Annotated in this window: 48 protein-coding genes and 5 pseudogenes; 26 read left to right on the top strand and 27 right to left on the bottom strand. The window is 67.4% G+C overall.

Features of this window, described 5'->3' with window-relative positions; all coding sequences use genetic code 11:
- Positions 1-47: 47 nt before the first annotated feature.
- Both NRB56_RS14405 and NRB56_RS14400 read left to right on the top strand, forming a co-directional pair.
- A complete protein-coding gene (locus tag NRB56_RS14405) occupies positions 48-911 on the top strand; it encodes an NAD(P)H-binding protein (RefSeq protein WP_153342371.1) in 864 nt (287 codons plus the stop codon).
- 750 nt (positions 912-1,661) lie between these two features.
- Positions 1,662-2,090 carry a DoxX family protein gene (locus NRB56_RS14400; protein ID WP_153342369.1) on the top strand — a complete coding sequence of 143 codons (429 nt, stop codon included), beginning with the start codon at positions 1,662-1,664 and terminating at the stop codon, positions 2,088-2,090.
- 477 nt (positions 2,091-2,567) lie between these two features.
- On the opposite strand, the gene NRB56_RS14395 is transcribed toward NRB56_RS14400, so the two are convergent.
- Positions 2,568-3,740 (bottom strand): epoxide hydrolase family protein, encoded by a 1,173-nt coding sequence (locus tag NRB56_RS14395; protein WP_319943081.1) that lies wholly within the window; start codon positions 3,738-3,740, stop codon positions 2,568-2,570.
- A 59-nt stretch (positions 3,741-3,799) separates the two neighbouring features.
- Between NRB56_RS14395 and NRB56_RS14390 the strand changes: the two are divergent.
- Positions 3,800-4,189 (top strand): annotated as a pseudogene (locus tag NRB56_RS14390) (Tn3 family transposase); the annotation flags it as partial.
- 549 nt (positions 4,190-4,738) lie between these two features.
- On the opposite strand, the gene NRB56_RS14385 reads toward NRB56_RS14390, so the two are convergent.
- The 8 genes from NRB56_RS14385 to NRB56_RS14350 form a co-directional block, all read right to left on the bottom strand.
- Positions 4,739-6,133 carry an alpha/beta hydrolase gene (locus NRB56_RS14385; protein WP_153342365.1) on the bottom strand — a complete coding sequence of 465 codons (1,395 nt, stop codon included), beginning with the start codon at positions 6,131-6,133 and terminating at the stop codon, positions 4,739-4,741.
- A gap of 182 nt (positions 6,134-6,315) precedes the next feature.
- Positions 6,316-7,152 carry a mycofactocin-coupled SDR family oxidoreductase gene (locus NRB56_RS14380; protein WP_153342363.1) on the bottom strand — a complete coding sequence of 279 codons (837 nt, stop codon included), beginning with the start codon at positions 7,150-7,152 and terminating at the stop codon, positions 6,316-6,318.
- 23 nt (positions 7,153-7,175) lie between these two features.
- Positions 7,176-7,865: an SRPBCC family protein gene (locus NRB56_RS14375; protein ID WP_153342356.1), complete on the bottom strand. Its 690-nt coding sequence runs from the start codon at positions 7,863-7,865 to the stop codon at positions 7,176-7,178.
- A complete protein-coding gene (locus NRB56_RS14370; protein WP_153342354.1) occupies positions 7,862-8,389 on the bottom strand; it encodes a (2Fe-2S)-binding protein in 528 nt (175 codons plus the stop codon). Before NRB56_RS14370 ends, NRB56_RS14375 begins: the two co-directional genes overlap by 4 nt.
- On the bottom strand, positions 8,382-9,257 hold the full coding sequence (locus NRB56_RS14365) for an FAD binding domain-containing protein (protein ID WP_319943000.1): 876 nt from the start codon (positions 9,255-9,257) through the stop codon (positions 8,382-8,384). The genes NRB56_RS14370 and NRB56_RS14365 overlap by 8 nt, the downstream gene beginning before the upstream one ends.
- Positions 9,258-9,360: 103 nt before the next feature.
- Entirely contained in the window at positions 9,361-11,658 is a 2,298-nt protein-coding gene (locus NRB56_RS14360) for a xanthine dehydrogenase family protein molybdopterin-binding subunit (RefSeq protein ID WP_406603482.1), read from the bottom strand.
- A gap of 175 nt (positions 11,659-11,833) precedes the next feature.
- Positions 11,834-13,117, bottom strand: coding sequence for a cytochrome P450 (locus NRB56_RS14355; protein WP_153342350.1), 1,284 nt, complete (start codon positions 13,115-13,117; stop codon positions 11,834-11,836).
- Positions 13,118-13,129: 12 nt separating this feature from the next.
- The gene (locus NRB56_RS14350; RefSeq protein WP_194290858.1) at positions 13,130-13,834 is read right to left on the bottom strand and encodes a TetR/AcrR family transcriptional regulator; all 705 of its coding nucleotides are present in this window, start codon (positions 13,832-13,834) and stop codon (positions 13,130-13,132) included.
- 160 nt (positions 13,835-13,994) lie between these two features.
- On the opposite strand from NRB56_RS14350, the gene NRB56_RS14345 reads away from it, so the two are divergent.
- Complete coding sequence (locus NRB56_RS14345; RefSeq protein ID WP_153342341.1) at positions 13,995-14,192, top strand: ferredoxin; 198 nt, start codon at positions 13,995-13,997, stop codon at positions 14,190-14,192.
- A complete protein-coding gene (locus NRB56_RS14340; RefSeq protein WP_319942999.1) occupies positions 14,189-15,424 on the top strand; it encodes an NAD(P)/FAD-dependent oxidoreductase in 1,236 nt (411 codons plus the stop codon). The genes NRB56_RS14345 and NRB56_RS14340 overlap by 4 nt, the downstream gene beginning before the upstream one ends.
- Positions 15,425-15,714: 290 nt before the next feature.
- On the opposite strand, the gene NRB56_RS14335 is transcribed toward NRB56_RS14340, so the two are convergent.
- Entirely contained in the window at positions 15,715-16,671 is a 957-nt protein-coding gene (locus tag NRB56_RS14335) for a sialidase family protein (protein ID WP_153342339.1), read from the bottom strand.
- Positions 16,672-16,878: 207 nt separating this feature from the next.
- A pseudogene (locus NRB56_RS14330) lies at positions 16,879-17,311 on the bottom strand (IS701 family transposase); the annotation flags it as partial.
- Positions 17,312-17,707: 396 nt separating this feature from the next.
- Between NRB56_RS14330 and NRB56_RS14325 the strand changes: the two are divergent.
- The 5 genes from NRB56_RS14325 (at position 17,708) to NRB56_RS14310 (ending at position 25,314) form a co-directional block, all read left to right on the top strand.
- On the top strand, positions 17,708-18,319 hold the full coding sequence (locus NRB56_RS14325) for a hypothetical protein (protein ID WP_153342337.1): 612 nt from the start codon (positions 17,708-17,710) through the stop codon (positions 18,317-18,319).
- Positions 18,316-19,155 carry a hypothetical protein gene (locus NRB56_RS14320; protein WP_153342335.1) on the top strand — a complete coding sequence of 280 codons (840 nt, stop codon included), beginning with the start codon at positions 18,316-18,318 and terminating at the stop codon, positions 19,153-19,155. Before NRB56_RS14325 ends, NRB56_RS14320 begins: the two co-directional genes overlap by 4 nt.
- A gap of 230 nt (positions 19,156-19,385) precedes the next feature.
- Complete coding sequence (locus NRB56_RS14315; RefSeq protein WP_227837727.1) at positions 19,386-24,164, top strand: galactose oxidase early set domain-containing protein; 4,779 nt, start codon at positions 19,386-19,388, stop codon at positions 24,162-24,164.
- A 121-nt stretch (positions 24,165-24,285) separates the two neighbouring features.
- Positions 24,286-24,414 (top strand): hypothetical protein, encoded by a 129-nt coding sequence (locus NRB56_RS39700; protein WP_264767024.1) that lies wholly within the window; start codon positions 24,286-24,288, stop codon positions 24,412-24,414.
- 432 nt (positions 24,415-24,846) lie between these two features.
- On the top strand, positions 24,847-25,314 hold the full coding sequence (locus tag NRB56_RS14310; protein WP_153342331.1) for a hypothetical protein: 468 nt from the start codon (positions 24,847-24,849) through the stop codon (positions 25,312-25,314).
- Between the two features lie 878 nt (positions 25,315-26,192).
- Here NRB56_RS14310 and NRB56_RS14305 read toward each other — a convergent pair.
- The gene (locus NRB56_RS14305; RefSeq protein ID WP_153342329.1) at positions 26,193-27,029 is read right to left on the bottom strand and encodes a hypothetical protein; all 837 of its coding nucleotides are present in this window, start codon (positions 27,027-27,029) and stop codon (positions 26,193-26,195) included.
- A 980-nt stretch (positions 27,030-28,009) separates the two neighbouring features.
- Here NRB56_RS14305 and hchA point away from each other — a divergent pair.
- On the top strand, positions 28,010-28,852 hold the full coding sequence (hchA, locus tag NRB56_RS14300; protein ID WP_153342327.1) for a glyoxalase III HchA: 843 nt from the start codon (positions 28,010-28,012) through the stop codon (positions 28,850-28,852).
- A gap of 157 nt (positions 28,853-29,009) precedes the next feature.
- Here the strand turns inward: hchA and NRB56_RS38965 are convergent, their stop codons facing one another.
- The gene (locus tag NRB56_RS38965) at positions 29,010-29,372 is read right to left on the bottom strand and encodes an STAS domain-containing protein (RefSeq protein WP_319942998.1); all 363 of its coding nucleotides are present in this window, start codon (positions 29,370-29,372) and stop codon (positions 29,010-29,012) included.
- Positions 29,373-29,604: 232 nt separating this feature from the next.
- On the opposite strand from NRB56_RS38965, the pseudogene NRB56_RS14290 reads away from it, so the two are divergent.
- Positions 29,605-30,266: pseudogene (locus NRB56_RS14290) on the top strand (PAS and ANTAR domain-containing protein).
- A 164-nt stretch (positions 30,267-30,430) separates the two neighbouring features.
- Here NRB56_RS14290 and NRB56_RS14285 read toward each other — a convergent pair.
- The 3 genes and pseudogenes from NRB56_RS14285 to NRB56_RS14275 all read right to left on the bottom strand — a co-directional run.
- A pseudogene (locus tag NRB56_RS14285) lies at positions 30,431-30,610 on the bottom strand (AMP-binding protein); the annotation flags it as partial.
- Between the two features lie 88 nt (positions 30,611-30,698).
- Positions 30,699-31,103 carry a hypothetical protein gene (locus NRB56_RS14280; RefSeq protein ID WP_153342324.1) on the bottom strand — a complete coding sequence of 135 codons (405 nt, stop codon included), beginning with the start codon at positions 31,101-31,103 and terminating at the stop codon, positions 30,699-30,701.
- A gap of 53 nt (positions 31,104-31,156) precedes the next feature.
- Positions 31,157-31,660 carry a winged helix-turn-helix transcriptional regulator gene (locus NRB56_RS14275; protein WP_153342322.1) on the bottom strand — a complete coding sequence of 168 codons (504 nt, stop codon included), beginning with the start codon at positions 31,658-31,660 and terminating at the stop codon, positions 31,157-31,159.
- Positions 31,661-31,747: 87 nt separating this feature from the next.
- Between NRB56_RS14275 and NRB56_RS14270 the strand changes: the two genes are divergently transcribed.
- Entirely contained in the window at positions 31,748-32,248 is a 501-nt protein-coding gene (locus NRB56_RS14270) for a Tautomerase enzyme (protein ID WP_153342320.1), read from the top strand.
- Positions 32,249-32,880: 632 nt separating this feature from the next.
- On the opposite strand, the gene NRB56_RS14265 is transcribed toward NRB56_RS14270, so the two are convergent.
- Positions 32,881-34,116, bottom strand: a complete 1,236-nt coding sequence (locus NRB56_RS14265; RefSeq protein WP_319942997.1) for an FAD-dependent oxidoreductase — start codon at positions 34,114-34,116, stop codon at positions 32,881-32,883.
- A gap of 65 nt (positions 34,117-34,181) precedes the next feature.
- Positions 34,182-34,481 carry a putative quinol monooxygenase gene (locus tag NRB56_RS14260; protein ID WP_153342316.1) on the bottom strand — a complete coding sequence of 100 codons (300 nt, stop codon included), beginning with the start codon at positions 34,479-34,481 and terminating at the stop codon, positions 34,182-34,184.
- Positions 34,482-34,622: 141 nt separating this feature from the next.
- On the opposite strand from NRB56_RS14260, the gene NRB56_RS14255 reads away from it, so the two are divergent.
- Together NRB56_RS14255 and NRB56_RS14250 are read left to right on the top strand one after the other, a co-directional pair.
- Entirely contained in the window at positions 34,623-35,291 is a 669-nt protein-coding gene (locus tag NRB56_RS14255) for a TetR/AcrR family transcriptional regulator (protein WP_319942996.1), read from the top strand.
- Between the two features lie 136 nt (positions 35,292-35,427).
- Positions 35,428-35,682 carry a hypothetical protein gene (locus tag NRB56_RS14250; RefSeq protein WP_153342314.1) on the top strand — a complete coding sequence of 85 codons (255 nt, stop codon included), beginning with the start codon at positions 35,428-35,430 and terminating at the stop codon, positions 35,680-35,682.
- Between the two features lie 985 nt (positions 35,683-36,667).
- Here the strand turns inward: NRB56_RS14250 and NRB56_RS40135 are convergent.
- From NRB56_RS40135 to NRB56_RS14215, 6 genes and pseudogenes are all read right to left on the bottom strand, one after another.
- Positions 36,668-36,882: pseudogene (locus NRB56_RS40135) on the bottom strand (CoA-transferase); the annotation flags it as partial.
- Between the two features lie 26 nt (positions 36,883-36,908).
- Positions 36,909-38,084 carry an alpha/beta hydrolase family protein gene (locus NRB56_RS14235; protein ID WP_153342312.1) on the bottom strand — a complete coding sequence of 392 codons (1,176 nt, stop codon included), beginning with the start codon at positions 38,082-38,084 and terminating at the stop codon, positions 36,909-36,911.
- Between the two features lie 14 nt (positions 38,085-38,098).
- Entirely contained in the window at positions 38,099-38,845 is a 747-nt protein-coding gene (locus NRB56_RS14230) for an SDR family NAD(P)-dependent oxidoreductase (RefSeq protein WP_153342310.1), read from the bottom strand.
- A complete protein-coding gene (locus tag NRB56_RS14225; protein ID WP_153342308.1) occupies positions 38,842-39,825 on the bottom strand; it encodes a fumarylacetoacetate hydrolase family protein in 984 nt (327 codons plus the stop codon). The genes NRB56_RS14230 and NRB56_RS14225 overlap by 4 nt, the downstream gene beginning before the upstream one ends.
- Positions 39,825-40,763: a VOC family protein gene (locus NRB56_RS14220; RefSeq protein WP_319942995.1), complete on the bottom strand. Its 939-nt coding sequence runs from the start codon at positions 40,761-40,763 to the stop codon at positions 39,825-39,827. The genes NRB56_RS14225 and NRB56_RS14220 overlap by 1 nt, the downstream gene beginning before the upstream one ends.
- Before the next feature lie 45 nt (positions 40,764-40,808).
- Entirely contained in the window at positions 40,809-41,939 is a 1,131-nt protein-coding gene (locus tag NRB56_RS14215; RefSeq protein ID WP_319942994.1) for an FAD-dependent monooxygenase, read from the bottom strand.
- Positions 41,940-42,074: 135 nt separating this feature from the next.
- On the opposite strand from NRB56_RS14215, the gene NRB56_RS14210 reads away from it, so the two are divergent.
- A complete protein-coding gene (locus tag NRB56_RS14210) occupies positions 42,075-43,007 on the top strand; it encodes a LysR family transcriptional regulator (RefSeq protein WP_153342306.1) in 933 nt (310 codons plus the stop codon).
- 90 nt (positions 43,008-43,097) lie between these two features.
- On the opposite strand, the gene NRB56_RS14205 is transcribed toward NRB56_RS14210, so the two are convergent.
- Positions 43,098-43,877 (bottom strand): IclR family transcriptional regulator domain-containing protein, encoded by a 780-nt coding sequence (locus tag NRB56_RS14205; protein ID WP_319942993.1) that lies wholly within the window; start codon positions 43,875-43,877, stop codon positions 43,098-43,100.
- Positions 43,878-44,048: 171 nt separating this feature from the next.
- Between NRB56_RS14205 and catA the strand changes: the two genes are divergently transcribed.
- From catA to NRB56_RS40130, 9 genes are all read left to right on the top strand, one after another.
- Positions 44,049-44,891, top strand: coding sequence for a catechol 1,2-dioxygenase (catA, locus tag NRB56_RS14200; protein ID WP_153342302.1), 843 nt, complete (start codon positions 44,049-44,051; stop codon positions 44,889-44,891).
- 21 nt (positions 44,892-44,912) lie between these two features.
- Positions 44,913-46,034 (top strand): muconate/chloromuconate family cycloisomerase, encoded by a 1,122-nt coding sequence (locus NRB56_RS14195; RefSeq protein WP_319942992.1) that lies wholly within the window; start codon positions 44,913-44,915, stop codon positions 46,032-46,034.
- A 14-nt stretch (positions 46,035-46,048) separates the two neighbouring features.
- A complete protein-coding gene (gene catC, locus NRB56_RS14190; RefSeq protein WP_153342300.1) occupies positions 46,049-46,363 on the top strand; it encodes a muconolactone Delta-isomerase in 315 nt (104 codons plus the stop codon).
- A gap of 121 nt (positions 46,364-46,484) precedes the next feature.
- A complete protein-coding gene (locus NRB56_RS38955) occupies positions 46,485-46,739 on the top strand; it encodes a hypothetical protein (protein WP_264767023.1) in 255 nt (84 codons plus the stop codon).
- Positions 46,736-47,512 (top strand): 3-oxoadipate enol-lactonase, encoded by a 777-nt coding sequence (gene pcaD / locus NRB56_RS14180; protein WP_153342298.1) that lies wholly within the window; start codon positions 46,736-46,738, stop codon positions 47,510-47,512. Before NRB56_RS38955 ends, pcaD begins: the two co-directional genes overlap by 4 nt.
- A gap of 125 nt (positions 47,513-47,637) precedes the next feature.
- Positions 47,638-49,002, top strand: coding sequence for a benzoate 1,2-dioxygenase large subunit (gene benA, locus NRB56_RS14175; RefSeq protein WP_153342296.1), 1,365 nt, complete (start codon positions 47,638-47,640; stop codon positions 49,000-49,002).
- Between the two features lie 2 nt (positions 49,003-49,004).
- A complete protein-coding gene (gene benB, locus NRB56_RS14170; protein ID WP_153342294.1) occupies positions 49,005-49,526 on the top strand; it encodes a benzoate 1,2-dioxygenase small subunit in 522 nt (173 codons plus the stop codon).
- A gap of 33 nt (positions 49,527-49,559) precedes the next feature.
- Positions 49,560-52,217 carry a benzoate 1,2-dioxygenase electron transfer component BenC gene (gene benC, locus NRB56_RS14165; RefSeq protein ID WP_153342292.1) on the top strand — a complete coding sequence of 886 codons (2,658 nt, stop codon included), beginning with the start codon at positions 49,560-49,562 and terminating at the stop codon, positions 52,215-52,217.
- Positions 52,218-52,288: 71 nt separating this feature from the next.
- Positions 52,289-55,033, top strand: a complete 2,745-nt coding sequence (locus NRB56_RS40130; RefSeq protein ID WP_319942991.1) for a LuxR C-terminal-related transcriptional regulator — start codon at positions 52,289-52,291, stop codon at positions 55,031-55,033.
- Positions 55,034-55,603: 570 nt separating this feature from the next.
- Here the strand turns inward: NRB56_RS40130 and NRB56_RS14155 are convergent.
- Complete coding sequence (locus NRB56_RS14155; RefSeq protein WP_153342288.1) at positions 55,604-56,563, bottom strand: GlxA family transcriptional regulator; 960 nt, start codon at positions 56,561-56,563, stop codon at positions 55,604-55,606.
- Positions 56,564-56,656: 93 nt separating this feature from the next.
- Between NRB56_RS14155 and NRB56_RS14150 the strand changes: the two genes are divergently transcribed.
- On the top strand, positions 56,657-57,112 hold the full coding sequence (locus tag NRB56_RS14150; protein WP_153342286.1) for a tautomerase family protein: 456 nt from the start codon (positions 56,657-56,659) through the stop codon (positions 57,110-57,112).
- Between the two features lie 149 nt (positions 57,113-57,261).
- Here the strand turns inward: NRB56_RS14150 and NRB56_RS38945 are convergent, their stop codons facing one another.
- Entirely contained in the window at positions 57,262-57,516 is a 255-nt protein-coding gene (locus NRB56_RS38945) for an NlpC/P60 family protein (RefSeq protein WP_153342284.1), read from the bottom strand.
- Positions 57,517-57,671 lie beyond the last annotated feature (155 nt).

Genomic DNA, 57,671 nt, shown 5'->3' with positions numbered 1-57,671 from the left:
CGCGGTTGCCGCCGAAGACAGAAGTCGGAAACCGTGGAAGGAACCCCATGAGCATCGTCATCACAGGCGCAACCGGCCAGCTCGGCCTGCACGTCCTTCAGGCCCTGCTGCAACGCCGTGTCCCGGCCGAGGAAATCGTGGCCACCGGCCGCTCCCTCGACAAGCTGGCAGACTTCGCCGCCCAGGGCGTCCAGGTCAAGACCATGGACTACGACGACCCGGCCGCCGTGACCGCCGCCCTCGCAGGTGCGACCAGGGTACTGTTGATCGCCGGCTCCGAGGTGGGCAAGGATCGGCCCGCACAGCATCGCACCGTGATCGAGGCCGCGAAGGCCGAGGGTGTCGAACTCCTCGCGTACACGAGCGCCGCGAATGTGGACATCAGCAAGACGATCTTGGCCAGAGACCACAAGTCCACCGAGGAAATCCTCGCCGATGCCGGGCTCCCCTACGCCCTGCTGCGCAACGGCTACTACTTCGAGAACTGGACCGACCAGATACCGGGAATCCTCGCGCAGGGTGTCCTGGTGGGCAGCGCCGGCACCGGCCGGGTCAACGCCGCTACCCGCGCTGATCTCGCCGAGGCAGCCGCAGCGGTACTTCTCGCCGACGACCAGGCGGGCAAGGTCTACGAGCTCGGTGGCGACGAGGCATTCACTGTCGCGGAACTTGCGGCGCAGATCAGCGCCGCCGCAGGCAAGACCATCGCCTACAAGGATCTCCCCGCCCCGGAGTACGTGGCCATGCTGGCCGGGGCCGGAGTGCCGGAAACCTTCGCCGAGATCCTCGCGGACTCCGATCTGGGCATCGCCCGCGGTGAACTCCTGGTCGACGGCGACGACCTGCGTACCCTCCTCGGACGACCCACCACCACACTGGCCCAAGCCGTACGCTCAGCAATCCCAGGCTAGGGCGTATCTCCGACAGCTGAGCGGTGACTCACGAGTCGGTGGCCTTCGGCTATGGTTCGGACGATGGTCTTGCGCACTTCGCTGTCGTTCTGCCTGTAGTCGAGGGTTCGTTCCTCGTCGTGGGTGGTGGTGCCGTCGGTGGCGACGCCGGCCATCGCGGGCAGCAGCCTATTCGAGGACAGTCCCTCATGGTCGCCGCCGGCCGGTCGGCGCCTTCCCCTGATACTCCCGCAACCACACATGGCCGTGAGTCGGACTCAGTTGTGCCGACCAGCCCGGTATCGCCGGAGAAGCCGGCTCCGTCGAACCCGGCTGTGCCCGAGAACTTTGCTGCGTCGAACTGGGTGGTGAAGGTTGCGTTGCCGAGCCCGGTGTCGCCGGAGAAGGCCGTGCGGCGGACAATGTCGAGGCCGGAGAAGGTCGCGAAGTCGAACGTGGTGCTACCGCGAAGCTCGCATGGTCGAACCGGGCCTCGCGGGCGAAAGCTGCACCGCCGAACCTGGCACCGCAGGAGAAACTCGCGCGATCGAACCAGGCGCCGCCCCGCTCGGACTATGTTCGTCGCGGTAAGGATCGGTTCGGATAACTACACAAATGCGGCAAAAGTAGGCAGCTAACCTGCGTGCACATCCTGTCCCGACAGCGCTCTGAAGATTCTCTCGACCGCGGCGATGAGTTTTCCGGACCGTCCCCGTCCATCCTGGTGAACGCGCCACCAACCCGGCGCGACCGACCCAGAAGGAACCAGAAATGACCACCGTCACCGCCACCGAGATCACCACCACCGTCCGCCCCGGCAAGGTCCGCAACCGCGTCCTGTGGACCCTGCAGATCGTGCTCGGTCTGTTCTTCGTTATCGCCTCCGGCGGCCCGAAGCTTGTCATCCCGCGGACCCTGGCGCACGACAACGCCTCTGCCTTCTCGATCCCGTTGGCGCTGCTGGTCTTCATCGGTCTCGCCGAGGTCGCGGGCGGGATCGGACTGATGGTGCCCCGCCTGACCGCGGCCGCCGCGATCGGCCTGGCGATCGTCACCTTCCTCGCCGCCGGCTTCAACGTCTTCCTGGCCGGTACCCCGGAATTGGCGCCCTTCCCGCTGGTGCTGACTGCGATCTTCGCCTGGATCGCCTACGAACGCCGGGCCTCGATCACCGCCGTGCGTGCGCTGATCACGCGATGACCCGCGCATAACGTCCGGCTACCGGCAGCACCCAGCCGCCGGTAGCCGCGTCGTGCGTTACGGGGACGGTCCGGTCGGGTTGGTCGGGCCGTCCCCCCGGAAGTCGCGGGGCGGGGCGTCCCCGGATCGGGCCGCCCCCGCGACCCTCCGAATCATGTGATGACAGTTGTTGTTTCGCGGCGGGCGGTTTGATGCCCCAGTCCGACGCGCGAGCCTGTGCCGTGCGCGGGCGAGTCCTCTTATCGCTCGTCCGGCACCGTCATGGGAGCCGATACAGGATGTTCAGCGCGGCAGTCGATCTCGCGCGCTGTTCGACCGATATGCGGCACGTGGGTGCGTCAGTTGGCGGTCGCCTGGTCTATGGCCTCGGCTTTGGTGTGGCACACGAGATGTTCGGCCTCGGCACAGCCGGTTGAGCAGCCGCTGCGCCGGTCGGCGCTACTCCGGCGTGGGCCGATCGAATGGCGAGCCAGGTCGTCATTCGCCTTCGGCTGCGGCGGAACTCGCGATTTCAGACGTGCGGCGTCCCGCCGCGGCGACGATGGCGGTAATCGTCGTGCGCAGGTCGCTGGCGAAGAGTTCGGGTCGTTCCCATGCGGCGAAGTGGCCGCCGTGGGCAGGTTCGCTCCAGTGCGCGATATTGGTGAATCGGCGGGCTGCCCAGCGGCGTGAGGGGCGCGGGACCTCTTGGGGGTAGACGCTGCAGCCGGTAGGCACGTCGATCGTGTCCTCGACAGCGGTGGTGAACCACCGGCTGACCTCGGCGATGCTCTCCCAGTACAACCGAATCGAGGAGGTGGCGGTGGCGGTGAGCCAGTAGAGAGTGACGTTGTCGAGGATCTGGTCGCGGGTCAGGCCGGGATCGTCGGTCCAGGTGTAGAGCTTTTCCGAGATCCATGCGGCAAGCGCGGCCGGGGAATCGGTCAGCCCGTATCCCAGTGTTTGCGGGCGGGTGCTGTGCACGGCCGAGTATCCGGATCCGGTGCGGGTGCGTTCGTCCAGGTCGGCGAGTGACGCTCGCTCGGCGCCGGTGAGGGTTGTGGTGTGGTCGGGCGGGGCGAGCGGCGGCACGAGGTGTAGGCCGATCAATCGGTGTGGTTGCTGGAGCGCGATTTTGGTGGAAATGCTGGTGCCCCAGTCGCTGCCGGCGGCGAGGAAACGTGGATATTCCAAACGGGTCATCAGTTCACACCAGGCGCGGGCTATGCGGCCGATGTCCCAGCCGGTGGCGGTGGGCTTACCGCTGAAGGCATATCCGGGCAGCGATGGAACCACGACATGGAACGCCGGCTCGCCATCGGGCGGATTGGTGAGCAGCGGAATCACGTTCTCGAATTCCAGGAAGGAACCGGGCCAGCCGTGGGTGAGCACCACCGGCGTGGCGTCTGGGTCGCGCGAGCGCACCTGCAGGAAGTGGATCGGCAGGCCGTCGATGGTGGTGCGGAATTGGGGGATCTGGTTGAGCCGTCGTTCGGCGGCACGCCAGTCGTATTCCTCCAGCCAGTAGCGGCACAGGCCGATCATGGTGTCCAGCGGAACGCCCTGGGACCAATGAGGAACCGGTTGCTGCTCGGGCCAGCGGGTTCGTGCCAGGCGCAGGCGCAGGTCGTCGAGTTCGGTTTGGGGGATGTCGATGTGAAACGCAGTGATGGTCTCGGACATTCGTGGTCTCCGTCTCGGCGGACCGCGCGTTCCGGTCGCGCGGTCACGAAGGGCTGCTGCGGCACTGCACCGACACCGAGATCGAAGCGAATTACGTTGATACGCATGGCGCGTCGATCGTCGGGTTCGCGTTCACCGAGCTGCTGGGGTTCAAGCTGCTGCCCCGGTTGAAGAATATCGGTTCGATCCGGTTGTACCGGCCCGACGGCACCACCGCATACGGTGAACTCGGGCCGGTACTGACCCGCCCGATCCGCTGGGAGTTGATCGCGCAGCAGTACGACCAGATGGTCAAATACCCCACCGCGCTGCGCTTGGGCACCGCCGAGAGCGAGTCGATCCTGCGGCGGTTCACCCGGGGCGGCCCGAACCCCCCCACCTACCAGGCCCTCGAAGAGCCGGGGCGAGCGGTGCGCACGATTTTCGCCTGCGACTATCGGGTGCCGCCGACCGGAGCCGCGGTCGAGGTGGCCGGGACCCGTGGCGTGGGTGGTGGTGTGCAGGAGCCAGCAACACCGGCAAGTTGCTGCGGGGGCGGCGATTTCCGCTCGAATACGTTCGTCGTGGTAAGGAAATGGTTCGGGTAACTACACAAATGCGGCAAAGGGATAAGCGGCCAACCTGCGGCTTTGCCATTCTGTGGGCCTAACGCTAATCAACCCGAACCGCCTGACCGTGGACGGTCCCGAACTTCGAATCAAACCGGTAGGTACGCGCCGCACGATTCGTTGATGGCCACCGCCACCTCCATCGGATACGCAGCGCAGGTTCGCGCCCTGGGCGGGGCTCCATAAGATGGGACCGGCGTCGACCAGCGGTTTTCGTGGGGGACACTGACGGTCGAAGCGAGATTTGGCCATCCCCGACCGGACTAGATGCACCATCGGGACTTGAACCCCGAACCCGCTGTTGTGGGTTCGGGCCTTTCTTTGCCCACGTCGTATCGAGAAAGGATTCGGGAGAAGCGATCCGGCGATCCGTCATGTCTATTTCGGCGGTGCGGTGGTGACGGTGGTGCGGTAGAAGTCGGAACCGGCTGCCGGGAACGGGGTGTCGGTGACGGCGTTCGCCGGGTGGCTGGATGGCTGTTCGCGCGGGGTGTACTGCTGCTCGGTGTTCGCCGGGCCGAGTTCGACCGTGAGGTGCAGGCGGCCGTCGTGATCTGAGGTGCTGTTCGTGATCGTGGGCCCTGTCGCGGAATTCTCGGTCAATTGATATCTGGTGTCGGGGCGATAGGCCGGACCGGTCACGACGTCGGCGGTGCCGCTGCCGACCACCGAGAATCCGGTGCCGGTGACTGTCAACGCGCTGAATTCGACAGCTGGACGGTGGGTGGTCACCGACCATCCGTACACCTGGTATTGCGGCCGGATCGAGGCGTAGGTGAAGGTGGTGGGCACCGGTGGTGGGCCGGCGAAGTAGCGCATCGCCCGCGGTAGCCAGTCGGCGAGGTCGTTGCGGAAATAGGACCAGGTGTGGTCCCCGCCGGGATACGCGACGAAGGTGTGCGGGATATGCAGCTCATCGAGCCGGTTGTGCAGGTTCGTCGTCTCCTCGTGGACCATTTTCTCCAGATTGTCGATCCCGGCGGGCTCGGGTTTGCCCTCTCCGGTGTAGAGGGAGACGTCGACGCCGGCCAGGTTCGTGGCGAGGTCCCAGCCGTTGTTGCCGCGCCAGCGGATTTCCTGGCTTCGCCGATCTCCCCACACCATCGGTGCGATCGGGACGACGATCGCCTGATTGGCAGTGGCGTTGAGATCGACGGCGCCGGAGAACGAGCCCGCGATGCCGAAGAGATCCGGATGTCGTGCCGCCAGCGAGATCGCTCCCGCCCCGCCCAGCGACGGTCCCGCGATACCGCGGCCGGCTCTGGTCGCCACAGTCCGGTACTGCTGGTCGATCCATGGGACGAGTTGCCCGGCGTAGAACGTTTCCCACAGTGGCGGACCGAAGGCGCCCTTGTTGAACCAATCGGTGTAATAGCCGAACGGGCCGCCGTCGGGCATGACGACGATGACCGGTTGCTGCTCGGTGATTTCGACGGCGTTCCCGGAGGTCGTCCATGCTGTCCGGTCCTCGGTGCCCCCGTGCAGTAGATACACCACCGGGTAACGGGTGTTGCCACTGTCGTATCCCGCGGGCAGCAGCACTCGTACCTTGACTTGCTGCGTCAAAGCCGTTGTGCGGAGTGTGATTTCGGACAGGCGCGGCGACAGCTGCTGCCGGGACGCGACGTCGATCGCCGGTGCGGATTCCGGCGCGGCCGAGGCCGGTGGCGTCGCCGGTTCGGGGCCGTGCTGGGCGGAGCATCCGCTGATCACGCTGAGGGCCAGAAGGATCGCGGCCGCGGCGCCACGTGCCGAGGGGCCGGTGGATGTCATTCGATTCTGCTTTCCTCGTGCCGGCCCATCACCTGGGCGGGTGGCACGCGTGGTTCTCGTGATCGCCGGGCACGGTCCCGCGGGCGGACGCCGGGTGCGGCCGGCCGTACCCGAGGCATCGACGGGAGGGGCCGGCGCCGCACCGCGGGACGGTGAGGTGGCGGAAGTTGCTGCTCGCTCTGTTATCGCAGCAGGTTGCCGGCGTCGATCGGGAGGGCGACGCCGGTGATGAAGCGGGATTCCTCGGAGGCGAGGAACGCGACGGCGTTGCTGATGTCCTCGGGTTCGACCCAGGGGGTGGGGAGGACGTGCATGGCCTGGGAGGCGGCGGCGAAGTCGTCGATGGTCGGGTTTTCCAGGTCCGGGCGGAACAGGCGGTAGTGGTGGTCGTTGAGCAGGAGGGGGGTGCCGACCTGGGTGGGGCACAGGGCGTTGACGCGGATGTTGTGCTCGCCGAGTTCCAGGGCGAGCGTGCGCATCAGGCCGATCATGCCGTGTTTGGCCGAGACGTAGTGGCCGATGTTGCGGGCGCCGCGCAGGCCACCGACGGAGCTGGTGAGGATGACCGATCCGCCGCGGCCGCCGGCGATCACGTGTCCGACGGAGACCCGGGCGGTGATCCAGACACCGGTGAGGTTGACGTCGAGCATGTCGCGCCAGGTCTTCTCGCTCATCTCGTGGGTGACCGCGCCCTCGCTGCCCATGCCGGCGTTGGCGACGACGATGTCGAGGCGGCCGAACTGGCGGACGCCCTCGTCGACGATGTTCTGCATGCCGTCGAAGTCGCGGACGTCGACGATTCCGGTGAGGATGCGGCCGCCGACGGCCTTGACCCGCGCCTCGGTTTCGGCGAGGTCGTCCGGGTTGGACATCTCGATGACGACGCCGTCGAGCTGTGTGCAGGCGTCGGTGGCGATGATCGCGGCGCCTTCCTGGGCGAGGCGGACCGCGTGGGTGCGGCCCTGGCCGCGGGCGGCGCCGGTGACGAAGGCAACTCTGCCTTCCAGTTTGCCGGTCATTGTTTCTCCTTTTCGGTGGTGGGTCAGCGGATTTCGTGGTTTTTGCGGGTGTGGCGGAGCAGGACGATCAGCAGTGCGGACCCGGCGACGGCGGCGGCGATGGTGATCGGCCGGCGCAGTCCGGTGCTGCCGAGCAGGTCGATCGGTTCGGCCGGTGGCCGGGCGGGCGCCCGCAGCGTGGTCGGCGTGGCCGGGGCGGTGGGTGCTGCCGCTGGAATCTCGGCGCCGGGTGTACCGGTGGAAGACACCGCCGGCGAGGTGGTCCGGGCGTCGCTGGTCAGTTCGCTGGCCAGGTTGGTGGCGAACTGCCCGAGCAGGGTGGCGGCGACCTCGGCGAGGGCGCCACGGCCGAATTGGGCTGGTTTGCCGGTGATGTTCAGGTCAGTGTCGACGAAAACATTTGTGGTGCCGTTGTTTTCGGCGAGCCGGAGGGTGATGGTGGCGTTGGCGGTGCCGTTGCCGCGGGCTTCGCGGCCGCCGCCTTCGAGGACCGCGATGCGGGTGGTGTCGTCGGCGGAGACGATGGTGATGGTGCCGGAGTAGCTCAGTCCGATGGGGCCGAGTTTCACTTTCATCCGGCCCTGGTAGCTGTCGCCGTCGCGGCCGGTGAGTGCGGCGCCGGGGACGCACGGGGTGATCCGTTCGAGGTCGAGCAGCACTTTCCAGGCGTCGGCGGCGGGGACGGGGATGGTGAACGTGTTCTCCAGTTTCATGCTGGGTCCTTCTGCGCCGTGGTGGCGGCTTCGATGCGGGATTCGCCGATGCTGCGCAGGGTTTCGGCGGCGGCGTGGACGGCGGCGATGATCCCCTGATAGCCGGTGCAGCGGCAGACGTTGCCGGACAGCGCTTCCCGGATCTCGCCGTCGGTCGGGTCGGGATTGTCGCGCAGTAGTTCGGTGGCGGTGACGACGAATCCCGGCGTGCAGAAGCCACATTGCAATCCGTGGTGATCGCGCAGCGCCGCCTGCACCGGGGACAGTTCCTCGTCGGGACCGGACATTGCTTCCACGGTGGTGACCTCCGCGCCGTCGGCCTGGACGGCGAACACCAGGCACGACCGGACGGCGGCGCCGTCGAGCAGGACCGTGCACGCCCCGCACACGCCGTGCTCGCAGCCGAGATGGGTGCCGGTCAGGGCACATCGGGTGCGCAGCCAGTCCGCCAGTGTCATTCGCGGTGGTATCCGGTCGTGCCGGGTCGTGCCGTTGACCTGGACGGTGATATCGATATCAGTCATCGGTGGCCTCCTCGACCGCGCGTTGCCAGGCGCGGGCGACCAGTACCGCGCCGAGTCGTTTCCGGTAGTTCGCCGAACCGTGCAGATCGGCCGGAACGGAGGTCAGCCTTGCGGTGGCGGCGCGGCCGACCTCCTCGGCGCTGACCTCGCGGACGTGGCTGCCGAGCACCTCGCGTTCGATATGGTGCGCTCGTTCGGGTCCGGGGCCGAGCCCGAACAGTCCGATGGCGCAGCGGTCGATGCGGCTGTCGGCGTCGAGCCCGACCGCGACGGTCGCGCCGGCCATCGCGAAATCGCCGCTGCGGCGGGCGAATTCCTCGATGGCGAAGCCGCGGCGGCCGTGCCACTCCGGAACCGTGATGCCGGTGAGCAGTTCGTCGGGTTCCAGTGCGGTGGCCCACATGCCGGTGAAGAAGTCGGCGGCGGCGACCGTCCGGGTTCCGCGTGGCGACAGCAGTTCGAACTCGGCGTCGAGAGTCAGTGCGACGGCGGGATATTCGGCGGCGGCGTCGGCGTGAGCGATCGAGCCGCCGAGGGTGCCGCGGTTGCGGATCTGGGCGTGCCCGATCAACGGTGTGGCGCGAGCCAGCAGGGGCGCGGACTGCCGGATCAGGTCGGACCGGCCGACGGCGGAATGGGTGGTGCCGGCGCCGATCCACACCGCCTGTTCCCGCTGGCGGATGCCGCGCAGTTCGTGCAGCCGGCGCAGGTCGACCAGGTGGTCGAACACTGTCAGCCGCAGGAGCATCATCGGCATCAGGCTCTGCCCACCGGCGATCGCTTTCGCCTCGTCGCCCCATTCGGCCAGCAGCTCGACCGCTTCCCCGGCGGTCGCCGGCGCGTGATATTCGAACGCGGCGGGTTTCACGACGCCTCCTCCGGGTTACGGCAGCCATCGAACGCCGGCCGTGCCCGCGAAGCGAGGCCGCCCGTGCGCGTCGGCACTGTATTGCCTTTGTGTGCAGTAACTTTCATGACGAAGTCGCCTTGTTCCGGGCGTTGTCGATCAGGTCGACGATCGCGGCGGGCGACAGGGGGAGCCGGCTGATCTCGACACCGAACGGTGCGAGGGCGTCCGCGACGGCGTTGATCACCGCGGGGGTGGCGCCGATGGCTCCGCCCTCGCCGACGCCCTTGTAGCCGCCGGGCCCGGGGCTGGGTGTCTCGATGTGACCGAGTTCGATGACCGGCGTCTCGGTGGTGGTGGGAAGCAGGTAGTCCATGAAGGTGGTGGTGACCGGGTTGCCGGTGTCGTCGTAAGCGAGGTGTTCGTAGAGTGCGCCGCCGATGCCCTGGACGGTGCCGCCGAACACCTGGCCCTCCACCACGTTCGGGTTGATCATGGGCCCGACGTCCTCGCTGACGATGTATCGCAACAGGGTCACCCGGCCGGTGTCGATGTCGACCTCGCAGGTGCACAGGTGAGTGGCGTTGGCCCAGATCATCGGCGCCGCAACCTGATGCCGCCCGCTGGCCTCCAATCCCGGTGTGACACCGGGGGGAAGCGAGCCGGGCTGGTAGTAGGCGATCTCCGCGATCTCCGCGAGGGTCAGTGCGGTGTCGGGCACGCCGGGTACCGTCGCGCGGCCGCCGGCGAATTCGACGTCCTCGACCGGGACGCCGAACCGGTGCGCGGCGATCGCCAGGATCCGGTCGCGCAGGATCTGCGCGGTCACCGCGACCGCCCCGGCGGTCATCGACCCGGACCGGCTGCCACCGGTACCACCGCCGAACGGGGTGACGGCGGTATCACCCTGAATGGTGTGCACCTGCGCGGCATCCACCCCGAGCGCGTCGGCGGTCAGTTGCACCACGGTGGTTTCGAGGCTGTTCCCACAGGATCCGCCGGAGACGTAGACGTTCACCGCGCCGGACGGCTCGATCCGGATCGTCGCGCCCTCGGTGCTGTGGAAGGGCGTGCCGCCGGTGGTGGGCTCGAGATAGGTGCAGGTGCCGACCCCGAGGTACCGGCCGGCGGTGCGGGCCCGCGCCTGCTCGCCGCGGAAGGCGTCGTAGTCCAGCATCGCCAGCGCCTGCTCGAAGGTCTCGTACGGGGTGATGTCGGCCAGGGGCATGCCGGAGGGATTGGTCATGGGGAGGTCTTCGCGGCGAATCATGTTGCGCCGCCGCAATTCCGCGGGATCGAGGCCGATCTGCCGCGCCGCGGTGTCGAGCAGGACTTCACGCGCGACCGATTCGAACTGCCACGGTCCCCGGTACGCCACCCGGCCGACGGTGTTGGAGAACACCAGTCGGGTGTCGAACGTCGCCGCCGGTACCCGGTACGGTCCGGGGAACAGCATGCCGACGACCGCGCCCGCCGTCATCGGGGACGATGCCGGATAGGCGCCGACATTCTGCACGTAGCGCAGGTCGGCGGCGAGGATCCGGCCGTCGGTGTCGAAAGCCATGCGCGCGTCGCCGTGTTCGTGGCGGGCCATGCCCGCCGACATCAGCGACTCCTGCCGGTCCTCGATCCATTTCAGCGCGCCGCCGAGCTTGCGGGCGGCCAGCATCACGCACATGTCCTCGCGTTGCGGGGCGACCTTCTGCCCGAAACCGCCACCGGTGTCGCGGGCGATGACCCGGACCCGATGTTCGGCGATCCCGAGCAGCCGGGCGCAGAACCCGCGCACTCCGTGCGGCGACTGGGTCGAGGCCCAGACCGTCATCTCCTGTTCCGCGGCAGCCCATTCCGCGATCAAGCCCCGCGTCTCCATCGGCACCGGCGCATACGCCTGCTGAAAGATCCGCTGCCGCACCACATGCGCCGCGGCATCGAAGATCGGCTGTAGGTCGGCGGCCGGGCGCCCGGACAGTTGCCCGGCGAGATTACCCGGATACCCCGCGTGCACCAGATGCTCGGAATCGGTTGCGGCGGTGTAGTCGACGACCGGCGGCAACGGTTCGTAGTCGACGAACACGAGTTCGCCGGCGTCCTCAGCGATATAGCGATCGTCGGCGACGATCAACACGACCGGGTCGCCGACGAACCGGACCTCGTCGTCGGCCAGCGGCGGTCGCGGCAGCGCCGGCCCGGGTGGATCCAGCGGCAGCCGCGCTTCGTGGACCTCACTGTTGAGGTCCGCGGCGGTGTACACCGCCCGGACGCCGGCCAGGGCCAGTGCACCGGTGGTGTCGATGCTGCGGATCCGGGCCCGCGGCAGCGGGCTGCGGACGAAATGGGCATGGCCCATGCCGGGCCGGACGATGTCGTCGACGTATCGGCCCGCGCCGGTCAGCAGGCGCGGATCCTCGATCCGAGACATCCTGGTGCCGACGAAACGTTCTGTTACAGTTGCGATTTCACTCATCACTTACCTGCCGTCGGTGCGCCGGAGGGCGGCACCGGCTCATCACCTGGGTCCGGCCGTGTGCTCCGAATTCGAATCGTTGGGCGGGACAGCCGGTTTCGACTGCCCGCCGGTATGCCTGTCGCGGGGTTCAGCCCCAGGCGACGGGCAGGGCGTGGACCCCGAAGATCACCATGTCGGTGCGCAGCGGAATCTCCGCCGCGGGAACGGCCAGTCGCAGATCCGGTAGCCGCTCGAACAACGCGGTGAGCCCGATGCGCAGTTCCACTCGGGCCAGCTGCTGACCCAGGCACTGATGGATGCCGTAGCCGAAGGCCAGGTGCGCGGTGCTGCGCGGGCGGGTCACGTCCAGCTGTGCCGGGTCCGGCCAGCGCCGCTCGTCACGATTGGCGTTCGGCAGCGAGCAGACCAGGGTGTCGCCGGCGGGAATCGTGACCCCGCCGAGGATCAGATCCTCCGACGCGATCCGGGTCGGACCCGTGTGCGGCACCGACAGGTACCGCAGCAGTTCCTCGACCGTCGCGTCGATCCGCGACGGATCCGCGCGCAGGGCCGCGAGCTGGTCCGGATTCTCCAGCAGCGCAAAGACACTCAGTGCGAGCATGTTGGCGGTGGTCTCGTGACCGGCGCCCAGGATCGCGGTCCCGATGTCGACCAGTTCGGTGTCGGTCAGCGGCGGGTCGGCGGCCAGCTCGCCGCTGATCAGGCCGGACAGCAGGTCCTCGCCGGGGTGACTCCGCTTGGCGACGACCAGATCCCGCATGAACTGCCGCAAGCCCAGGCCGGCGGCCATCGCCTGTTCCGGGGTGCTGTTGGTGTTGAGGGTGATGGCACTGCGTTCCTGGAATTCGGCGCGGTCGGCGTAAGGGACCCCGAGCAATTCGCAGATCACCAGCGACGGCAACGGCAGCGCGAAGTCGGTGACGAGATCGGCGGTGGTGCCCGCGGCCTGCATGGCGTCGAGGAGTTCGGTGGTGATCTCGCGGACCCGCGCGTCCAGGGCCCGCATCCGCTTGACGGTGAACTGGCTGGTCAGCACTTTGCGCAGCCGGTCGTGCTCCGGCGGATCCATGAACAGGAACATGCCGTCGGTACGTTCCAGGTCCAGCTGGGCGCGACGGCCGCCGGCGGCGACCTGCTCCGGGGTCAGATGCATCGCGCTGGTGCGGCGCACCAGGTCGACACTGAACCGGTCATCGCCGAGTACCTGATGCACCTCGTCGTACCCGGTGATCAGCCAGATGTGAGCGCCGTTGAGCAGCCGCACCCGAGCGACCGGACCCTGCTCCCGCTGTAGTTCGCCGCGCCCGGCGGGCGGGTCGAACGGGCATCCGGATCGCTCGACGATCTCCGGTGGCAGTGGCCGCCGTGCGGTGTTGTATCCGACCGGAGCCTTCTGACCGGTAGCACTCATGGGCTGTTCCCTTCATCGATGATGTTTTCGCGGTGCGGGTTTCGGCGGCCGGCGGGGGGCGACCAGCAGTCCGGTGATCGCGTCGGTGAGTGCCTCGCCGACCATGTCCCAGTCGCCGGGCTCGCCCGCGGTCGCGGCGAGGCGCTCGTGGTCGGCGCAGGTGTGGATGACCACGGTCCGCATCGCCTGGCGGCGCAACGCGAACTCCGCCGGTGGCAGATCGGGCGAACCACGCCAGAACGCGGCGGCGCCTTCCTGATATATCGGGATCCGCGGAAACCCCAGGGACCGCAGTTCTTCCCCGAAGGCCGGGTCGACAGCGACCTGAGCGTTGAACCGGGCGAACCAGCTGGGGGCGCCCAGACCGGCCAGGTGTTCGGTATACGGCAGCACCAGGCTGGCCACGTGGTCACGCGGGTCATCGGAGTCGCGCACCTGCGTCACGCGCTCCTCCGTCCGGCGGAGGATGGGTTCGATGTGAGTCCGGATGATCTCCCGGATCAGGTCGTCACGGGTGCCCACGTGGTACTTGACGGCCGAATTGTTGCCCTGCCCAGCGGCTTCCACAAGCTGCCGCATGGATACCTGGGACAGGCCCCGTTCGGCGAACAGTCGCTCCGCGGTACGGAGCAGCAGCCGGCGGGTGGCCTCGCGCTGTTCCTTGCGGGACACGGGCCGGTCGGGGGAAGACGATGAGTCGGGCGAGGTACTGGACATGGGGAACATCTTGTCGGGTTCGGCGTCCGGCACCCCGCCACCTCCTCGCAATTTTATAAGTCAGATGTCTGTCTTGTGATGTACGGTACTCGTAAGGCGCACGTCTTGCCAATGGTTTCGGTGGACGAAGCTGCGTCCGATTCGAACGAGGAGATTCCAGATGAAGGTGAGTGTCGACGTCCCCAAGTGCATCGCGTCCGGGCAGTGTGTGCTGCTGGCGCCGGAGGTCTTCGATCAGCGCGACGAGGACGGCATGGTGGTTCTGCTGACCGACAGTCCTGCACCGGAACTGCACGACGGCGTGCGCGACTCGGCCATCGCCTGCCCCGCCGCCGCAATCCACTTGGCGGAGTTGTGAATCGGATCGTCATCGTCGGCGCTTCCGCGGCCGGCCTGGCCACCGCGGAGGCGCTGCGGCGCGGTGGCTACGCCGGAGTGCTGACCGTGATCGGCGACGAGCCGCACCTGCCCTACGATCGCCCGCCCTTGTCGAAGCAGTGCCTGCTCGGCGACTGGGACCTCGAACGATTGTTGCTGCGGCAGCGGCACGAGCTGGACGCGCTCGACCTGGACCTGCGATTGGGCACACCGGCGACGGGGCTACTTCCGCGCAATCACCTGGTGCTGATGGCCGACGGCACGACGGTGCCCTACGACCGCTTGGTGATCGCGACCGGAGTCCGGCCGCGACGGCTTCCGGGAACCGAGGGACCAGCTGGTGTGCACACGATGCGCACCTTCGAGGACGTGACCGCGCTGCGGGCCGGATTGAAGCCGGGGCGGCGACTGGTGATCATCGGCGCGGGTTTCCTCGGCGCCGAGATCGCCGCCGCCGCAGTAGGACTCGGATGTTCGGTGACGATGCTGGAGTCCGCGACGCTGCCACTGGCGCACGCGGTCGGCGAGGAGGTCGGGCAATTCCTCGCCCGCTGCCATCGCGCGCGTGGTGTCGACCTCCGCACGGGGGTGGCGGTCGCTTCGGTCACCGCCGCCGACGGCCGCGTGACCGGTGTGGCACTGACGGACGGCACCGTCGTGCCCGCCGACGAGGTACTGATCGCGATCGGTTCGATACCGAACACCGAATGGCTGGCCGGCAGCGGGCTCGAACTCGCCGACGGGGTGGAGTGCGACGAATACAGTGCCACGGCTTCGGACGTGTACGCCGTCGGCGACGTCGCCCGCTGGCACAACCCGTTGTTCGGCACGGCGATGCGCATCGAGCACCGCACCAACGCCGCCGAGCACGGCCTGGCCGTCGCCCACAACCTGCTGCACCCGGACAAGCGCAGGACGTTCGCGCCGACACCGTATTTCTGGTCCGACCAGTACGGCATGAAGATCCAGGCGTACGGGTACCTGCGCGACCACGACGAAGCCGCCGTCCTCGAGGGCGGCCTCGACGAAGGCAGGTTCCTGATCGCCTACCGCACGGGCGACCGGCTGGCCGGAGTGCTCGCAGTCGGAATGCCGCCGAAGACGCTGCGCGCCTGGCGGTCCCTGATCCGCGACACGACCTCATGGGCCGACGTCGTCGACGACCAGTTGTGCCGCAGTGCGCCGGCCGGTACCCGCCGTCCGATTCGCTGATGCCGGTGGACAGTGGTGACCGCTGCCACCTGCATGTATGTGCTGGTCCGGGCCGGTACGCCCGCCGGGGCTGCATGAGGATGGCACTGGGGGTGGCCGAGGATTCTTGTTGGACATGTCGGTGGTCCCGGTGTCTGCTCCGTCGCTCGCTCGGTATGCGGCTACTCGAGACTGGTGGTAGGACTTGATCCCGGCCAGGATCAGTCCGGTTGCTGCGAGCAGCGGTGGCGCCGAGGAGGCAAACCGGATCAACGGATTCGATGGTCAACCCACCGAGCAGTCCGTTGCATTTACGCGAGGGCAGCCGGGTGGCCTCGGTTGGACCATCGATCGGGGAATGGTTGCTGCTCGCTCCAGTGGTTGCCGTCGAAGACCGACCACCACAATCGGTTGTCACCGGTTGCGCCGGCCCACACCATGGCCACCTTGCCCGAATCCGTCTGTGCCAGTGCGGGAGCAGCGGCGCTGCGACGGTCGGTCAGCACGATTTCCGGACTCCAGGTCTCACCGTTGAACGTGGACCACCCGAGATGGTCGTCACCGGCACGCCGCCAGGCCATGTGCAGGGTCGCGCCGTCGGAGGCCAGCGCCGGGCCCGACGACGCGGCGAACTGGTTCTGTTTCCCGCGGTAGTGCCAGGACTCCCCGTTGAAGGTGTACCAGTCGATGTAGGTGTCATGGGGTCCGTAGCCGCGCAGTGTCATGTGCAGCAGCCCGCTGTGTTCGCCGAAGGCGACGGCGTTCTGGGTGATGGCTCCGGCGAGCCGGATGGTCGGTCCCCATTGATCGCCTTGGAGTTCGGCCAGGCACAGGTGCTGTGGCGGATTGTCCCGTGGGTCCATCCACGCGAGGAACACCCGGTCACCGAAACGGCCGACAGCCGGTGGTGAGGCGGTCACGATGAGTTCCGGCGGGAACCCGCCCGGCGGCGCCGATCGTACCGGTTGCTGGGGGGACCATACCGGGCCACCCGCGGTCGATGAACTTCCGGACAGCCGTGACCACCACAGCCGGCGGTCCGGATCGCCGCCGCGCCACACCATGACCGCGCCGGAGCCCCGGCCCGTGATCGACGGGGTGTCCCCGGCGCGCCGGTCGTCGAGCAGCTGGGCCTCGGGCCAGCGTAGAACCGTGCCGATCGCCTGCGTCGACTCCGACCATCGAACGAAATTGTCGTCACCGTCCTCCAGCCACACCATCGCCGGTACGTGGGTGTGGAGTATCGGCAACATCGGTGGAATCGGCATCGTTACTCCCCCTGGCGTATTTCTGCGTGCCGTTCAACGGTCCACCGCTGTCGTGCCGCCTGCAATACCCGCTCGCCAGGCCACGGCGTGGCGCACTCGCCACGCCGAGACCCGGCGGTCAGTCGCGGTAGTCGAGGTCGCTGTACATGCTGCTGCTCGATGTGCCGCGGTCAAGGCCGCTCGGTGGCTCGTCGTGCTGTATCGGCACCAGGAGCGGCGGTAGGTGAGATGGTCGGCGGTGAACCACGCGAACGGCACTCCCGCGGCCGGCACCCGCTCCAGCATGGCGATCACCTGCCGGGGCTTGGTGGCGAAAGCAACCTCGCCGGGGATCCCGGCTTCGCGGCAGCGTTCCCGGTCCCCGGTCCACGATTCGCCGAAGATGCAGTTCCCGGTCGATCAGCGCGTGCCCGCGCGGCGACGCATACGCCAGAAACACCCCGATCCGGCGTTCTCCGTCCGCCCCGCAGTGCCGGAGTACTGCCGTTGCACCCCAGCGGATTTGAGGCCCTTCTTTCAGGAAACCGGTTTCGTCGGCGGCCACCGCCGCACCAGGATCTCCGAGATGCTCGTCCACGTAATCACGCACCCCGTCGATATCCCGGTCCGCCCTGCTCAGCAACCGCTGCATCCCCTGCGGACCTGACCTCGTAACGGCCGCCGGCAAATCCTGGTATCTCTTGACACTGGGCCTCAACCAACACCAGACTTATATAGCAGCTGCAGTTACAAGGACTATCGAGGCGACATCGCGGCAGTCGGACCCACATTCATTCCCCAACCGACAGCTCGATGCCCTACAAACTGCGCCGCCGCTCAATTTTACGGCCACAGTTCGATGAGCTACGCGCCAATACATGTCAGATCGGCTCGCACACGGCTGGCGATTGGGTCGTACGCGCGTGGTATCCCGAACCGGCCTCGTCGCGGATAATTGTGTTGCGTGACCGTGTGCAGTCGAATACTGCGGAACGGAGACAGCGCCGTGCCTGACGAATTCAAACTCCCACCTCCTGGTCTCGATATATCGCGAGTCGTGCATCTGGATCCGTTTATCGATCCTCGTTTTGTCGATGCTGAAGACTGGGGCCGGTACCTGACCATTACGGAAACCATCCCCGTCGATTTCGAGTATCTGGAGCCCACGATCACCGACCAGGACGTGCATGAGGCTCGGGAATTGGCGCTCGCTTCCGACAATGTGCGTACGGCATTGGAAGGACAGCGCTACGAAGTACTGGCGGTGGGATCGCGGACTGTGGATCGCGAGACCGAACTTCCCTTGGTGATTGTCTACAATTACACCGACGATACCGTCATCGAGGCCACAGTCGATCTCCGGGCGCCAGAGGTGCGGGAGGTGAGCATGAAGCGATACCAACCAGCTCTCTCCTCCGCCGAACAAAGTCGAGCTTTGGACATTACCCGGGACGACGGCCGACTGTCCCGCTCCGGCATCGATATCGATACTGGACTGGGGCTGGTGGTCGAGGACGTCAATTTCCGAAGTCCACAGTACGGTCACCGTCTCGTCGACCTTCGGTTCACTCTCACGAACCGGCGCTGCCCGAGCGCCTTTGCCATTGTGGACCTCAGTGCTCAATGCATTGTTGGGATCGGCCTCTTGCCGCAGGAGGAGTTGTCATGAGCGTTTCCGGGCAGGTGACATGGCCTCCCGAGTCGCCGGTGTGGTCGTTCAATTGGCAGATGCTAGACGGCGATACGGAAGGTCTCGTGTTTCGGAATGCCTTCTTCAAGGGCAGGAAGGTGCTCCACAAGGGCAGCCTGCCGATGATCCTCGTTCGGTATGACCACGGAGCCGGCCCTTTCAAGGATCAATTGAGTACCGGAAATGCGCCGAATCCCGTTCTGGTACATGAGGGCAGTGGCTCGGGATTTCGTTTCATCGCGGTAGAGTGCTACCATCGAATCTCCGCGTACCGCATCATTGAGAGATGGATATTCTGGAACGATGGTCTAATTCAGCCGCGTTTGCTGAGTAGGGGTATCTTCTACCCGAGTAGCCACCAGCACAATGTGTATTGGCGGCTCGACTTCGATGTCGATGGAGTAGCCAACAACCTTGCGCTGCAACATACCTACGTCGCAACAGATTGGGGATATGGGAAGGGCTGGAAGCCGTTGACCATCGAGCAGGACACCGATGGTGTCGGCGACGGCACGTATGCAGTACTGAACAAGCAAACAAACCGCGGCTACAAGCTCGTCAGCGGGCCTTCTGATGGAGCACCCGACTACATCTCCCCGCACAGCTTCGCTGTCGTTCGGTTCCGTGCTGACGAGGACTTGAAGGGCCGTCTGGGAACACCCCACGACCCCGAACTCTGGAAGCACATAAACCACGAGAACGTCGACGGACAAGACGTTGTGGCTTGGTATATCGCACACCTCAAGCACTCGGGTAGTGACAGCGGCGACGAGTACCATGCGTGCGGGCCAGATCTCTGGCCGATCCGGTATTAGGTCTCTGACAGTTCGCGAGGGTGCGCGGCGATTCCCGCCCATTGTGGGGCAGCCAGCCCTTCCGAGGCTCACCAGAGGCAGGCAGAGATGACGACCGAGGCGAACGAAGCTTGTATTCGAGGGTACATTCTGGCGACTGACCGGGAGTGAGGCAGAACGCGAGCAGTCCGTGGAGACATAGTTTCTTTGCGAAGCTACCCGCTTTCCGTGATTGCAGTGGAGGCTGCTCGATGGCACATGTTCGTATCGACACTGGTACGCTCGCCTACCCGAAATTCCTCATACCAGGACACATCGACGACCCTGTGGATGGTGGCGCCGGCGTGACGGTGTCATTGGAACCGGGCCACTACAGGTTCGATCAGAGCGGACCGGGCTTCGCGTTCGAGATCACCGTGGCCGGGCTCATCGAATACAGTGCGGCCAACGATCAGTTCCTGACGGGCCGCGGAACCGACGTCTTGACCGTGACGGGTTTCCCGGTGACGGTGAATCTGACCGGCCTCTCCCACGACCTCGCACCGAGGATCACCGGCAACCCCGGCCCGCTGACCCGTAGTGGGCCTCACGTCCTGCGTCTGGTTCCTGGCACCTACCGCTATTTGCTGGCCCGTGGCCTGGCCGATTTCTCCTTTGTGGTGAAAGCCGATGGGACGCTCGGATTCTCCGATCCGGCGTTGAACGGGTGCGCCCGGATCGAGGGCCGGACACTGACGATCACCGGGTATGCGGTGACCTTCGATCTGACGGCGTTGTCGCACGATCTGCAGGCGGAGTTGCTCGGGGATCCCGGGCACATCATCACCCGCGACGTACCCCACACCCTCCACCTGATACCCGGCAGCTATGCGTTCCTCCTCGCGCGTGGCATAGCGAATTTCTGTGTAACCCTGACTCGCGACGGTCGGTTGGTGATGGTCGATCTCCATGCCGTACCCGCTCCGGCGTTGAACGGGTGCGCCCGGATCGAGGGCCGGACACTGACGATCACCGGGTATGCGGTGACCTTCGATCTGACGGCGTTGTCGCACGATCTGCAGGCGGAGTTGCTCGGGGATCCGGGGCACATCATCACCCGCGACGTACCCCACACCCTCCACCTGATACCCGGGAGCTACGCGTTTCTCCTCGCGCGTGGCATAGCGGATTTTCGTGTGACCGTCACTGCTGACGGACAACTCGCGCTCTCCGATCCGGCTTTGACGGGGTGCGCACAGATCAGCAACCGCACATTGACAATTCGCGGCTACGCGGTGACCTTCGATCTGACGGCGTTGTCGCACGATCTGCAAGCGGAGCTGCTCGGGGATCCCAGGCACATCATCACCCGCGAGACACCTCACACCCTCCGCCTGATACCCGGCGACTACGCGTACCTGTTGGCACGTGGCCTCGCCGACTTCCGCATCGGTCTCACCCGCGACGGGAGGGCGATACTCGCGCCACGCCACCGCGGCTTCGCGCAGGCCGCGGGCCGCACAGTGACGGTCTGGGGGTATCCGGTAACGATCGACGGACGCACGTTGTCCGACGACCTGTCGCCGACACTGCTGGGCAATTCCTCGGTTCTGTCACGCACTTCGACCCATGTGCTGACTCTGGTGCCGTCCCAAGCCGATTACCGCTTCTTCCCCCTTCACGGAATCGGCACGACATACTCCCTCACACTCGATGTCGCGGGAAAGGTGGCGGTGACACCGGATGGGTTGCGTGCGCACCGCACTGTGCTCGTCAGCCGCGTGTTCGACGATTTCACCACTGGCCCTGCAGGTTTCACCGTCGCAGCGGCAGCGACCGAGACGGCCCGCCAGTCCGGCGCGATGCTGGGCGGGACACGATCACTGACGATCGGGAATGCGGGATCGCAGCCGGTGCGGTTGGACGTCGGTGGGCCGGACCGTCTGCGTCTGTCGCCCGGCACCGGCCAGCGCGCGCGGCTCGCGATCGAATATGGTCGCGGCGCCGATGGTGCCGGTACACCGCTGGCGCTGAATCTGCGCGACGGCGAAGTCGACCGGCTTCGAATTACCGTTCCGCACCTCGACGGCGATGCGGCCGAGCTCACTCTCACCGTCGTCACCGCCGGCGGGCAGGCGTCCGCCTCCACGACAGTCGATGCTGGATACACCGATTTACCATTCGCGGACCTCCGCGGCCCCGCGGCCGCCGATCTCACCGACGTGCAGGGCATCGTGTTCGAGTTCCACGTCGGTGGTCCGCTGACGGTGGACAGGATCGAAACGGCCGGCCCGCCGCGGCTGTCGCAACTGATGCTGTGGCGTTCCGCGCCCGCCGGCGACACGAAGATGATCCTCGCCGTCCACGCCGCCCTGCTGCACACCAACGAAATCCTGCTCTTCGGCGGTGACGAGCACGACCCGGGGCGACACTTCCTCGGCAATCACGCCCACCCCACCAGCATCGACACCACTCGGATCTACGACTGCGCGACCGGTGCACTCCGGATCGTCGACTCCCCGCCGATGCAGTCCGACGGTCCCGCACCCGACCTGTTCTGTTGCGGGCATGCGTTCCTGTCCAACGGGCACCTGCTCGTGGCCGGTGGCACCGAGACATGGAAAGCCCCGCAGCCGGGCGACCCCGCCGGCGCCGGAGGGCACCACATGGCGGGACATTTCACCGGGTTGCGCTACACCTGGGATTTCGACCCCGACCCGCCGGACGGCCGCGGCCATTGGACTCGGACCGCGGACATGTCGCTGCTGGTACGCGGGGACGGCACCCAGGTAACCGGCCGGTGGTATCCGACGCTGGTCACCTTGAGCGACGGCAGCCTGCTGGCGTTGTCGGGGCATGTGGCTGCCTCACCGATGTCGAATCCGACCCCCACCGTGCACACCAACACCGTTGTCGAAGTCTTCACCGGCGAGGCCTGGCGTGCCCGCGGCGAACTGCCGCTTCCGCTGCAGAACACCATCGAGCTCTCCTACTACCCACGCCTTTTCCTCCTCCCCAACGGTGAGGTGTTCTCCGTCAGTGCGATGCGCACCGAAACCCCTGTACCAGGCCAGAATCCGATGCGCTGTCAGGCGTGGCGGCCGAATCCCCCGGGCTGGCGTGATGTCGCGCCCCGGCCCCCGGAAGACCACAGCGACGAAAAGAACCTGCACAGCTATGAGGGATACAATCGCACCGCAGTGCTACTGCCACTCGTCCCGCCTGCCTACAAACCGCAGATTCTCATATGTGGCGGTTTCCATCCTCACCTCATCGAACCGCTGTCCGCCGGACCGGAGTGGCGACCCACCTCGGCCCGTCAACCGGTCGGGACGACGATTGCGCCGGCGCGCTTCGACGCCACCGCGGTCATCCTGCCCACGAAAGAAGTCCTGTTGTCCGGTGGCTTCAATCCCGCTACCGGCTCGGTCATGGTCAGCGAGGTATTCGATCCGGCGACGCGCTCGTGGTCCACACTGCCCGATGGGGGCACGGCGAGCGTGCCGCGGGGATACCACTCGGTCGTGCTGCTGATGCCCGACGGCCGCGTCTTCACCGCCGGTACGAGCAAAGGTGCCGACTGGAGCTATCACACGTCGAGCAACTACCTCGACGATCTCGGAAACCCGAAACTCCCGCCCCCCAATGAATTGCCACACAACGCCGCCGACCCCGATCCCGCACACCCCGGGCAGACGATCGACAATCGCGAACTGGTGATCGAGATCTACGAGCCGCCTTACTTCTCGCGCCCCGATCGCCCACTGATCACCTCGGCACCTGAAACCATCACCTACGACACTGCTTTCGCCGTGAAAACACCCGACAGCGACCGGATTCGCGACATCGCATTGCTGCGGGCAGGTTCGACCACACACGCATTCAATTCCGACCAACGCTACGTCGGACTGCGTTTCACTCGCGGCAACGGCGAACTGCGCGTCTCCGCACCCAGGAACGGCAATCTGGCGCCACCGGGGTGGTATCTGCTGTTCGTCGTCGCCGAGGCCGACGGCCAGCCGGTCCCTTCGATCGGTCGGTTCATCCACTTGCCCATGCGAACCGGTGTCCGTGGCGTCCCCGCTCTGATCCAGAGCACCTTCGGACAGGACGGCGGATTCCCGGGACTGGGCCGCGGCGAATTCGACTTCCTGACACCGTTCGCCGCCGGCGGGCTCGACCGCTGGTCCCTGGACAACAACGGCTCCTTCTTCTGGGCCTTCGGAGAACCGTTCGGCCAGGACAGCGGCATCGCCGACGCGGTCACCATGATCCAGAGCAGATTCGTTCCCGGCGACTTCGGACACGGCAACTTCGAAGCCGTCGCGCGCTTCGGTGACGGCCTCGTACACTTCACCCGCGACCATTTCACCACCCCGTTCACTTGGCGTGGACCGATCCACATCGCACGATCCGGGGTGCGCGGGACCCCCGCTCTCATAGAGAGCAGTTTCGGGCAAACCCCAGTGCAGCCCGGCAATCTGGAACTCGTCGCACCGATGGCCGACGGCGGGCTCGCCCATTTCTGGCGCGGCGGGGCCGAGACCGAATGGCTCGGCACCACAACCCGATTCGGTGGCACGGACCCCGTCGAGGCCGTCAGCATGATCCAGAGCAACTTCTTTGCCGGAAACCTCGAAGTCGTCGCGCGAATCGGCGAGAAGCTGGTGCACTTCTCCCGGGGCGGGCCCGGCACCACGTGGCACGGACCTACCACCATCCTCGACGGAGGAGCCAGCGGAAACCCGGTCCTGATCCAGGGCAACTTCGGGCAGCGCGGCAACTTCGAACTCGTCACACCCATGGCGGACAAAGGACTTGCCCATCTGTCCCGGGACAACGACAACCCAGCCCTGCCCTGGTCGGCGCTGACCCGATTCGGTACGGATCTCGGGCACATCGACGCGGTGACCATGATCCAAAGCAACTTCCTTGTGCCACAGAACCTCGAAGTCATCGCCCGCGTCGGCAACCAACTCTACGGATTCACCCGAGATGCCGGACCGGCCTTCCACTGGCACTCCGCACAAGTCCCCGGCTACCGCGACTGAGCATGACCGACAACCACGTCGCAGAACCAGCTCGAGTTTTAACCTTGTCGGCGGGGCCGCGGTCCTGCCGGGGTTGGTGCGGGAGTGTTGCTGGTGGCCTTCATGCGGATGTCATAGCGGGGTGCGGGCCGCTGTTTTCGGCGTCCTGCTGGTCGGCCTGGACCAGGACGTGAGGGTTTCGGCGCACTGGCTGGACAAGCGATGTTCGGGCGCAGGTGCCGAAATGCCCGACGGACGCGTGCTGGCGTGAGCTGTTGCGCGACAACAGCGCCACTGACCGGCGGCGATCAGATTGTCGATCACCGACCGCAACCGCGCCGCGGTGGCCTCGGCAGCGGCGTCACCGCACACGGCTGGGAGCCGGACTCGGTGGGTAATGTCGGTTATGCGCTGAGTTGTCAGGGAGTTGAGGGCGGTGGGGCCTCGGTGCCGCGCAGGACCGGGTATGGAGTTCGGTCAGCTCGTCTTCTCGACGCTTTCGGGCACTTTCGGTGGCCAGGGATCCGGGAGCGCGTTGGTCGGCTTCTGCTGCGGATCGTCGTTCCAGGCGAATCTCGGTGGTGGCGGTCGCGAACCGGGCGCCGCCCCGCTCGGACTATGTTCGTCGCGGTAAGGAAATAGTTCGGATAACTACACGAATGCGACAAAGAGATAGGCCGCTAACCTGCGGCTTTGTCGACCTGTGGACCTGGCGACACGATATTCGAACCGTCTTGACCTGCAGAAACTTGAGGTGGTTCGGCGCGCGGTCGAGTCCGGTATTGCGCTGGAGCACGCTGGGCGACGGCGCCGCCCCAGGCCGGTCGAACCGGTTCGGGAGGTGCCGCGTCTGGTGGAGCGTCGGTTGTCGGGCGTGGTGATCGAGGAGTTGGTTCGGGCGTATCGGGATGGTTCATCGACTGCGGAGTTGGCCGATAGATATGGGATATCGAAGAATGCTGTGCGTTATCAGTTGTCGAAGCGCGGGATGCAGCGGCGTTATCAGTCGTTGACCGAGTCGGAGGTCGATCATGTGGAGCGGTTGTATCTGGCCGGTCATTCCCTGGTGACGTGTGGGAAGTTGTCCGGGTTCGCTGCGAGCAGCATCAAGGACGCGTTGCACCGCCGGGGGACGATGCGCCTGGCTGGTGGGCGATCGGCCCTCCGATAGCGCGTGTGGTGCACCCCGTCGCAGCGGACACGCTGGCTCGTAGCGACGTCGGTTGGAAGTGGCTCATCGGCCCACCCACGGGATTCGGTGAGAGGCGCTCCGGCATGTCGCAAGTGGCGCGCCGGAGCGCCCGAACCAACGGCTAACTTCTGGCTATTGAATCGGCTCTCGCGAACTTCATGGACGTTTCCCATCGATTCCCGGTGGGACCGCGCGCAGATTCGTAGAAAATTCGTAATTCCGGATGGGTTGCTGGGCGTTAGCAATTCTGTGGGCGTTGCCGTCGGCTCGTCGTCGGTCGGGTGGGTAGTCACTCGGCTGACGGCGTCCGGGCCTCGCTATGAGGCCGTCGGTGATGTGTCATGCAGCAGGTGCGCCAAAATGGTTGTCACGCAGACGGTTCAGTCCTGTCTATCGCTGTGCTGCTGGCGAGAGCCACCATGCTCTACACCTCGACGCGCACGCCCGCCCCGGGCAGACGCAACATCGACGTCGTCGAAGCGCGCCGCGCGGGATGTGATCCTTGGTTATGGGCCAAGGATGAATAGCTCGGGGCCGTCCCTATCTTGATCTGCGTCCTACTTGTGCAGGTGGCGGGATTTCCGTGGTGTCCAGGTGATACCACCCGTATCGATTGACTTCAGTCTGTTGTGATGTCAAATCCGGGATGAATTTGGCAACGATTCATCAGTTGCACACCGGTGAGTTATACCGCTGGGCGGGGCCGGGTCCTGATTACCACCGCTTCGCCACCGACTGGCTTCGAGGTCACCGACCAGGTCCTTCCTGTGGAGTCCCGACCTGCGCATTGTCCGGCTTCATGCCGGAAGTGAGGGACAGTCTGTTTGGTCGGGAGCTGTGCGCGGGTTGTGGTGCCGTTATACGGGTGTGCAGGTCCAGGTCTGGCCGGTGCCGCCTTTCCGGCGGGCGACCAGGCCGTGGGAGCCGTTGTCGGTCCAGTAGGTCCGGTGGCTGGGGATCGTGGTGCTGTCGGCGCCCCAGATGTAGTGGCCGTCGGTCTGCCACTGGTAGGTGACGCCGGTGGCGCGGTCGGCGGTGCAGCTGTCCATCGTGATCGCGGTGTCGCGGTGGTGAAGATCGGCGGCGGTGACTTTCGGTAGGGGTTGGCTCGATTCGACGTGGTAGGCCTTGACCGCGTCGAACAGGACCTGTGCGTCGGTGCCATGCCACTGGGCGGGAGGATCGTCCTCGCAGATCAGCAGCAGCATCTCCTCGGCGTTCTCGCCCCATTGGTGGAACAGTTCGTGTGTGTAGGGCCCGCAGAAGTCGTGCCATGTCCGGGTTACTTCCACGCTCTTGCTGCCGGGCTGTCCCCATTCGCTGGGCATGAGGTGTTCCAAGTCCGCCCTGCGGTGTGTGCGCGCCTGCCGGTCCGGCAGTTCCTCCTCGGGTGCGCTGTCGCTGTCGAGGGTCACGCAGTAGTCGCCGATGTTGCGCTGTTCGCGGGCGGCGACGCTGACGAGCTGGTTGCGGGGGGCCCGGTGGTCGCGGTCGTAGGTGGTGTCGAGGTACCAGGCTGTCACGGTCGCGCGGTCGGAGTCGCCCAGTTCGAGCGACGGTGCCGGAGTCGTCTCGTCTGGGGTGTCCGCGCGGTGGCCGGTGTGGAGGACGCGGGTGGCGCCGAGGTCGGTGCGCAGGCAGCGGCCGGTGTCGTTGGTGGTGATGGTGAAGTGACCGCTCGGGAAGTTCGCCATGCCGCCAGTCTCGCGGCCGCACCACCGCCTCGGTCACCCCTTCACCCGAACCGGGTCCCGACCGAAACACACCCTGAGAACAGCGGCAGTCAGCCCGAGACACGATCAGATCCGGCGGCGTGCGATCCCTTCGAGCCGGGTTCCCAGCCGTGACTCACCGCTCGGGGCCATCCCGGGTGATCGGTTCGGTCCGCCGCCACCCGACGGACGGCGGCGGACGACCGGGCTGCTCGTCGCCGGCTGCCCTGCGGGTCAGTGGCGGATCTCGGTGTGGACGCGGACCCAGCTGGCGCGGCCCTGCTCCATCATCACCGTCGCCGCGTCGGGATCCCGGTCCGCGGCGCCGGTGATGACCACCATCATGAGCGGATGCTGTGCGGCGCAACGAGGTTAGCGCGACCAGCGGCATTAGCTGCGTTCGCCCGCGCGGTGGGATTTGGTGCGGAGACCGCTGATGGTGTGGGTAGGTGGTTGGCCGGTGGCCTCTCGGGAGGCGGTAGGCAGGTTGTCCGCCGGCGGCGATCCTGGATACGCGCGGTGGGCTGCCGATCTTGGTCAAGTCCGCTGTGCGGCTGTGCCGCAGGTTCGTGCCCTCGGCGGTCACGATAAGGATGGGATGTCGCTGACTCGGGTGGGTTCAGGTGCGCACCATCTGCACGGCCCAGACCGGCCTCTGCAACACGGCGATGACGCGACCGTGTCGAACTCGGTTCCGAGCTGCGATCAGCATAAGCCGGGGTAGCCTCTACGCCGCATCCGAGCCGGTTGCGCGTAAGCCGGAGTGTTCGCCAGGGCGGCAGGGATTGAAGGCCGGCCCGGCGTTGCACCGACCTTCCCGGCTGAGGCGGCGTTCCAGTTTGGTATCCGGATCTTCCCTCAAACGTTCCAGCGGTAGCTGACTGGTAGCTGGATGATATAGCGGGACGGATGTTTGGACCCTGAACATCATTCTCGGGTAACCGGAAGAAGGAGAGTTCTCCATGACCTCGAAGACGCCTGTGGCTGACCGGGCCGAACACAACGCGTTCTTCCCGTCGGCGTACTCACTCGAGCAGTACGTCCCGCCGAAAACCGACTTCGATGGCGCTGACCACCCACGCGTGCGAAGCGGTCCCCGCAAAGTCCTCATGATCGCGACCGACGAACGGTACCTGCGACTCGAGGACGGGGCGCTGTTCTCCACGGGTAACCACCCGGTGGAGCTGCTCCTGCCGCTGATGCATCTGGACGCGGCCGGGTACGAGATCGAGATCGCCACGATCTCGGGCAATATGGCCAAGCTGGAGCTGTGGGCCATGCCTGCGGAAGACGCGGCAGTCCAGCGCGCCTACGAGAAGTTCCTCCCGCAGTTGCAGTCCCCGACCCGGCTGGCGGACGCCCGACTCGGACCCGACTACGCCGCGGTCTTCATCCCCGGCGGGCACGGCGCGGTGAACGCAATCCCGCACAGCCCGGAAGTGAGCGCAACGCTGAACTGGGCGCTGGACAACGATCGCTTCATCATCACGCTGTGCCACGGGCCCGCGGCTTTGCTGGCCACGGCCGACAACGAGGGCAAGTCACCGTTCGACGGCTACAGCGTCTGCGTCTTCCCCGACGCCATCGATCAGGGCCCCAATATCGACATCGGCTATCTCCCGGGCCGGATGCGCTGGTTCGTCGCGCAGCGGCTGCGGGAGCACGGCTTGCGCGTTGTCAACGACGACATGACCGGCCGAGTGCACCAGGACCGCAAACTGGTCACCGGCGACAGCCCCCTGGCTTCCAATGCGCTCGGACGCTTGGCTGTCACCGCGATGGCCGAGTCGGGCATGCACAACTGACTATCTCGACCTGCCCGGCATGTCACCGGCGGCCCGACGCCGTAGCCTGAGCGATCCCGATCCAGGCAGAACACGGCTCGCCCGGCCACTCTCGGCGACGCCCGAGCCACCTCAGGGTTGCCGGATGTCGCTCACCCGGTCGCCGCCACCGGACTGATCAGGCGGTGGCGCTGGGGCCGTCGCCGAGTGCCAGGTCCAGGGAGTGGTACAGGTCCAGGACCTGGTCCAGCCCCATCATCTCGAGCGGCCGGCGGACCTGGGGTGACACCACCACCCGCAACTGACGCGGGCCGCGATTCTCGGCGGCGGCCAGCAGCACGGTGAATCCCACCGAGCCCATGAAACCGACCGCGGACAGGTCCACGACCAGCGCGTCAGCCGCCGGCGTGACGGCCTCGAGCGCACTGCTCAGCACCGCCGCCGACGTGATGTCGATCTCCCCTACGGCGGCCACTACGACGATGCCACCGTAGTGATGCTCCGACACGGTCAGCAGCTGCGGAACTTCCCCGTCGTGCACGGTCACCCTCCTCTCGGTCGCCTGGGAGAATAGCGCCGTGCGACCACACCTCGCCAGGGGAGGCAACACCCCGGCGGGCGACCCGCCGCAGCAGTTAGGGCCGGGTTGCGGGATGGATCGGTCGCGGTGCCGGTGACCAGGTGTGCGGTGGCTGGTTTCCTGTGCGGGGGTGTCGGATAATTTGTGCGTGACAGTGAGGAAGGCGACGGCGGGCAGTGTTTCTGGCCCGGCGGTGGAGATCATCGCGGCGGGCCGGTCGCAGAAGGTCGGTAGTTTCCGGTTCTGGTTCGACGGGCAGCGCTGGGAATGGTCCGACGAGATCGCCCGGATGCACGGCTATGAGCCCGGTGTGGTGACACCGACGACGGAATTGCTGCTGGCGCACAAGCATCCCGACGACCGTGCCCAGGTCGCGGACGCGATCGCGCATTCACTCGACACCGGGGAGCCGTTCTCCTCGCGGCACCGGTTCCTCGACACCGCGGGCGTGTGCACCACGTGATCGTGGTGTCGGACCGGCTGCTCGACGACACCGGCACCGTGACCGGGACCGCCGGTTATTACATCGACGTCACCGACACCTTCGCCGAGCACCGCCGTGAGGTGATCGCCGACGCCCTGCCGGAGGTGTTCGAGGACCGCGCGGTCATCGAACAGCTCAAAGGCATCCTCATGTACGTCTACCGCATCAGCGCCGACCGGGCCTTCGACGTGCTGCGGTGGCGATCGCAGGAGACGAACACGAAACTGCGGGACCTCGCGGCCCGGATCGTCACCGAACTCGACACCCTGCCACCGGGGCCACCGGCCAGCCGTAGCCAATTCGACCACCTACTGCTCACCGCCCACGAACGCATCCCCCGACACACCGACCGGCACACCCGACCCGCGTGACACCGGCACCCGGCCTCGGCCCGGGCACCACCGTCTCGTTTTTCCAGCAGGAAGCCGAACGCAGCGGCACGCACGACCCGCGCAGCTCGCGCGCCAACTGGCCCTCGCCTTCAGCGGCACCGCCGGGTTCAGCGGCGCGACCTCTCCCGCGACGCCGGCGGTGGCATCCAGCGTGCGCTGTCGATCGCCTCGGCGGTTCGGTCGGGCTCGTTCCAGTAGCCGAGCATGACCGAATAGCCGCGGGTGCACAGTTCCCCCGGCTCGCCGCGGGGCACCGTGCGCCCTGTGGTCGGATCGATGATCTTGATCTCGAGGTGCGGGCCTACTCGGCCGACAGTGGTCCGACTTCGGCCGGGTGACTCCGAGCTCTCCAACTCACAGGCGCGGACGGGGTGACCGTTCGGAGCACTCAGCGGCATCTTCGGCTGACCATCACAGCCACGTCGGCGGCGGCGAGCCCCGCCCCGCCGGCGGCCGTATTGGGGTGTAGGCCGAGCAGTTCGGCGAGGACCGGGGCGGGCATGCCGGCGGCGAGGTGGAACAATGCGGCCTGGCGGGCATGTCGGTCGATCCTCCCGGTGTGCGCAGGTAGGTGCACAGCAGCGTCAGGCACGTCGACCGATCCTGCTGCGAATCGTCGGCGATGCGAGCCGGCGCGGTGACACCGCCGATCCGGATCGCTGCCGTCTGGTGCCCCGGCTGCTCGACCGCTTTCGGGTACCGCTCGGTGAAACTGCCTGTCCTGCTCGCGGACAGCGTCAGCCTCCGTGGTGCGCTGGGATCGGGTTGGTGCAGTAACAGATACGCGGCCAGCGCGGCACCGAAGCCGAGCAGCATCGCGATATGGGCGGCGGCGAACGGCGCCGGTCGTCGTGGAGGTGCGAATGGGATCACACACCGTCCGCCGACGACGGCAGGAGGTGGGCGGCCGGGCCGGGGGTACGGCGGAGCTCGGTGGGTGTCAGGTCCCGGTGTCCTGCCCCGCATTCCAGTGACAGGTGAACCCGCGCACCGCAACTCGCGCCGGTTCCCTCGGGATGATGGCGCACGATGACGGACGGTCCCTCGGGATCGGCGAGATAGGTGTCGCCCCACTGGAGCAGGGCCACGAGTACCGGTCGGAGGTCTTGGCCGCGGGGTGTCAGGCGGTATTCGTGGCGCAGGCGGGCGCCCAGTACGCGATAGGGGATCCGTTCCATGATGCCGGCCTGCACGAGGGTGTCCAGCCGGGTCGTGAGCAGGTTTCGCGCGATGCCGAGACGTTGCCGGAAGTCGTCGAAGCGGGCCGCCCCGTCGAGAGCCTCCCGGACGATCAGCAGGGTCCAGCGCTCGCCGATCACGGCCAGGGCGCGCCCGACCGAGCAGTTCGAGGGATCGATACGTTCCACGGCCATCGCCTCAGCATAGCAGCTGAGTTGACGATCGAAACTCAGCAGGATACGGTCTCCTGGATTTAATTATTGAATCCAGGAGGCTGGGTCATGCCGATGCTCGATGTCCACCTGCCAGAAGGGGCGATCACCGCAGGCGCGGAGGCCGCGCTCGTCGAACGTCTCACCGAGATCCTCATTCGCGCCGAGGGTTTCGACCCCGCCGATCCGGTCACACGCGCCGCCTCGTGGGTGTTTGTGCACCGCCCCGCCGCGGTGTACGTGGGCGGGCCGCGCGCCGACGCACCGCGCTACAAGGTGGTGGCCACCGTCCCGGAGGGCCAGTTGCCCGCGGCGGCGCGCGCCGAGGTCGTGGCCGAGGTGACGGCGGCAGTGCTCGATGCCGAGGCGGGCGCCTGGCCGCGCGACCCTGGCCGGGTGTGGGTGTTCCCGACCGAGATTCCGGACGGCTCCTGGGGCGGCCACGGGGGCATCCGCCCCCTCGCGGTCATCCTGGAACGCCTCACCGGCTCCGATAGGCGACAAGCGGAGGCACTCGCGTCCCGCCGTATCGCCGCCTCCCGGACCGAACGTACCCGCATGCCCTCGTAGGCGAACACGGGAAGCGAACATCTGCGGCCGAAGGCGCACTCCCTCTATAAAGTTCACCCTTCCGAATCCGAGCTCCTCAACGATCTGACGAACCATCCGACGACGACTGCAATGACGAGAAAGCCGGGGCAGCCCCTCGCCCGCAAGACCCGCAACGGACCGGAATCCGCAGCACGACGCGGCCGCAGAGGCGGGCGACCCCGCGTCGTCAACGACGACAAGCGGGATCCTGTGGCCCGGCACACCGAAGGCCGATCGCTACGCGAAATCGCTCGCGGGGTCGGCATCAGTTTCGCCGTGGTCCACGACGAGGTGAACGCCACCACCAGGGGCGACGGCGGGATCGTTTCATGGGCGAATCCCGACTCGGCCGGATCACTCACTCACGAACCATCGCCGCGCCGCCCTTCCAGGATGTGGGCATGGGGATCATCAGCAGCACCCACTCCTTGGCCGAAACGACAGTTACGCTCGGCGGGCCGGGTAACACCTCCCCACCGGTTCTGCGATAACCGATTTATTGGGCAACTGGTTGGATTGTTCCGCGGCTCTGAATGTTCGCTGCCCTTACCATGTTCGCTTCGGTGCGGTGCTCCTTGCTGACAAGGAGCACCGCACCGAAGCGGATTGCGTTACTGCCGGCCGAGGGCTCGAACGAAAGCAGCTTCGGCTTCGTCGATCTTGTCCAACTGGCTGATGATTTCGCCCGGCGAGGACTCGCCAACCACTTTCTGCAGCAGTGGAGTGTGATCCAGGACGAGATCCCGGACGATCTGTACCGGCTTCGGTGTGTGGTGGAACAACTGCCCCAGGAAGTATGCCTGCTGGGATTGACGCGCAGTATGCGGCTTGCGTGGCGTCTCATATTCGGTGAGCGCTCGAGTGACCGCGGACAGGCTGGACAGATCCAGTCCGGCCAGACGGCGGCCGAGGAAGTATCCGTCCTCTGTTGCCATCCCGGCACCATACGCGGCATACGGTGACGTGGAGTGCGCCGCGTCACCGACCAGCGTGACACGGCCTTTCGACCACTGCCGCAACGGCTTCCGGTCACGCAGTACCCAGTGCTGCACGTGGTCCGCCGAGGTGGCCGCCACCAGTTGCGGCAGCGGTGCGGCGAACGGCGCCGCCATCTGCGTCGCGGTGGCGTACAGATCTCCGGTGAATTCCTTCTTCCCGTCGTGGGCGCCCAGTACCCACCATTGGAATCCGTTGCGTCCCTTGCTGCGAATGGCAGTCCAACTGCCTTGCACATCGCGGCTGTGAGACAGGATGCACAAGCCCCGCTCAGCCTCGATATCTTCGAAGGTATAACCGCCGAAGATATGCAGATTGTGCTCCCGCTTCGGGGAATCGCCCCACAACGTCCGGCGTATCATGGAGTCGATTCCATCGGCTCCCACCAGCACATCGACGTCGAGGTGGTCGCCGTCGGCCATGTGCAATCGGACGCCGTCCGCGTCCTGCTCGAAGCTTTCGACTCGCCGGTCGACCTGCAGCACATTGGGCGGGAGCGCCGCGAGCAGCCGCTCGTAGAGATCCGGACGCAGCAGTCCGATGAACCCGCCGCCGTACGCGTCCAGCACATGCTGCGGCAGGTTCACCGCTACACGCCGCCGTCCGCTTGCCGAACGAAATTCGGAATAACAGGGTGCGCCGAGATCGTCGATGTCGACGCCCATCAAACCCAGCGCTTTGATCGGCGGCGGCCACAAGTTGAGGATGTTGCCGGCAGGACGGGCTCGCGGGTAGCGCTCCAACAGGACTACGTCGTGACCGGCTTGGTGCACCGACAATGCGGTGGCCATACCGGCCGGGCCCGCGCCGACGACAGCCACCCGGCCACGTTGCGCCACAGGGGAATTCACAGCACTTCTCCTCATTGAGAATCGAACGAGAAATTACAGAATTCGATGAGACGTGCCTGGGCAGGTCATCGAAGATCGACGGGCAGGGTGTCGTGGAACGTCATCTCGGGAGTTCCCTCGACCAGGGATGTGACCTGCGCAAGGAACTCGGTCGTGTGCGCATGTGCCAGATGGGAATCCAGCGCTGCTCGATCCGCCCACATCTCGACACTCACGATGGTCTCGGGATCCTCCAGATCGGCGGCGAACCGATAGAGGTGACAACCCGGATCGGAGCGAGTCGCCACAGCCATCCGGCGCGCGGCGTCCTCGACATCGCCGAGACATCCGGGACGCACGCGCGCTACCCCCACAACGATCACCACAGTTGTTTACTCCTCACGAGAACTGCCACCCACCAAAGCGTAGTATGCACTACGGTTTAGTGTGACTGAGACGATAGCATCGCGCCTTCGCCTGTCAACCCCGTTCGCGGACCTGACGCAAAGATCGAGCATGATGGCATCGTGACTCCCGCTGTTCCCGATAGCTCGCCGCTCACGGTGCGACCGCCGTTGCAACGCCGCACTCGTGAGGCGTGGAACCGTGTGCTCGACGCCGGTTTGGCGCTGCTGGAGGAGGGCGGTTATGAGGCGTTCACGATCGCGGCGGTCTGCGACCGGGCCGGCATCGCCCCGCGAGCGGTGTACGACCGGGTCGACACCAAGGACGCGTTGTTCCTGGCCGTGTACGAGCACGGCATCGCCCGAGTCCGCGCAGACCACGCGGTATTCATGGACCGGCAGCACTGGAACGAGTTCGCGGGGACGGCGCTGGCACGTGAAGCCGTCGTGCAGATGGCGGCCGTTTTCGACCGCCACGCCGCGTTCCTACGATCGGTGGTCCTGATCTCGGGTGTACACCCCGAGATCTATCGACGCGGGGCGGCCTACAGTCGTGAACTGGGGCGTCTCGTCAGTACGGTGTTGCTGACGGACCGTGAGCACATCGATCAGCCGGACCCCGACCTCGCTGTCCGCGCCGCCTTCAACACAGCGTTCTCGACGCTGGTTCTCCGGGTGGCGTACGGGCCCGAATTCGCGACTTCGATCAGCGACGATCGCCTCTTCTCGGACACTTTGGTCGCGATGGTCCAGAGATACCTGTTTCAGGAAGGCGAAGCCTCCCCGCAATGACGGCAGACCCACGTCGGTCCGGCGCTGCTCGAGGAGGGCGGTTACGAGTCTGCAGAGAGGCTGAGCTGCGCCTACTGCCCAGCTACCGCGACCGGCGCACCGGTCTTGGCGACGGTTTCGTCGATGGTGACTTCCGGTGCTCTACACCCAGCCCGACCTCCACGACCAGATCACACGGTTGCGCGCCCGCCATCACCGAGTACCGGCCGGAGGCCGGCCCGCCGGGCAGCGGACCGGTGAGGAATCGTGGCTGCGCCGCCTCGAGCTCGCCCACACCCGGATCAGGGAACTCACCGACGAGATCGCATCACTACGCACCCAGCTCGCCGTCGCCCACGGCCGGCAGCGAGCCGACCGCATCACCACGCCACCGGCGCCGCACACCAACTGACCCCCCGATTGCCGGGCACCCGACTCAGCAGCAGTGGGGATCCAGGACCCGGCACACCGCCGCGAGCGCGTCGCGGCGGAGCATGTTCTTGCCGTGTTGCTCCGAAGCGACCAGCTTGGCCATGTGCAACTGTGTGAGGTGATGGGGCACGGTAAGACAGAGGTATCGCCATGGACGGGCGAGGGCGGGCACCGGCTCGGGCCTGGTCGTGTCCTTGCTGGCTGGCGGCCTCGCCGCCGACCTGCCCGCCCCGGTCCTTGCCAGCCTGCTACACCTGCACGACGGCACCGCGGCCCGCTGCGCCCACCCGGGCAACCCGTACCTGGCAACGATTACCTCGTCCAACGGAAAGCCGACCTCCACAACGCCGGACCGCGATAGACAGTTGTCCGACCCAGACCACCGCAGAGGACCAGCGTCGACGTGCTATGTGGATCCCGGCACTCAGCTGGGTGACCGGGCTGTCAGCCGAAGATGGCGGTGAGGGGTCCGAACAGGCCGGTGCGCAGGACGGCTTCACCGTCGGACTTCGCCGCCGGCGGTGAGGTCCAGGATTTGAACGTCCAGTGCTGGGCGGCGGCTCCGCCCTGGGGGCGGCCGATCAGCCGGCCGTTGTCGTCGGTCCAGAAGGTCCGCTCCTACGGGAGCGTTTTGCTGTCGGTGCCGTAGATGCTGTCGTCGCTGGTGGACCAGCGGTAGGTGAGGCCGCCGCGGCGGTCGGCGCCGCATCCGTGCATCTTTATCACCACCTCTTCACCGGTTTCCGGTGGGCCGCCGCGTCTTTCGCCAGCTCTGCCCCGTACGCCGCCATGGCATCGAGCAGGACCTGGTCGTCGGTGCGTTTCCAGTCGCCGGCCTGCCGGGCGAGGTCCAGCAGCATCTCCGGCGAGTGGCTGTACTGCGTCGTGTAGCGCTCGTCCCAGCGCAGCAGGTCCAGGTCCGTGTCACCTCGGGACTGCCAGCCTTCCGGGATGAACGTGGCGACCCGGCGCAGCCGATGGGCCGCCAGCAGCGACCCCAGGCCCGCGTCGTCGACACCGCAGTTGTTCGACACTGCTTCCAGATCGGTGGCTCCCTGCTGGAGCAGCGCGCCGATCAGAACCGGCGGAATCACGCACAGCGCGAAGCCGCCGACGGCGGGGTCGATCCCTAAGCGATATCGGCAACTGCGTCGGTGGCGGAGCCGACCACCTTGTCCAAACCTTTGCCGCGCGAGCCGATTGCGTTCATCCGGCGAGGCCTTGCTTCGCGTCCAGTTCGGCGAAGGTGTCGCTGATCCAGTTCGCGATGAAGCCGGTGACGTACGGGAGATGGTCGAGACCGATGTGCTCGGTCGCGCCCTCGTCGGGGGTGAAGATCCGCAGTTCGCGTTTGGGGCTGTGGGTGGCCTGTTCGTAGGAGCGGCGGGCGTAGGCGACGGGGATCTGGCGGTCATTCTCGCCGTGGGCGATGAGGAACGGCACGGTGAGCTTCTCGACCACGCCGTCGAGGTGGATGTCGGCGGCGAAGTCGATGAAGGTGTCGACGTCGGGTTGGCCCCACACCCACAGCACGTGATCCCAATAGTGCGGCACCGGGTTCTCGCCTTCGCGGTCCAGGCGCCGCTTCTGCACCTCGCCCCAGTTGTGGTTGGCGCCCCAGGCGACACACAGCGCGAGCCGCTTCTCGAACGCCGCGGCGCGGGGCGCGTAGTAGCCGCCGAGGGACCATCCGGCCACGCCGATCCGGTCGGCGCGCACGTCGTCGCGGGCCTCGAGCCAGTCGACGCAGGCCGCGGCCCAGACCTCGGTGTCGATGCGCGCGGTCAACCCTTGCAACCGCAGGGCCTCGCCGCTGCCGGGGCAGTCGACCATGAGGGTGGAGATGCCGTGCGCGGCCAGTTCGCGGTGGACGCCCGCGCCGACCATCATCTCCTTGGTGGAGTCCAAGCCGTTCCACATGATCAGTACGGGTGCCGGTCGGCCGTCGGTGGCGGCGTTGTGGAAGTAGGCGGGCAGCGTCGTATTCTCGTAGGGGACAGCCACTTTCGTGGTCGCGGGGTCGATCAGCGCACAGGCTTTCAGCAGCAGATCGACACTGCGCTGATACTCGGCGTTCCGGCTGGGGTCCTTCGCGCTCTGCATCCGCTCGGCCTGCGCGACGTAGACCGAGGCGCGGAAGTACTCCTGGCCCGCGGTGCGCAGGTGCCCGGCCTTCTCCGATTGTGCCGCTTGGTGTTCGAGGCGGTCGGCGACCGCGCGCCAGGCGGCCATGAATTCGCCGGTGCCGACGTCGGACCCCTGGGCGGCGAGTTCGCGGATCGGGCGGCAGGCGCGGTCGACCTCGTCGATCAGGCCACCGCTGTTGAGCGCCGCGACGACGCCCAGATTCCAGACGTAGTTGCCGGGAAAGTATTCGAACATGACAGGTTCCTCACTCAATCGTCTTGTGCGGGAGAGCGGTACAGCGGCCGCAGCGCGTCCGACACCGGTTTCGCTCCACCGTGGGCGGCCGCTCCGCCGTCCACGGAGATCTCGGCGCCGGTGACATAGGACGCGCCGGGGCCGAGTAGGAAGACCACGACTGAGGCGACCTCCTCGGGCGTGCCCGCGCGGCCCAGCGGCGCGGCCGCGATCGAGGCAGCCTCGAACTCGGCGGGTGCGGATGCGGTCATCGGGGTCTGGATGAAACCCGGATGCACAGCGTTGACCCGGATGCCGCGTTCCCCCAATTCCATTGCGGCCGTGCGGATCATGCCACGCAGCGCCCATTTGCTGGTGGTGTAGGCCAAGGGGTAGTGGCCCTGTAGTGCCGCGAGGGAGCCGAGGGCGACGATCGACGCGCCGGCCGGCATCAGCGGCGTCAGCGACTGGATGGCCTGCACCGGGCCGCCCACGTTCACCGCGTAGGTGTCCGCCAGCGCCTCGGGGGTGACGTCGCCCAGGCGGGCGCGCCAGGTGACACCTGCGCAGTTGACCAGGCCGTGTACCGGCTCGCCGGACAGGTCGTCCACCAACGCCGACCACGCCCTCGGGTCGCGCACATCGTGACGTCGGACGTCGGGAGCTTCGGTACGGTCCAGCGCGACGACGCTGCCCCCGGCCTGCCGCACCGCGTCCGCGACGGCCGCGCCGATGCCGGAGGCCGCTCCGGTGACGACGACAGTGCGTCCGGTGAGGGTCATGTCGGCTCCTCTCGGTGATCCGTGTATCGGCGTCGCCGCACCGGTGTGCCGGGTGGCGCGGCGTCGGCGACACCGACTGTGCCGCTGAGTGTTCCGATGCCCTCGACGCTGAGGGCCACCTCGTCACCGGGCCGCAGCGGTGACGGATCCTGGGCGCCGTGGCGACCCCACAGCTCGGCCAGGCATCCGCCGTTGCCGAAGGTTCCGGAGCCGATCACATCGCCGGGCAGGACGAGGCTGTCGCGGGAGGCGTAGGCGATCATCGATTCGAATGTCCAGCCCGCGTTGGCCAGCACATCGCGCCCGACCTCGATGCCGTTGACCGCCGCGGTGCCGGTGAGCGCGAGAAAACCGTCGGCGTCGCGGTAGGGCTCGAGTTCGTCGGCGGTGACGATCCAGGGCCCGAGGCTGGTGGCGAAGTCCTTGCCCTTGGCGGGGCCGAGCGTCACCTGCATCTCGCGGCTCTGCAGATCCCGCGCCGACCAGTCGTTCATGATGGTGTAGCCGAAAATCGCCTGCCGCGCATCGGATTCGGTCAGGGAGCTGCCCGCGCGTCCGACCACCACGGCGACCTCCAGTTCGAAGTCGCGCACCGCGCACCCGGCGGGGAAGCGGACCTCCTCGCCGGGGCCGAGGATCGCGTGCGGGTTGGTGAAGTAGAACGTCGGCGCGTCGAACCACGCGTCGGGCACGCCGTGCTGCCCGGAGACGCTGCGCCGCACGCCCTCGACATGTTCCTCGAACGCCACGCAGTCGCGCACCGACGCCGGGCGCAGCGGCGCGAGCAGCCGCACCCGCGACAGCGGGCGCCCGTCGCCTTCGGCGCGCGCCCGCTCGCCCAGCCGGAGCGTCTCGGCGAGCCCGGCGTCGATGAGTTCGCGCATCGTCGCTTCGGCGGGCAACGCGTACACCTGCTCGTCGTGAACGACCCCGACGCGGGTCTCCGCCGTATCGTCGGCGGTGAAGGTCGCGAGCCGCATCAGACCGGAGGGGCGACGAAGCAGCCGCGGTCGGGGTCGTTGAACGACTTCCGCGCCACGAACTCCTCCATCGGATTCGCGGTGCCCCACTGATCGGTGACCATGGGATCGGAGAAGTCGTAGAGGTGCGGATGCCAGCTGTCCTCGTCCAGCACCTCGAGTTCGGTGGTGTATTCGACGGTGTTGCCGTGCGGGTCGAGGAAATAGCTGAAGGTGTTGTTACCGGCCATGTGTCGGCCCGGGCCCCACACCTTCTCGATGCCGCCGCGCAGCAGCCGTCCGGTGCCGCGCATGTATTCGTCGATGCCGCGCATCTCGAACGAGGCGTGATGCAGGGACACGTGCGGCCCGCGGGCGATGGCGACGCTGTGATGGAACCGGTTCGTGCGCAGGAACCACATCATCTCGCCCATCCGCGGATGCATGAGCGTGTCCGACAGCGCGAACGACAGGTGCTTGCTGTAGAAGGCCACGGCCGCTTCGGGATTCGGCGAATTCATCACCACATGCGAGAGCTTGACCGGCACCGCCTCGCCTTCCTCGACCTTGCGGTGCCGCCGGACCGCGACGTCAGCGGACACCTCGATCGTGCGCCCGTCGATGTCGAAGAACCGGAATCCGTAACCGCCGCCGGGGGTTTGGAGACGCTCGGGGCGCGTCACCAGCGTGACGCCGTCGGCGAGCAGGCGTTCGGCCAGCGCGTCCACGTCCGCCGAGGTCGCCGCGCCGAAGGCGATCAGGTCGAGTCTCTTCTCCTCGGCCCTGCGCAGGCGTACCGAATACTGTTCCGGCGAACCCGCGGCGGCCAGGAACGCGAGGCCGTCCTCGGCGATCTCGGGCTCGAGACCCCACATCGTCGTATAGAACTCCAACTGCTTGTCGTAGTCGGGAACGGCCAGGTCGACGTGGCGCAGATGCGTGATCAATCGCTCAGTCACCGCACTACCTTCCTCTCGATAGAAATGGGTGAATACTGTTGCGGCTCATGCGGGTTCGGCGAGCAGCTCGGAAATGCGCGTCATCAGGCCCGGGACGTCGCCCGGCACCCCGTCGAGCAGCCACTGCCCCAGCTGGACCGACGACTCGACCACGTCCTTGGCCCGCGGCAGCCGGCGGCGGGTGAACTCGTCCCACAGTGCGTCCGACACCCGCTCGTGGGCGAGGAGCACCTCGGCCAGCACGGTCGCGTCCTCGAGGGCCTGCGCACAGCCCTGTGCCAGGGTCGGCGGGCAACTGTGGGCGGCGTCCCCGATCAGCACGACCCGGCCGCGGTTCCAGGGACCGTCGATCACGTGGGTTTCGAACGTGGCGTAGTTGATGCGCCCGGAATCGGTCATCGCGGCGCGGATCTCGTCCCACGGTCCGTGATAGGCCGCCGCGAGCTCACGCATGGTCGACAGTTGCTCGTCCGGGCTCAGCCCCGAGCGGTCGTGACCGGCTTCCACCAGATACGCGTACAGGGTGTCCTCGCTGGTAGGGCAGTAACCGGCGATGTAGGACGGGCCGCCGTAGTACAGATCGGTCCGCGTGATCGAGTCCGGGCGCGCGGCGAAGACCCGCCAGATGCCCATCCCCGTCGGGCGCGGCTCCACATCGATGCCGAGCGCGCGGCGAGTCCACGACCGGATGCCGTCGGCCCCCACCACCAGGTCGTAGCGGGCGGCGGCGCCGGTGGAGAACTCGACGTCCACCCCGTGCTCGTCGGAGGTCAGCGCGACCGGGGAGACGCCGAAGCGGATGTTCGCCCCCGCCGCCGCGGCCCGTTCGACGAGGATCCGCGCCAGCTCGGGCCGGAACATGCCCAGGTTGGCGGGCAGTTCCGGGCCGCCGGTGCGCAGTTCGGTCAGCTCGACCAGCAGGGTGCCCTCCGGGTCGGGGGCCCGCAGGCCGAGCGTGTCGTAGGCGTAACCCGCGGCCAGCACCCGATCCCACACCCCGAGCCGGTGCAGCACGCGTAACGCGTTGCCCTGCAATGTGATACCCGAGCCCAGGGCGGCGACATCGGGTTTGGCCTCGGCGACGTCGACCGAGACCCCCGCCTCGGCGAGCAGGATCGCGGTGGCCGTGCCGGCGGCTCCGGCACCGATCACCAAGACGTTCTGGACAGCAGACACAACAGACTCCAGTGGCTTTCGTGATCCGCCGCGCACAGCTGCGACGGTGTGACTGCAACCACTGTGCGGCGCAGATCACCATCAGGGAAGTGTGGATCGTTGATGCTAGCTATTTATCTGGTTTATGGTCCTGTCATGACCGGTGGTGCGCTGCGCAATCTCGACCTCAACCTGTTGACCACGCTCGACGCGCTGCTGCGCGAACGCAATGTGACCCGCGCCGCCGAACAACTCCAACTGAGCCAGCCCGCAGTATCCGCCGCCCTGCGCCGGCTGCGGCGGCACTTCCACGACGAGTTGCTGTATCGCACCGGCAACCGGTACGAGCTCACCCCGCTGGCCGAATTGCTGCGCGAACCGGCGAGCACCGCGCTGGCGGGCGTCGTCCGCGTTTTCGAAGCGGTCCCGGCCTTCGACCCGGCGACCGCGACGCGGGAATTCACCGTCCTGGTATCGGATTACGCCGCGATGGTGGCCGCCGACGAACTGGTGCAGGTCATCGGCGAGCAGGCCCCGGGCGTGCGCCTGCGCCTGCGGCAGCAGGTCGCGGCCCACGTGGATCAGGCCCCCGAGTCGCTGCGCGCCGTCGACGGCATGTTCCTGCCGCACGGTTTCTTGTCCGGTGTCCCGTCGATCGACGTGTTCACCGACGACTGGGTGCTCATCGTGTCCCGCGACAACACCGACGTCGGCGACACCGTGACACTGGAGCGGCTCGCCGAAATGCCGTGGGTCGTCACCTATCACGCGCCGACCGCCTTCACGCCCGCGGTGCGGCAGCTTCGGCTGCTCGGCATCGATCCGGATGTCCGGGTCGTGGTGGAGAGCTTCCTCCCCGTCCCGTTCATGGTCGCCGGAACTCCCCGCATCGCCCTGCTGCAACGCCGCATCGCCGACCGCCTCGCCACCGCCGCCGGAGTGCGAATCCTCCCGTGTCCCTGGGACGTGGTCCACCTGGCCGAGGCGTTCTGGTGGCACCCTACTCACCACGGCGACCCGGCCCACCAATGGCTCCGCTCGGCGCTGCGCGCGTTTCCTCGGGCGGACACGGAGGGGGCGACGAGCTGAGGGTCGGTCTCTCAGCGCCCTTGGTCGGCCGCCGCCGGGCTTTCTGAGAACTTCGCACTAGACCTAACCGCTCGGCCCGGTCCGGGCGTCTCACGAATCGGCGGGCCGGTATCCGAGTTCGGTGCTGAGCCGGTCGGCGTGGGTAAGCAGGATCGGCGCGACCTCGGCGCGTAGCCGGGCCGGGGTGGAGCGGCCCGCGGAGGTCGAGGAGGCCAGTACGCCGACCACCGCGCCGGTGGCGTCGCGGACCGGCGCGGCCAGCGATATCAGTCCGTCCTCGAGTTCGCCGAAGGTCAGCGCGTAGCCGCGTTCGCGCACGCCGGCCAGTTCGGCGCGCAGCGCGGCCGGGTCGGTGATGGTGCGCGCGGTCAGTCGATCCAGCGGGGCGGCGTCGAGCACCTCCGCGACCACCGCCTCGGGCGCCCAGGCCAGCAGCGCGCGCCCCATCGAGGTGGCGTAGGCCGGGATCCGGGTGCCGACGGCGACGTTGATGCTCATGATCCGGCGCACCGGCACCCGGGCGGCGTAGATGACCCAGCCGTTGTCCAGCACGCCGAGGGAGGCGGACTCCGCGGTGCGTTCGGCGATCCGCACCAGATGCGGCATCGCGGCCTGTACCAGGGCGTTGGCCGCGGAGTAGTGCTCGCCGAGGGTGAGGATGCGGGGGGTGAGGCTCCAGTGTCCGGTGTCGTCGGTGACGTAGCCGAGCTCGCGCAGGGTGAGCAGGATCCGCCGGACCGCGGGCCGGGAGAGTTCGGTGGCCTCGGCCAACTCGGCCAGGGTGGGGTTCGGCCGCCGCGCGTCGAAAGCGCGCAGTACCGCGAACGCCCGATCGATGCTCTGGACGAAGTCGCGTTCGTTGACGCTCACGTACCCCTCCTGGGCCGGGACTGGGCATTTGCCCGAGCTGATTCGATTGACAATCGGATGTGACGCCACGCACAGTGAATGTGTACGCAAAGCGTCGTAAATGTACGCGCAGCGTACAACCTCTTCGCGCATCGCGTGGAACTCCCCCGCCCATTTTTCAGGAGACCCGCCATGACCACCCTCGAGCAGCAGCCCACCGCCGCCGGATCCGGCGCCGCGGCCACCGCCAAGTTCGCCGCCGCCCGCGTCAGCACCGACACCCCACCGGAGCGGCTGGCCGCGATCGCAACCGATGTTCTGCAGGCACTCGGCCGGATCATCGACGACCACGGCATCACCTACCCTGAGTACCGCGTGCTCAAGCAGTGGTTGATCGACGTCGGCGAATACGGCGAGTGGCCCCTGTGGCTGGACGTCTTCGTCGAGCACAACATCGAAGAGGTCGCCTACCGCGGTCACAGCGGCACCAAGGGCAGCATCGAGGGCCCCTACTACGTCGCTGACACCCCGCGGTTGCCCGCGGTGAGCACGCTGCCGATGCGCACGGACGAGCAGGGCACACCGCTCGTTTTCGCCGGCCAGGTCCGTGACCTCGAGGGTGCCCCGCTGCCCGGCGCCACCATCGAGATCTGGCACGCCGACGCACAGGGCTACTACTCTCACTTCGCCCCGAACGTGCCCGACGGCATCCTGCGCGGCACCGTCGAGGTCGACGAGCAGGGCCGCTTCGCCATCACCACGGTGCGCCCCGCGCCCTACCAGATCCCCACCGACGGCCCCACCGGCTGGTTCATCGAGAAGGCGGGCTGGCATCCGTGGCGCCCCGCGCACCTGCACCTGATGGTGAAGGCGCCGGACAAGCGCACGATCACCACCCAGCTCTACTTCGTGGGCGGCGACTGGGTGGACGACGACGTGGCCTCCGCGGTCAAGCCCGAGCTGATCCTGCGCCCGACCGCAGACACCGACGGCGTCGAGCACGTCGACTACGACTTCGTCCTCGACCCGGCCTGATCTGATCGAAAGGCGCCTTCGGTGCACGACCTCACCATCGACTCGCTGCGCACGACCGTGTTGGACGTGCCGCTGGTCCGCCCGCACAAGTTCGCAACCACCTCCATGACCGTCCAGCCCCTGCTGCTGGTCGAGATCCGGACCGCAGGCGGCACCGTCGGCTACGGCGAGGGCGTCGTGCCCGGCGGACCGTGGTGGGGCGGCGAGTCCGTGGAGACTATGCAGGCCATCGTCGAACGGCATATCGCGCCGGTCCTGATGGGCCGCCGCGTCGACGAGATCACCGCGATCGGGCTCGACATCGAGCGGGTGGTCAGCGGAGCCCTCTTCGCCAAGGCGGGCGTCGACGTCGCGCTGCACGACGCCTGGGCCCGCGCCCTCGGGATCCCGGTGCACGTGCTGCTCGGCGGCGCCTTCCGCGACAGCGTCCAGGTCACCTGGGCGCTGGGTGCGGCGCCGGTCGAGGCGATCGTCGCCGAGGCCGAGGAGAAGCTGGAGCGCAAGCTGCACCACAGCTTCAAGCTCAAGATGGGCGCGCTGGACCCGGCCGAGGACACCGAGCGGGTGCTGGCGGTGACGCGCGCGCTGGCGGGCCGGGCGGGCGTGCGGGTCGATATCAACGCCCGCTGGGACCGGCTCACCGCGCTGCGCTACCTGCCCGTGCTCGCCGAGGGCGGGGTCGAGCTGATCGAACAGCCCACTCCCGGTGAGCAATTGGAGGTGCTGGCCGAGTTGAACGCGCTGTTGCCAGTGCCGGTGATGGCGGATGAGAGCGTGCACACCCCGCACGACGTGCTGACCGTCGCCCGGCTGCGCGCCGCCGACGTGATCGCGGTCAAGACCACCAAGTGCGGCGGGCTCGCCCGCAGCCGCGAGGTGGTCGCGGTGGCCCGTGCGGCCGGTCTGGCCTGCCATGGCGCCACCTCCATCGAGGGCCCGATCGGTACCGCCGCCGCCATCCACTTCGCCGCCAGCCAGCCGGGCATCGACTTCGGCACTGAACTGTTCGGGCCTCTGCTGTTCGCCGAGGAGTTGCTCACCGAGTCGCTGCACTACGGCGACGGCGGCGTCGCGCTGCCCACCGGGCCCGGCCTGGGCGTCGACCTCGATCCCGCCGCCGTCGCGGCATTCACCCGTACCTGAAGGAGCCGAACACCATGGCGCTCTACCACGTTCGCATGGACGTCAGCATTCCCGGTTCGCTCGATCCGGCTCGCCGCGCCGAGATCGTCGCACGCGAGAAGGTCTACAGCCAGGACCTGCAGCGGGCGGGCACCTGGCGGCACCTGTGGCGCATCGTCGGCCAGTACAGTAACATCAGCGTCTTCGACGTCGCCTCCGCCGACGAACTGCACGAGATCCTGTGGAACCTGCCGCTGTTCCCGTACATGCGCCTCGAGATCCTGCCGCTGACCAGCCATGACTCCGCCGTCGCGGACGAGACCGAGCGGCGCGTCACCGCGACCTCCTGACCCATCCACCGAAGACGAGGCCCTCGACGTGGCGATGCTGACGACCTTGGCCGACGCCGTGGCCGACCTGGTCAGTGCGGTGGCTCGACGACACCATCCACCTCGGGAGGAACGTATAACCATGATCGAAACTGACACTGCGGCAACCGATTCGACCAAGTACACCGCCGACGAGATGATGACCGCCGCCGCCGCCCGCAGGCTGCACGCGGGCTCACGGTGCTTCGTCGGCATCGGGCTGCCCTCCACCGCGGCCGAGGGCAGGGTGGTGCTGCAACCGGCACACGAGATGCGGCGCTCCGGCGCCCAACGAGGGCCGGCCGCGCTGTGCATCGGCGTCGGCCAGGGGGCGGCGATCGTGCAGGAGGGCCGATGAGCATCGCCGTGCACGCGCTGGCCGAAGGGCCGGAGGACGCCCCCGCAGTGGTGCTGAGCGGATCGCTCGGCAGCGACCTGCGCATGTGGGAGCCGCAGGCCGCAGCGCTGGTGGCCGCCGGATTCCGGGTGCTGCGCTACGACCACCGTGGCCACGGCAGATCGCCTGTGCCCGCCGGGCGATACTCGATGGCCGAGCTGGCCGGCGACCTGCTGGCACTGCTGGATCGGCACGGTATCGAGCGTGCCCACGTGGCCGGGCTGTCGCTCGGCGGCATGGTCGGAATGTGGCTCGGCGTGCACGCCCCACACCGGCTGCACACGCTCGCTCTGTGCTGCACCTCGGCCGACTTGGGCGGGCGCGGCATCTACGGCCCGCGCGCCGCCCACGTCCGAGCGAACGGCACCGCCTCGATCGCCGAGGCAGTCGTGGACCGGTGGTTCACCCCCGGCTGGCGAGACGCCCACCCGGACGCCGCCGCCGACTACGTCGCCATGGTGGCCGACACGCCGGACGAAGGCTATGCCGGGTGCTGCGAGGCCATCGAATCTTTCGACATCACAACGCAACTCGCAGCGATCTCCACACCGACCGTGGTCGTTGCCGGCACCGACGACGCCGCGACCCCGCCCACACACGCCCACCTCATCGCCGAGGCGATCGGCCACGCTCGGCTGGTCACCGTCGGCCCGGCGGCACACTTGGCCAATGTCGAGCAGCCCGAGCGGGTTTCCGCGGTGATCATCGAGCATGTGGCGGCACCGGTGCGCTGAGCCCCAATGACAAATAGACATCCGATACAGACCTAGGAAAAACGCTGGTGTGGCGTAGAACACGCCGTGTTTCTCTGGGTATCGACCGCCCCGCCCGGGCACCGCAGACGAATGCAGGAGTTCGAATGACCGAGATGCTGGATCGCCTCAGCAATACCCTGGCCTCCGCCGTGGTGGAGGACCGGCAGGCAGGGGTCTACCGCACGAATCGCCGGATCTTCACCGACGAGGAGATCTTCGAACTCGAGATGAAGCACATCTTCGAGGGCAACTGGATCTACCTCGCGCACGAGAGTCAGGTCCCGAATCCCGGCGACTATTTCACCACGTACATCGGCCGCCAGCCCATCGTGATCACCCGGGGCAAGGACGGCACGCTGAACTGCCTGATCAACGCGTGCGCCCACCGCGGCGCGATGATCTGCCGGCGCAAGACTGACAACCGCGCCACACTGACCTGCCCGTTCCATGGCTGGACCTTCCGCAACGACGGCACCCTGCTGAAGGTCAAGGATCCCGACGGCGCCGGCTACCCCAAGTCCTTCGACCGTGACGGCTCGCACAACATGACCAGGGTCGCGCGCTTCGACAGCTACCGCGGTTTCCTGTTCGGCAGTCTGAATCCCGACGTGAGCACGCTGGCCGAGCACCTCGGCGACACCACCAAGGTCATCGACATGCTCGTAGACCAGTCGCCGGACGGGCTCGAGGTGCTGCGCGGCTCCTCGACCTACACCTTCGACGGCAACTGGAAGGTGCAGGCGGAGAACGGCGCCGACGGCTACCACGTGACCGCGACGCACTGGAACTACGCGGCCACCACCTCCCGGCGCAATACCGGCGAGTCGAAGAACTCGACCAAGACCCTCGACGCCGGGCAGTGGGGCAAGTCCGGCGGCGGCTACTGGTCCTACCCGAACGGGCACCTGTGCCTGTGGACCTGGGCGGGCAATCCGCAGGACCGACCGCTGTGGGATCGGATGGAAGAGTTGAAGGAGCGCTTCGGTGACGCCAAGGGCGAGTTCATGATCAAGGGCTCGCGCAACCTGTGCCTGTACCCGAACGTCTACCTGATGGATCAGTTCTCCACCCAGATCCGGCACTTCCGCCCGATCGCGCCGGACAAGACCGAGGTGACCATCTACTGCATCGCTCCCAAGGGCGAGACCGCCCAATCACGGTCCTGGCGGATTCGGCAGTACGAGGACTTCTTCAACGCCTCCGGCATGGCCACCCCGGACGACCTCGAGGAGTTCCGCTCCTGCCAGCTCACCTTCCAGGCCGAGGCCGCCCCGTGGAACGACATGAGCCGCGGCGCCGAGCACTGGCTGACCGGCCCCGACGAGGTCGCCACCTCCCTCGGCATGGACGGCGTCATCTCGGCCGGACAGAAGAACGAGGACGAGGGGCTCTACCCCGTCCAGCACGCCTACTGGCGTGACACCCTGCTCGCCGCGGTGGCGCGCGAGCACAGCGGCGAGGAGTTCTGAGAATGACCACGACCGAGAACGTCGCCGGCGCCAAGCTGATCACCCAGAACGCGATCGTGCAGTTTCTCTACCGCGAGGCCCGCTACCTCGACGACCGCGAATTCGAAAAATGGCTCGAGTGCTACGCCGACGACGTCGTCTACTGGATGCCCGCATGGGACGACAACGACCTGCTGGTGGAGAACCCGCAAACCGACATCTCGCTGATCTACTACCCGAACAAGGGCGGGCTCGAGGACCGGGTGTTCCGGATCCGCACCGAGCGCTCCTCGGCGACCTCGATCCCGGAGCCGCGCACCAGCCACAACATCAGCAACGTCGAGGTGATCGAGCGCCGCGGCGACATCGTGGACGTGCGCTTCAACTGGCACACCATGTACTTCCGCTACAAGACGGTCGACCCGTATTACGGAACCTCCTTCTACACCATCGATTTCAGCGGTGAACAGCCACTGATCCGGCGCAAGACCGTGGTGCTGAAGAACGACTACATCCACCACGTGGTGGACGTCTACCACTTCTGATCACAACACCCACACAGCCCGGAGCAGGGAGCCATGACCGTCGACACCGAAGTCACCACGCATCGGGTGGCGCTGTCCTTCGAGGACGGCGTGACCCGGTTCATCACCTGCCGGGCCGACCAGACCGTCGCCGACGCCAGCTACCGCCAGCGCATCAACATCCCGCTGGACTGCCGCGACGGCGCCTGCGGCACCTGCAAGGCGCTGTGCGAATCCGGTGACTACGACGGCGGCACCTACATCGACGACGCCCTGGCGCCCGACGAGGCCGCGCGCGGCTACGTGCTGCCGTGCAGCATGCGGCCCCGCTCGGATCTGGTGCTGCAGATCGCCAGCACCTCCGAGATCGCCAAGACCCAGGCGAGTAGTTTCACCGCCACGGTCGTCGGCCTCAATCGGCTCTCGGCCACCACGGTCGAGCTCGCGGTCGAGATCCCCAACCGCGGAGACCTGGCCTTTCTGCCCGGGCAGTACGTCAACATCGCGGTGCCCGGTACGGAGGTCGGGCGCTCGTACTCGTTCAGCAACGCCCCGCACGAGGAGCGGTTGAGCTTTCTGATCAAGATCACGCCCGGCGGTGCGATGTCGACCTACCTCACCGACCGCGCCGAGGTCGGCGACGAGCTGACCTTCACCGGCCCCCACGGCTCGTTCTTCCTACGCGACACCGACCGTCCGGTGCTGCTGCTGGCCGGCGGCACCGGGCTCGCCCCGATCCTGTCCATGCTGCGCAAGCTGCGCGCCGACGGCAGCACCCGCACCGCGCACCTGATCTACGGGGTCAGCGCCGACGACGACCTCGTCGCGCTCGACCAGATCGAACAGGTCGCGGCCGAACTACCCGGGCTCACCTGGGACCACGTTGTCACCGACCCGGCCAGCACCGCGGAGAACAAGGGCTACGTGATGAGCCTGATCCGCTCCGAGCACCTGTACGACGGCAACGTCGCCGTCTATTTGTGCGGGCCGCCCCGGATGGTGGAATCGGTACGAACACACTTGGCCGACGCCGGAGTCGAACCCGCCGGCTTCTACTACGAGAAGTTCGCGCTCGCGGTTGCGGGCAACGACGCCCGAACCGGTAATGAAGCGAAAGTGGCTGTGGTGCAAACAATTCCGCCTGCCGAGGTGCTGCTGGAAGCGGCCGATGCCAGAGCCGTCGCCGGTCAGGTCCTGCTGCCCGCCGCCGACCTGGCACCGTGGCCCGGCCGGGCGCGAACGAGCGATCCCGGCGACACCGTGCGCCGTATCGCCGGACAGCTCATGGGCATGCCCGCTCCCGGCACCGAAGGACAGCTCATCGGCATCGACGCCGAGGCCGATCTGCTGATCACCGGCGCGCGCGCCATCGCCGGACAGAAGATGTTCCCGTCCGCCGGCGACGCCATGCAGCCGGAGCCGGCGGTCGCGCCGAGCGCCGACACCGCGCCCGACGGGTACCAGATCGGCGAGGAACACCCGGACGTGCAGTCCTCGGACGCACTCTTCGAGGCCCGCCAGGCCCTCGAACTCGGCGCCCTCGAGCTGACGCTGGGCCGGCTCACCTCCCAGCAGCTGGCCGGCTATCGGCTGCTGGCGGAGGCGACGTTGCCCTATGTCGACGGCGAGCGCTTCACCGACGCCGCCGCCTACACCGAGAGCAACGCCACCTTCCACGACTACCTGTTCGGCCTCACCGGCAACGACCACCTGCTGCAGGCATACCAGGCGCTCGGGGTGAAAGGGCGAATGGCCGAGGTGCTGCGCAACGCCACCTGGTGCCATCCGCGCTGCGCCACCGACCACGTCGAGATCGTCGAGGCATTCGAAGCCGGCGACCGCGAACGCGCCAGGCAAATGGTGACCGCACACGCGTCGCGATCCAAGCAGACCATGCGCCGGGCAATGGCCGCCACCGCCGCCGAGCACCGGCCGCGCTTCATCACCCCGGGCCGGTTCAGCGGCCAGGTGATAATCGTCACCGGCGCCGCTCAGGGTATCGGCGCCCAGGTCGCCCGGCGGGTCGCCGCCGAAGGCGGGACACTCCTGGTGGCGGACCGCTCCGAACTGGTAGGCGAGCTCGCCCGCGAACTCGACGCCGATCCGGTGATCTGCGACCTGGAGACCGGCGACGGTGCCCGCACCCTGATCGAACGCGCGATCGAGCGGCACGGCCGGGTCGACGTGCTGATCAACAACGTGGGCGGCGCGATCAACTTCAAGCCCTTCACCGAGTTCACCGACCACGAGATCCGCGCCGAGATCGACCGCTCGCTCATGACCACCCTCCTGGCCTGCCGCGCGGTGCTGCCCGGCATGGTCGAGCGACGCTCCGGCGTGATCGTTAACGTCTCCTCCGCGGCAACCCGCGGTATCCACCGCATCCCGTACTCCGCGGCCAAGGGCGGGGTCAACGCCATCACCGCCTCGCTCGCCCTGGAATATGCCGATGAGGGAATCCGGGTGGTCGCCACCGCTCCCGGCGGTACCGAAGCGCCGCCACGCCGGATCTCGCGCGGCACGCCCCAGCTGCGCGGCGACCGCGAGCGAGCCTGGTTCCAGGCCCACATCGACCAGACTCTGAACAGCTCACCGATGCACCGCTACGGCACCCTCGACGAGCAGGCCGCCGCCATCACCTTCTTGGCCTCGCCGGAGGCGTCCTACATCACCGGAACGGTGCTCCCGGTGGCCGGCGGTGATCTCGGCTGAACCATATGCGAATCGCCCCGCGTCCCAGGGACCAGCACATTTCGGGCACATCGAGACCTTATGGTGAGCAGGTGAGGTCAGGTCCCCCGCTGGTGCCGGCCCGGCGCGCCGCGCTGGACCAGCTTCTCGCCCGGACAGCACGACCGGGACGTTCCTCTGCGATCGTCGTGGTGACCGCTCCCGCCGGCGGCGGCCTGACGACCTTCATGCGCGCCGTCGCCGACCACTGCGGCATCGACCGGGACGTCCGGGCCGCCACCGTGTATCGGCTGCTCGGCCTGCCGTGGGAGACCGCGGCCGGCGACGGCCTCGCCGGAATCGTGGTGCCCGAGCCGCAATCACCGGCGAAGACCGCCGAACGGTGGCGTGCTGCCCTCGCGCAGTCCGCAGCGGACAGCTGGGACGCGGTGATTCTGCTCGAGGACGCGCACTACGTCGACTCCTTCACCCTGCAGACGCTGGTGAGCATGGGCCGGCGCCCGGATCCGCCACGCGTGCTGGTGCTGCTCGGATGGCGCGATACGGACCCCTACGATCCCGGAGCACAGCAACCCTCCGATCGATTACGCGACGTGGTTCGGGCCGCTGCCGATCACATTGTTCACCTGACCGCGATCGGCACCGCCGACGTCGGTGCGCTGGCCGACGGACGCGGGCTCGGGTTCTCACCCGCTCAGATCGACCGGCTGCTCCGGCACTCAGGCGGCCGGATCCGCAATGTCGTCGAGTTGCTGGACGAGGTATCGCCGGCGGACTGGGACGCTCCGTACTTTTCGCTGCCCGCCCCCGCTACCGCAGCCCGCGCGGTGTCCGCCCTGCTCGACGGGTTGGACAAGCCCGCGACAGACCTCGTGCACTCGGTAGCCGTGCTGGAAGCCGCCGACCGCCAGGCCCCCGTCGTCGCTGTCGAGTCCGCAGGTCGTGTCGGGCGCGTCGGCGACACCGTCCGCGCCGTGGCCGTCGCTGCCCGCGCGGGCCTGCTCATCACCCTCGACGAACACGCGACAGTGGTACGGCTGCCCGATCCAGTGGTGCGTCGCGCGGTCCTGGCCCACGCCGGTCCGGTGCGCTGCGCTGAGTTGCATACCCGCGCCGCGGAAACAACGTTGGACGCCGCGGTCGCGTTGCGGCATCGCTGGTTCGCCTCGCCGCGCCCGGACGCCGAACTGGCGAATGGACTCGACGAACTCGCAGCCGACCGAGCCCGTCAGGGCGCCTGGGCGGCCGCCGGCGACTTGCTCATGCTCGCCGCGCACGCCAGCACCGAGCACGAGAGTCGAGCAGGCCGACTGATGCGCGCCGTAGACGCGCTGGTCGGCGCCGGAGAGGTCCCGCGTGCCTCCCGCTATCTCACCGTTCTCGAATCCCTCCACGAGACTCCGCTGCGCAATGCCGTGCTCGGCTACCTCGCGGTGGTCCGCGGTCGCCCGGCCGAGGCCGAAAGCCGCCTCGCGCGGGCGTGGAAACTGGTCGATCCGTCCCGGGACGCCCCAACGGCCTCGCTGATCGCTCAGCGTTACGTGCTGCATCACCTTGTCCGTTGCCGCCCCCGTGACCTGGTGTTGTGGTCCGACCGCGCTATCGAGCTGGTCGATCCGGACACCCCGACCGCGGTCGAGGCCGCTGCCATCCGTGGCCTCGGCATCGCGCCGCTGCGCGGCATCGACGTGGCGCTCGAGGGCTACGGGGCTCTCGTCGAGCGCGTGCCGGAAGGCCCTGTGGCACAGCGCGTGACGATGGCATCCGGGTGGCTGCACTTGGCGGGCGACGACCTCGACCGGGCACGGGAGGAGTTGCAGAGTGCGGTGCCGATCGACTTTCTCGGCGGATCGGTGCGCATCTCGCTGTGGGCGCGCGCCTGGCTCGCCCGCGTGCAATTCCAGTCCGGCGACTGGCAGGAGGCGTTGCGCACCGCCACCGCCGGTGTCGAACTCGCCCAGCGCTCCGGGATGAGCCTGCTCGTCCCACTGCTGGAGTGGACCCGCACCCAGATCCACGCGCTGCGCGGTGACTGGGATGCCGCCGAACGCTGCCTCCGCTCCGGCGACGCCGGCGCCCGCGAGTACGAGATGATGCGCGTCCCCGCAGCGCTCGCTCGGGCTGCCCTTTCCGAAGCCCGTGCCGACTATCCGGCCGTCCTTCGCGCGCTGGCACCGCTCACCGAGCCCTGGGCTCGGGAATGGGTCGACAAGCCCGGCTACTGGCCCTGGGCCGACGTCTACGCCAACGCGCTCGTCGCCACCGGCCGACAGGACGACGCCGACGCGTTCCTGCGCCCGCACGAGCAGGCCGCAGCCGCCTTCGACCACGGCTCGGCCACCGCGCGGCTGGCTTACGCCCGCGGCCGCTGGCACGGACACCGCGGTGACATCGATGCCGCGCGTGCCTGCTTCGTCCGCGCCATCGCCCTGCTCGAGCCGCTGCCGCTGCGCTACGACCGCGCCCGCGTGCACTTCGCGTTCGGGCAGGCACTCCGCCGCGCCGGGCGGCGCGCCGAGGCCGACGCGGTGATCTCTACGGCCCGCGATGCGTATGTCGCACTCGGCGCGGACACCTATGTCGCTCGCTGTGACCGCGAACTCGCCGCCGGCGGAGTGAACGCTGTCCGGATGCAGCGTGGCTTCGACGACCTGACTCCGCAGGAAGAAGCGGTAGCCGCTCTCGTGGCCGTGGGGCGGAGCAACAAGGAGGTCGCTGCCGAACTGTTCCTCTCGGTCAAGACCGTTCAATACCACCTGACGCGTATTTACGCCAAGCTCGGCATCCGGTCCCGCGCCGAGCTCGCCGCCCGCCGGGCCGCAGCGAATCCGGAGTGACGGTGGGCCACCTTCGAGCGTGGTGCGGGCCGCGGCCGACCTCCGTTCCTGGTGGCTCGGTACGGTGCGGAGGGAAGACAGCGTGCGGCGCCCCGGATGCTCGGTGCGCCACAACCGCAACGATATTCGGTGGAGACCGCTGCCCGGGGTTCGGTCCGACCCGGATGAAGCATCGAGTGCGACAGGTCTTGCTTCGCCGATTGAACAACTACTTCCTGTTTCCATCACAGCACCGAAATGTGCGGTGCTTCCAGCGAATTCGGCGCCACCATCGGTGGAGCCACTCACAGTGGCGATTTCACGACCCGCCTGCCGCCACTGTGAGGTGTGGTGTTCGCGATTTTGGCATCACGTGATATGTAGTGACAGGATCAGGCTGATATCCGTCTGGAACGGCTTGTAAGAGTGGACTCGTGTCACCGAAGCACTCCGAGGCGAAGCTGTACGCGGCGATTCGCCGGGACTCGAGAGCGGGCAGGCCGGGCCGGGAACTGCAGGCCGAGTAGGACGTCGGCTACCGCACGGTCAACGCCGCGTGGGCCGACGAACAGGCGCGGAGCACTGGTGGCTTCAGTGCCGCGCACTCGGACGGGTCGCCCCCGGCGACCGGCCGGTGTGTTTCTTTACCAGCCGGTGGAGGCTGGCTGGGTCGCTGAGGCCGACGGCCGCCGCCACCTGTTCCAGCGGCAGTTGCGTGGTCCGGAGTAGGTGCAGCGCTCGCTCGAGCCTTACTCGGGCGACGAGCTGCAATGGGCTCAGCCCGGCGGCGCCCTCGGTGCGCCGGGCGAGTGTGCGTTCGCTCATCCCGCACCGGCGCGCCATCGAAGCCAGGGTATGGGTTTCTGCTGGATGTGCACGCACATAGGATTCGAGTTCAGCCACCGTCTCGTCACGGGCGGCGAGGTGTGACGGGATGAGAAAGGCTGCCTGCGAGGTGCGTTGATCGATCAGCAGGCGGCTGGCCAGCTCATCGGCCAGGGCGCCGCCGCTGTGGTGGCGCATCAGCGCGAGCATCAGGTCGATGTGCGCGAAGGAGCTGCCCGCCGTCCAGATCGGTCCGTCGTGCACCACCATCTCGTCGACGACCACCCGGGCAGCCGGCGCTGTGCGCGCCAGCTCGGTGCCCAGCCACCACGTCGTCACGCACCGGCGCTCATCGAGCACACCCGCAGCGGCGAGGAGGAAGACCGCAGTGCACGATGCCGCGATCTCGGTTCCGTTGGCGGCAGCGTCGCGAAGCCATCGGGCCGCCACGTGCGCATCGGGCCGGCTGAGCCGTTCGTCGATCTCCTGAGCATCGGCGGCGCCCAGCCCCGGCGCGATGATCAGGGCCTGCGGAGTCGCACGTGCGAGCGGGTCGGCCTGCGTGGCCAGTCCGCCACGCAGAGCCACCCGGCGCGTCGGTGACACCGGGCGCAGATCGAACTCCGTCGTCCCGAGGATGCGATTGGCTGCGGATACGACATCGACCGTCGCGCCGACCGCAGCGGCACTGGCGTCGTTCAGGATCAGCAGGTCGATACCGAGCATATGGCGAAGTATGCAAGGAACTAGTCAATCCTGCCACTGGTTTGTCGTTGTCGAACTGACAGGATGAGAGCAACCGGAAAATCAGGAGTGGACATGCCCTTACTGCGAGTGACGTTGACGCCCAGCGCTTTCGACGACGATCAGCGCACCCGACTGGCGGTGGCGCTGACCGAGGCGGCCTGCCGCGCCGAATCGGTGCCCGACGTACCGGAGGCGCGGATCAGGGCGCTGGTGCTGTTCGATGAGTTGGCGCCGGGACACTTTTATTCTGCCGCCACGTCCGTTGATGACTCGGTCGCCGGTGTATTCATCGACTGGCAGGTCAGTGCCGGCGTACTCGACGGCGCCCGCAAGGAGCGGTTCGCCAGGGAACTCCAGGATGCGGCGGTCGCCGCCGCAGGAGACGACGGCCGAATGGTTATGACGTCGTGCGTGATTCATGAAGTGTCCGAAGGACAGTGGGCGCAGAATGGCGCGATTCGGCGGCTGCCGGAGGTTGCGGCCATCGCCGCCTTCGAGCACCTTGTCACGGTCGCAACAGCCGGATGACAGACGCAACCATCCCAGCGTTGACCCTGCCAGTCGGTCAACGGCTCGCCCTCGACATTCTGGCCGCAGTCCGAGGCAATGAGGACCAGGTCGCGTCCGTTGGCATCGCGTCCGGCGTAGATGCCGACATGATGTGAGTCGGTTGCGCCTTATTCGGTGAAGAAGACGAGGTCCCCAACTGCCCGCTGCTCGAACGGGACGACGGCAGCGCGTGGATCATCCTGTTGGTTCTGGGTGTAGTGCCCGAGACAGATGCGGCCGCCGCCGGCCTGGAAGACGGCGTACATGGTCAGCCCGCTGCAATCGAACATGCCATACTCGCCACCTGACGAGGGCCCGTCGACGGTGCCACCACCCCAGGCATAGTCGGCCTTCCCGATCCATCGGGACGCCGAAGCGACCACCGCTTCGCCGAACGGTCCAGACCCACCGTGAGGTTCACCCTGTGCAGCGGACACCGATTTAGCAGGATCGTGGTCCTGCTGGAAGGATGTCTGCTATGCCTCCGTCTCGTAAGCGCCGTTCGTACACGGCCGAGTACAAGGTCGAGGCTGCTCAT

Source organism: Nocardia aurantia, from assembly GCF_009604425.1.
Taxonomy (GTDB): domain Bacteria; phylum Actinomycetota; class Actinomycetes; order Mycobacteriales; family Mycobacteriaceae; genus Nocardia; species Nocardia aurantia.
This window is presented reverse-complemented; position numbering and strand designations above follow the sequence as displayed.

Coding starts and splice junctions, on each gene's coding strand:
- NRB56_RS14150 (WP_153342286.1), top strand. CDS start 56,657: ATGCCCTTACTGCGAGTGACGTTGACGCCCAGCGCTTTCGACGACGAT.
- NRB56_RS14345 (WP_153342341.1), top strand. CDS start 13,995: ATGAAGGTGAGTGTCGACGTCCCCAAGTGCATCGCGTCCGGGCAGTGT.
- NRB56_RS14400 (WP_153342369.1), top strand. CDS start 1,662: ATGACCACCGTCACCGCCACCGAGATCACCACCACCGTCCGCCCCGGC.
- benC (WP_153342292.1), top strand. CDS start 49,560: ATGACCGTCGACACCGAAGTCACCACGCATCGGGTGGCGCTGTCCTTC.
- NRB56_RS14355 (WP_153342350.1), bottom strand. CDS start 13,117: ATGAGTGCTACCGGTCAGAAGGCTCCGGTCGGATACAACACCGCACGG.
- benA (WP_153342296.1), top strand. CDS start 47,638: ATGACCGAGATGCTGGATCGCCTCAGCAATACCCTGGCCTCCGCCGTG.
- NRB56_RS14320 (WP_153342335.1), top strand. CDS start 18,316: ATGAGCGTTTCCGGGCAGGTGACATGGCCTCCCGAGTCGCCGGTGTGG.
- NRB56_RS14235 (WP_153342312.1), bottom strand. CDS start 38,084: ATGTTCGAATACTTTCCCGGCAACTACGTCTGGAATCTGGGCGTCGTC.
- NRB56_RS14315 (WP_227837727.1), top strand. CDS start 19,386: ATGGCACATGTTCGTATCGACACTGGTACGCTCGCCTACCCGAAATTC.
- hchA (WP_153342327.1), top strand. CDS start 28,010: ATGACCTCGAAGACGCCTGTGGCTGACCGGGCCGAACACAACGCGTTC.
- NRB56_RS14280 (WP_153342324.1), bottom strand. CDS start 31,103: ATGCTGCTCGGCTTCGGTGCCGCGCTGGCCGCGTATCTGTTACTGCAC.
- benB (WP_153342294.1), top strand. CDS start 49,005: ATGACCACGACCGAGAACGTCGCCGGCGCCAAGCTGATCACCCAGAAC.
- NRB56_RS14350 (WP_194290858.1), bottom strand. CDS start 13,834: ATGTCCAGTACCTCGCCCGACTCATCGTCTTCCCCCGACCGGCCCGTG.
- pcaD (WP_153342298.1), top strand. CDS start 46,736: ATGAGCATCGCCGTGCACGCGCTGGCCGAAGGGCCGGAGGACGCCCCC.
- NRB56_RS14230 (WP_153342310.1), bottom strand. CDS start 38,845: ATGACCCTCACCGGACGCACTGTCGTCGTCACCGGAGCGGCCTCCGGC.
- NRB56_RS14360 (WP_406603482.1), bottom strand. CDS start 11,658: ATGTCTCGGATCGAGGATCCGCGCCTGCTGACCGGCGCGGGCCGATAC.
- NRB56_RS14270 (WP_153342320.1), top strand. CDS start 31,748: ATGCCGATGCTCGATGTCCACCTGCCAGAAGGGGCGATCACCGCAGGC.
- catA (WP_153342302.1), top strand. CDS start 44,049: ATGACCACCCTCGAGCAGCAGCCCACCGCCGCCGGATCCGGCGCCGCG.
- NRB56_RS14385 (WP_153342365.1), bottom strand. CDS start 6,133: ATGACATCCACCGGCCCCTCGGCACGTGGCGCCGCGGCCGCGATCCTT.
- NRB56_RS14210 (WP_153342306.1), top strand. CDS start 42,075: ATGACCGGTGGTGCGCTGCGCAATCTCGACCTCAACCTGTTGACCACG.
- NRB56_RS14225 (WP_153342308.1), bottom strand. CDS start 39,825: ATGCGGCTCGCGACCTTCACCGCCGACGATACGGCGGAGACCCGCGTC.
- catC (WP_153342300.1), top strand. CDS start 46,049: ATGGCGCTCTACCACGTTCGCATGGACGTCAGCATTCCCGGTTCGCTC.
- NRB56_RS14305 (WP_153342329.1), bottom strand. CDS start 27,029: ATGGCGAACTTCCCGAGCGGTCACTTCACCATCACCACCAACGACACC.
- NRB56_RS14155 (WP_153342288.1), bottom strand. CDS start 56,563: ATGCTCGGTATCGACCTGCTGATCCTGAACGACGCCAGTGCCGCTGCG.
- NRB56_RS14375 (WP_153342356.1), bottom strand. CDS start 7,865: ATGAAACTGGAGAACACGTTCACCATCCCCGTCCCCGCCGCCGACGCC.
- NRB56_RS14380 (WP_153342363.1), bottom strand. CDS start 7,152: ATGACCGGCAAACTGGAAGGCAGAGTTGCCTTCGTCACCGGCGCCGCC.
- NRB56_RS14370 (WP_153342354.1), bottom strand. CDS start 8,389: ATGACTGATATCGATATCACCGTCCAGGTCAACGGCACGACCCGGCAC.
- NRB56_RS14335 (WP_153342339.1), bottom strand. CDS start 16,671: ATGCCGATTCCACCGATGTTGCCGATACTCCACACCCACGTACCGGCG.
- NRB56_RS38955 (WP_264767023.1), top strand. CDS start 46,485: ATGATCGAAACTGACACTGCGGCAACCGATTCGACCAAGTACACCGCC.
- NRB56_RS14275 (WP_153342322.1), bottom strand. CDS start 31,660: ATGGCCGTGGAACGTATCGATCCCTCGAACTGCTCGGTCGGGCGCGCC.
- NRB56_RS14405 (WP_153342371.1), top strand. CDS start 48: ATGAGCATCGTCATCACAGGCGCAACCGGCCAGCTCGGCCTGCACGTC.